This window comes from Gottfriedia acidiceleris (assembly GCF_023115465.1).
In the GTDB taxonomy this organism is placed as follows: Bacteria; Bacillota; Bacilli; order Bacillales; family Bacillaceae_G; genus Gottfriedia; species Gottfriedia acidiceleris_B.
The window spans coordinates 1,671,741-1,729,411 of record NZ_CP096034.1; the positions used below are offsets into that span (position 1 = coordinate 1,671,741).

Sequence of the window (57,671 nt, forward strand, 5' to 3'; positions counted from 1 at the left end):
CCTCATCTCTCTAATCCTCTTTTCCACGGGCTTCATGCTTACCATTTACCTTTACACAACCTCTAGCTCATTTTTAGATCCTGAACTAAAATCTTTACAAACTGTAACATTTGTAAGATAATTTACAAATATGTGACATCTTAGAGAAATAGGGGGGATAAGATGTTTAAAAATTTATCTGCCGTACATCCTGTTGCTTGGAATATTGTAATTGGAACTTTATTCGTTAGATTTGCTAGCACAGTAAGTATGCCGTTTTTAGCTATTTATTTAACTTCAGTTAAACAGATCTCACCTGCAATGGTTGGGCTTATGTTAACAGTTTCATCTTTTTTAGGGGTGTTTTTCAGTTTTATTGGAGGAACTCTTTCTGATCGTATTGGAAGGAAAACTATTTTATTATCGAGTATTTTCTTATGGTCTATAACATTAGTTGGTTTTGGACTAGGAAATTCATTCGCCTGGTTTTTCGTGTTGAACTCGATCTTAAATATTTGTTCATCATTTTTCGAACCTTCTTCAAGAGCATTACTTTCTGATTTAACCGACGAGAAATCAAAACTGTTAGTGTTTAATTTGCGATATGCTGCTATTAATGTTGGAGTTGCAGTTGGTCCATTAGTTGGTTTATATCTAGGAAGCTCTAAAAGCACATTGCCATTTGTATTATCTGGAATTGTTTACTTTATTTATGGTTTAACATTATTATTTATGTTATCAAAGTATAAAATTGGAGAAGGAAAGTCTGCTTCGACAACGAACAAAGTTTCGATGAAGGCATCTTTTTCTATTTTACGTAAGGATATCATCTTTGCTTTAACGATTCTAACAATCTGTTTTTATGGTCTTGGTTATTCGCAAAGCTTTTCAACAATGTCTCAATATTTTGCGAACGCACCACAGTTTCATAATGGCGTGAAACTGTATGCATATTTAACAACAATCAATGCAGTAACTGTAGTAATACTTCAATTCCCAATTGTAAGTAGAATGAAGAATTTTTCTCCAACTGTATCAATGATGATTGGTAATGTGATTGTTAGTTTAGCTGTTGCTGGATTTGGGTTATTTACTAACTTTTTCTTATTAGCAATCGTTATGATTGTGTTAACTGTAGGAGAAATATTTGCATTTACATTTACAGATGTATTTGTCGATCAGCTTGCTCCTGAAGAATTAAAAGGAACTTATTTTGGGGCAATGGGATTCTCAAAACTCGGTTTCGTTTTCGGTCCAGCGCTTGGTGGAAGTTTACTAGCTTACTTCGGATATGAAAATGGTGGCCATGGATTTGTTATTATTAGTGCAATCGCTTTTATAAGTTTTCCAATGATGTTTTTTGTAAATAGACTTTTTCAAAAAAGAAAAGAAGTCAAGGGTGAATCGGATACAAAATTAACTGTTAATTCTTAAAAGAACGCTTTTAAAGCGTTCTTTTTTTTTCAGAGTGTTAAGTTGTCAATATAATTTTCCATTCATACCAGTATTTAATTTTGATACATTTAATGTAAGAAAAAAATAGCGAGGATGTGTAGTTATTTGAATAAATATGGTAGGCTTTCTTTATTGATGGTTGGTATCAGTATAGTTATAGCTCTTTTTATGAATGATCACACTAAACAATTCCTTTTATGTTTCTTAATCTTATCCATAGCAGGGGTAATTTTTGCATTCCTCTCAAAAAAACTTACAAATATTATTCTTGGCGTAGTCTTAAATATGATCACCTTTATTTTCTTCTTCTTTTTAATTTTGGCGTTCGGAATTGGAGAAGCTTAAATATTAGAGTTTTTCCATTTCATACTAAAATAGTATGCTTTCGTTTATTTCCTCATATATTGTATAAACAAGCGATATGGAGGGAGAGATATGGACGAACTTCTTTTTGATCAGCTTAAGTTATTAAGTTGGGACTGTGTAATATTAGAAGGTGCTAGTGAGCAAGAAGAAGAGCTAATGAAAAATGTTTTATCCACATTACATTCAATCGGATTAAAAAATAAAATTGATGCAAAAGTTTTATTTATTGCAGGAGATGTGGAAAAGATTGATCAGTTTGTCATAAAAAATCCATTCGTAACCGTTATACGAGTTGTTGAAGAATTAAATGAAGATTACCAATACGCCATATCTACTTTAGCTCATTTACCGAATGTAATCGTAGATTTAGTCAATGAATAATTAAGACGTTAAAAAATTCACTTGAAATATAATAAAACTAGCAGGTTCAAAAGCTTGAATTATTAGCCGCTAAATTGGTAAGATGAAAAAAAGCATGTAAGGAGTAGATGAAATGAATATGAATTTTAATTTTTTTATGAATGATGTTGTCCATACTGCACGTCAAGAAATCGTAGCGGCTGGTTATGCAGAGTTAAAAACACCTGAGGAAGTTGCGCAAGCACTTGAAAAGAAAGGCACTACACTTGTAATGGTAAACTCAGTATGTGGTTGTGCTGGTGGTATTGCTCGTCCTGCAGCAGCACATTCAGTGCACTATGATGCAAGACCAGACCAATTAGTAACTGTGTTTGCAGGGCAAGATAAAGAAGCTACTGCTAAAGCTCGTGAATATTTTACTGGTAAAGCACCATCATCTCCGTCATTTGCACTTTTAAAAGACGGTGAACTTGTTGCGATGGTTGAGCGTCATGAAATTGAAGGTCATGATCCAATGCAAGTCATTCAAAAACTTCAAAATTATTTCGACCAATTTTGTGAAGAAATTTAAATAAAAAAGTACAAAAATTTATGAGGGGAATTCCATAAATTTTTGTACTTTTTTTGTACATAATATTATTATTATGTAAACTGTATTTTAAATGAAGCGTTTTAATTAATTATTTTGTAAATAAAATAAAAGATAAAGAAGAAAGATAATGCAGCTAAAGAGCATGTAAAAATTAATAACATTAATGCATCCTTATATGCTGTCTCATCGTTTTTTACGCGAAAAGCGAAGGATTCTGATCTATGTTTTTTTAATTTTCTATATTGGCTTAAATCGATAATATTTGATTGATCCACAACACACCTCTCCTTTGTGTTACTAATATATTAATTAAATTTTAAAATATTCTAAATAATTAGTAAAGTTGTTTTGCAAACAAATTACTAGCAAATTATGCCATAATTAATGTGAATAAAATTTACTAATATGCTTGAAAGGTAAGTGGGAATTTGTGAAATATACTTTATGTTTTATCAAACGAAATGATGAACTATTAATGTTAAATCGTATAAATGCTCCTACAATGGGAATTTGGAATGGTGTTGGTGGAAAAATAGAAAAAGGAGAAACAATCGAAAGATCCGTTCAAAGAGAGATTGCAGAAGAAACCGGTATACAGATTGAATTGAAAGATATAACTTATAAAGGTAAAGTGACCTGGCATGAAGAAGAAGTGGATTTCGGAGGTATGTACGTATTCCTGGCCAAGGTTTCTAATAGTTTAAAATATGATACGCCTTTAAAAATAGATGAAGGAATTTTAGATTGGAAAAAAATTGATTGGGTAATAGATGAAAAAAATCAAGGAGTAGGGGAGTGTATTCCTTATTTTCTTCCAATACTATTAAATAATGAGCGAAATCATCACTATTCCTTTTATTATAAGGAGAATAAGGTTGTTGATGTAGTAATAGAAGAGGTTGTTTTAATATAATCAAATAATTTATGAATGAATAATGTAATCATTTTTATGAAAATACCATTACCAAAATGGTATTTTTTTTATAAATAAGTATGAAAACGCTTAAATTAGGGGGAATTCAGGTATTCGGAAATGTAAAATGTAGTGATTTGCAAGATTTGTCGAAAATTTATTGAAAAGTTTGAAAAGTTTAATAACAACTCTTTTATTCGCTTATTTGAATAAATATATAAACGTAATGAATATTAATGAAAATATATTTTTTAAAATATCCCTGTAAAATGAAGCTATATCTAATTTTTTTGTCGAAATACTGAAAAATATATTTGCATATTTATTAGTATGTGTTAAAATTCATTTTGTGGAATAATTATTCATTCGAAAAAAATGGTTGTTTAATAGAATACTAATAAAGATAATATAAATAATAAGTTTGAATTTTTAAAAAATTAGGGGGAAGCATTAATGAAAAAAATAGTCGGAGTTTTAGCTGCATCAGCATTATCAATTGGAATGTTATCTGCTTGTAACAAGTCAGATGATAAAACCTTAACCTTAGGAACAAGTGCGGATTATAAGCCTTATGAATTTATTGACACAAAAAATGACAAAATAGTCGGATTTGATGTTGATTTAGCTAAAGCGCTTGGTAAAAAAACTGGATACACAATTAAAGTAAAAGATATTGATTTTAACTCATTAATTACTGCGATGAATGCAGATAAAGTAGATTTTATTATGGCCGGTATGAAAAAGACACCTGAGCGTGCCAAAAATGCAGATTTTACTGAATCATATTTCACTGATCAAAATGAAATAGTTGTAAATAAAGATTCAAACATTAAAAGTGTTGAAGATTTAAAAGGAAAAACAGTTGGTGTACAAGCTGGTTCAATTCAAGAAACAAAAGCAATTGAAGTTTCTAAAAAGATTGGATTTAAAGTTGAAAACCGTAACCGTATCCCTGAGATGGTAGAAGAATTAAAAGCTGGAAGATTTGATGCTGTTGTTATCGAACAATCTGTAGCTAGTGGTTATCTAAATAAATTACCTGAAATGCAAGGTGAATTAATGCAAGATTTCTTTGAACAATCTGGTTCAGCAGTAGCTCTTCCAAAAGGAAGTAAATTAACACCTAAATTTGATAAAGCACTAAAAGAATTAAAAGAAGATGGAACTGTTGATAAATTAATTAAAAAATGGTTCGGTGAAATAAAGTAATACGTAAGATTTTAATAGTCTAAAAGATAAACCAATAGGGTATGGCGAGAAATATAGAAATGATAAGTTTTTGTTGTAATCAGGGAGGAATTATTGATGGAAAAAGATTGGAGTCACTTATTAGAGAAAATGCCTTTACGTCTTGCGCCAAGCATGGCAAAGGATCATCCTAACTTACCAGTTGTAAAGGAAGAAGGCTGTTACTACTATGGTGTAGATGGTAAAGAGTACTTAGACTTTACATCTGGCATTGCTACTACAAATGTTGGACATCGTCATCCAAAAGTAGTACAGGCAATTAAAGATGGCGCAGATTCTTTAGCACATGGTCCATCGGGTGTCATTATTTACGAATCGATTTTAAAGCTAGCAGATGAGTTGGCTGAAATTCTTCCTGGTAACTTAGATACTTTCTTTTTTGGTAATAGTGGAACTGAAGCGATTGAAGGTGCTATTAAGCTAGCTAAACATGCTACTAAACGTCCTTATATTGTTTCATTTATTGGTTGTTTCCATGGCCGTTCTATGGGAGCATTAAGTGTTACGACATCAAAAAGTAAGTATCGAAAATTTTTACAACCAACAGGCTCTTATCAAATTCCTTATGCAAATGTTTCAGAATGCCCTGAAGGTTATGATGAAGAACAATATGTAGTAGAGCAATTAGAAAAAGATTTTAAACGATTATTTAATCATCAAGTAACTCCAGAAGAAGTTGCTGCAGTTATTGTAGAGCCAGTTCTAGGTGAAGGTGGATATGTAGTACCACCTAAAGCATGGTTAAAGAAAATACGAGAAATCTGTGATAAAAATAATATTTTACTAATTTTTGATGAAGTTCAAACTGGATTTGGTCGTACAGGAGATTGGTTTGCTGCACAAACTTTTGATGTAACGCCAGATATTATGGCAATTGCAAAAGGTATTGCAAATGGTATTCCTTTAAGTGCTACTGTAGCATCAAATGAACTAATGAAACAGTGGCCACTAGGTAGTCATGGAACAACATTTGGAGGGAATCCAATAGCTTGTTCAGCTGCACTTGCTGTTTTAGAAATTATTAAAGAGGAAAAGCTTTTAGAAAATACAAGAGAAGTCGGAGCTTATGCAGTAGAAAAATTGAATGCATTAAAAGAGAAGCATCCGGTAATTGGAAGCATTCGCTCAATTGGTTTAATGATTGGTATTGAAATCATTAATCCAGCTACAAAAGAACCAAACGGTGATGGATTATTTAAAATTCTTGATCTTGCTTTGGAAAAAGGTGTTTTATTCTACTTCTGTGGTAATAACAGTGAAGTAATTCGAATGATTCCACCATTAACAGTTACAAAGAATCAAATCGATGATGGGTTAGCAATCTTAGATGAAGCATTAACAGAATATGAGCAATCCATTGGATATGAATTATATGAAACAAAGGGCATTGGTTTCTAACCAGTGCTCTTTATCTAAACAGACTTTGTCGAATAAACTTTGCAATTTAAAAGACAAATAGTAAAGGAGTACTACAATATGAACTTAGATTTTTCTCAAATTGTCCCTTCAATTCCATATATATTGGCCGGATTAAAATTAACACTATTAGTAGTTGTTTGTTCAATTTTATTAGGTCTTGTTTTAGCAATATTACTTGCATTAATGAAAATTAGCCGTTCAAAATGGTTAGTTGTAATAGCTGATTTTTATACTTCAATTTTTCGTGGAACACCGATGGTTTTGCAATTAATGATTATTTATTATGGGTTACCACAATTAATTGGTTTCGACATCGAAAAGTTTCCAGCAGCGGTATTGGCTTTTGGTTTGAATTCAGGAGCTTATGTATCAGAGATTATCCGTGCAGGTATACTAGCAGTAGATAAAGGGCAACAAGAAGCTGCTTCAGCTTTAGGAATTCCTTACCGTAAAATGATGTCAAAAATTATTTTACCTCAAGCATTTAAAAATATTTTACCAGCTTTAATGAATGAGTTTATTACGTTAACGAAGGAATCAGCAATGGTAACAGTAATTGGTGCATCTGATTTAATGAGAAGAGCATTCTTAGTAGGTGGGGAAACTTACTCATTTATGGAGCCACTTATTTTTGTAGCTGCAATTTATTACATTATCATTATGATCCTATCACTTCTAGGTAAATCTGTTGAAAGGAGAATGCGTACAAATGATTAGAATTACTAATTTAAATAAAAGCTTTGGAAATGTTCATGTATTAAAAGGAATAACAACTATAATTGAGCAAGGATCTGTTGTAGCTGTAATTGGCCCATCTGGTTCTGGAAAGTCTACATTTTTACGTTGTATGAATTTATTAGAAGCTCCTTCAAATGGTGAAATTTGGATGGATGATATTGAAATTACAAATCCTAAAAGTAATATAATGAAAATTCGAGAAGATGTAGGTATGGTATTCCAGCATTTTCATTTGTTCCCACATATGACAGTTCTAGAAAATATTACGTATGCCCCAATTAATGTAAAAGGTATGAGTAAGGCTAAAGCAGAAGAAAATGCAAAGGCACTACTTGAAAAAGTTGGACTTCTTGAAAAAGCAAACGTTTATCCTCCTAAACTTTCAGGTGGTCAAAAACAACGTGTAGCTATAGCAAGAGCACTTGCAATGGAACCTAAAGTAATGCTATTTGATGAACCAACATCAGCTCTAGATCCAGAGATGGTAAAAGAAGTACTTGAAGTAATGAAATCATTAGCTCATACTGGTATGACAATGGTCATCGTTACACATGAAATGGGTTTTGCAAAGGAAGTTGCAGATCGAATTCTATTCTTAGACGAAGGAAATCTAGTTGAGGATTCAACTCCAATCGAATTATTTACAAGACCAAAAACAAATCGTGCTAAGTTATTCCTTGAGAAAGTTTTATAAGTCATTTAATCACTTAAATTTGAAGAATCCCTACTTTTCATCAGAAAAGAGGGATTTTTTTATTGACAAAAAATTCATTGAATTGCTTAAAAAATGTCTAAATTTGTTTTAGGTTTGTAAGCCAACAGGTGTTTCTTGTATTTCGACTTCAGCTCGTTCTCAAATTCTACAAAAAAATTTTTAATCATTAGAACTTGTTAATTTTTGTCTATCGAAAACATTTATTAAAGTGGATCAAAATGAAATAAAATTATCTTAGTTTCTAAATATTCTTTTATTTTAATTGCACTAATATTTGCAAATTTTCAAGAAATAAAAACTTGAAAGGAGAGTATGATGATGGAATTGGACCAAAACTCTAGTACGAGTATAACTCAAAGCAAATACTCGGAAGTTGCAAAATCTCATGAGTTTAAACAGTTACTGAAAGCAAAAAGAAAGTTTATTCTGCCAATGTCATTATTCTTTTTTTGTTTTTACATTGCTTTACCATTAATGACTTCTTACTCTAAAGCACTTAATACAAAAGCATTTGGAGAGGTAACATGGGCTTGGATGTTTGCATTTGCTCAATTTATTATGACTTGGGTATTATGTTTGATTTACAGTAAAAAAGCTGAATCCTTTGACAAAATGGCAGAAGGAGTATTGGAAAAGTTAAATAAAGGTGGGGAGGAAATTTGAATACGACGGCATTTACATTATTTTTAATGATTGTACTAGGAACGCTTGTTATTACATATTACGCTTCTAAAAAAACAAAAGATGCGAAAGATTTTTATACCGCAGGAGGTGGATTGACTGGATGGCAAAATGGATTTGCAATTGCAGGTGACTATATGTCAGCGGCATCCTTTTTAGGAATTGCAGGTGCGATTGCTTTAACTGGATTCGATGGATTTTTCTATAGCATCGGATTTTTGGTTGCATATTTAGTCGTTTTATATTTAGTTGCAGAGCCTTTACGAAATCTAGGAAAATACACGTTAGCAGATATGATTGCTGCGCGATTTGATCAAAGAAAAGTAAGAGGGGTAGCTGCGTTAAATACAATGACGATTTCAATCTTTTATATGATTGCACAACTAGTTGGTGCTGGTGCACTGATTAAATTATTACTAGGAATTGATTATACGACTGCTGTTTTAATAGTAGGTATTTTAATGACTGTTTATGTAATATTTGGAGGTATGAGGGCTACTAGTTGGGTGCAAATCGTAAAGGCAATCCTTCTTATGCTTGGAACATTAGTCATTTCAATCATCGTTTTTGCTAAATTTAATTTCAACATTAATGAAATGTTTAGCCAAATGAGAACGGCAACTCCTCTAAAGGACTCGTTTTTAAATCCAGGTGTAAAATATACAAATGGATTAGATACCATTTCATTAAATTTGGCACTGGTTCTTGGAACTGCCGGTTTACCTCATATACTGGTCCGCTTCTTTACAGTGAGTGATGCGAAAACAGCACGAAAATCAGTCGTTTATGCAACATGGTTAATCGGAGCATTTTATATCATGACGATTTTCCTTGGATTTGGGGCAGCAGCATTTGTTGGAAATTCTGAGATAATAAAAGCAAATCCAGCAGGAAATATGGCAGCGCCACTTTTAGCTGAAGTATTAGGTGGTAACTTTTTATTTGCTTTTGTTTCAGCTGTAGCATTTGCAACTATACTTGCCGTAGTAGCAGGGCTAGTATTAACTGCTGCATCTGCGTTTGCACATGATTTTTACAATGAAATCTTAAAACAAGGTAAAGCAACTGAAAAAGAGCAAGTTTCAATGGCTAGATATGCTTCGATTGGAGTTGCTTTAATCTCAATCTTACTTGCAATATTTGCACAAACATTAAATGTTGCCTTTTTAGTATCCTTAGCATTTGCTGTTGCTGCAAGCGCGAACTTACCAGTCATACTCTTTACAATCTATTGGAAACGTTTTAATACGACTGGCGCAATTACTGGTATGTTAACTGGATTAATATCTGCAATCATACTAGTAGCAATAAGTCCAAATATTTGGAGTCCAATAGAAGGAAAAGCCATTTTTGTTGGAGATCCATTCATTAATTTAACGAATCCGGGGATTATATCGATTCCTTTAGGATTCATAGCCGCTTATTTAGGTACAATTCTTTCAAGTAAGAAAGAAAATGAAGCTAAATTTGATGAAATTCTTGTGAAGTCAAATACTGGTCATGGTATTTCAAGTATTTCTACGCATTAATCATAATGAGAAAAAAGAAACTGGAGAAAATTTTTCAGTTTCTTTTTTATTTAGGAACATATTAATTTACTCATCACTTTGTTTTAATTTTAAAGGTTTTGTAGAGATAATCGTTTCTATGTTTTTACTGATTAATTTATTATTTTTACGATTTTCAATTCTTGCTTTTGCTATTTCAGCAAGTTCGCGTTCTTCTTCGGTTTCAAGAATGATAGATGGAACTGGTACCGTTTTATTATCTTTCATTCCAACAAATGTTAGAAATGAAGTAGCTGCAACACGGCGATTACCTGTAATCAAGTTCTCTGCAATCGCTTTTACGAAAATTACCATTGATGAAGTACCTGTAACGACGACAAAGGATTCATAAGAGATACAATCCTCTTCTGTAACAGGATGTAAGAAGTCTACATGGTCAATCGAAGCAGTTACACATTTCAATCTTGCATGTTTAGAAGCAGTAATTGAAGCAGTCATATCCATATCTGCAAGAATTTTTCCACCAAATAAAGTTTGGTGATTGTTTAAGTCAGTAGGGAAAACTCGAACGGTTAATGCTGAACGCGATTCATGGCAATATTTTGAACTCATAAATTCACACCTTTTATTAGAATAATGATATTTTTACCAATCTATTTTTTATTAAGCGTAATTATGAGATGAAATTTTCATTAGAAATATTGACCTATTCAATGAATCAAATACTACATAAAGTAAAGCATAAATAATAGGTGATCTTATGTATAGAATTGGTTCAAGGATTGTTAAAACGGCGTTAGGGAGTGCAGTTGCAATTTTTATTGCGCAATCAGTGGGAGTTCATTTTTACTCATCTGCGGGTACATTAACAATATTATGTATACAAACTACTAAAAAGCGTTCATTAGATACAGCATTAAGAAGATTGTCTGCATGCGTGCTGATCATCCTTTTTTGTATTTTTTTCTTTCATATTTTTGGTTATACACCTTTAGCGATTGGAATATTACTATTATTTTTTATTCCAAGCTTAGTAAGGCTTAAAATTCAAGAAGGAGTCATTTCTAGTGCTGTTATCATGTTACATCTATATGGTCTAAAAAAAATTACAGTACCAATTATAGTAGATGAGTTAACTGTAATTGTAATAGGAATTGGTGTAGCGTTACTTTGTAATTTATATATGCCTAGTTTAGATGATCAAATAAAAAACTTTAAAGTACAAATTGATTCTAAATTTTGTTTTATTTTTGAGAAGATTTCTATTTATTTAAAAGAACCAGCTAATAAGTGTTTTTTAGAAGAATATGATGAAACTGTAAAATTACTTAAAGAAGCAAAAAGAATTTCGAAATTAGAAATTGATAATCATTATTTTAAATCATCCAATGATGAAGATTATGAATACTTTTTATTAAGAGAACGGCAACTTGAAATAATCCACCGTATCATTGACACAGTTTGTGACATTAAAGTAAGCAACGAACAATCTCATATTTTATCCAAATTTTTTAATGATTTAAGCTTTTCAATAAATCCAATTATAAGTGGCGTTATCTGCTTACATCAGTTGGAAGAAATTTATCACATGTTTCGTGAAATGCCACTACCACAAACATCTGATGATTTTGAAACTCGTGCAGCGGTTTTAACCATCATCAATGAAATGGAAAGTTTTTTGATTATGAAATCAAAGTATAAGGGGAAATACGTTAAGTGAAATTAAAAAGGAGTTGCTTTAATTGCTTAAACTAGTTCTATCACTAATTTTAGTAATTGGTCCAGTATGGCCACTTGGACAAAATCCAAGGGTAGGAGAACCATTTATTATTATTAATAAAGAAGTAAATAATTTGGCATATATAGAAGATGGTAAGGTCCTAAGGATTTATCGAATTGCTACCGGAAAAACAGCAGATTTAACTCCTGAAGGTATTTTTAATATTACATATAAAGCCAAAAATCCATATTGGCGCAAAAAGAATATTCCAGGAGGGGATCCTAAAAATCCACTAGGAACAAGATGGATTGGTTTTGACGCATTAGGTACAGACGGATCGATTTATGGTATACATGGAAATAATGACCCTTCATCAATTGGTAAATATATTTCAAATGGATGTGTAAGAATGTACACAAATGATGTGAATGAACTTTTTGATAAAATCCCATATGGAACGAAAGTGTTCATCACTACATCATCAAGTTCATTTGAACAACTAGCTCGTGAACAAGGTGCAATCAAATAATAAAGAGGATTTATCATCAAAATCTCAAGAGATCTTGATGATGAATCCTCTTTTTCCATATTATTTGTCCTTTTATAACATTGCAGCGATACCTGCAAGTAAAGTAGTAGCAAGCATTGAAATTAACATAATCATAACGACTACTTTTTGTGTTTTTTTTCTCATGTGATTACCACCCTATATTAAAGAATTACAATTAATTAATTATTCATTAGAATCATACAAGTGTTGTCCTATTTTAGCATATGTAGGATATTTTTTACAGTCTCAGCTTCTTTAATTCCCTTGCCAAATAAATAGGTGATCTTTTTACGAAATAAAAAAGGGTCTCATAAGCATTTTTAGCTTACGAGACATCCCTTATTTACTCAAAATGAAATTAAAATTTTACTTAACTCCAACCGCATCAAATGCTTTATTTACGGTAGTTACTTCAGCGGAGCTGGTACCAAAAAGGTCAGAAGCTGCTTTCACACATGCTGCACGTGCTTGACTGAAAGTAGAGGAAGCTGTTAAATAAACAGTATTTGCACGATAGAAAATTTGAGCTAGTTTATCATTTCCGATTCCTGTAACAGTCACGCCGTAAGCAGTCCCACCTTGAGCAACTAAATAAGCAGCCTTATTAATAATACCGCTATTTGTATGAACTCCTCCATTGTCAGATGTTCCAGTGTAACGATTTGCATAGTTATCTGGATCTCCATATTTAGTTGGGTCACTCATCGAACGAAGTGCATCACCTGCAATTTTTGGTGTATAAATATCTTCACCAATCAGATAATCAGGATTTTTATTATTATAGAACTCTATTAATGTACCAAAAATATCAGAAATTGCTTCGTTTAGTGCACCAGATTCATTCTGATAAGTTAAATTTGAGCTAGTTTCTGTTACAGCGTGAGTTAACTCATGTGCTACTACGTCAATACCCCCTGATAATGAAATAAATGTTGTACCATCACCATCACCATAAACCATTTGTGTACCGTTCCAAAACGCATTATTGTAATTACGGCCATAATGGACACTCGATTTTAGTGCACCGCCTTTATTATCATAGGAATTGCGTCCAAAAACATTTTTATAATAATCAAATGTTAAACCAGCAAAATAATGTGCATCAACTGCAGCTGCATCATAAGCGCTATTTAGAAGGTTATCAGGACTTGTCCAAAGTGTACCAGCAAGACGTTGTCGGTTTGCCGCATCATACGTGAAAATACCATTTGAGGCTCTAGTATTATCTTGTAAATAATAAGTTGAACCAGATAGGGTCATATTTAGTGTTTTTGTATCACCAAGCACACCAACCCCTGTTCCAGTTGTATTTGTACTACTTGCTGTACCACCTGGTTTTGCAGCAGGGGCACTACTATCTGCTTCATCTAAATTATTATAGCTATTTAATATTTTTCCTGTTGATGCATCAATGAAATAATTAAAGTTTCCAGGTTTAGGAGAAAGGAAGTTTAAGTTTACAAGGTAAGCATAGGTTGCTTCATCACCATTTGTGTAAACTACTAGATCTGCTGTAGGGTCTTTTTCATAGGTAGGAGTATAACCAAGGTCGGCTTCTGCAATTTTAATAGATTTGTTGGCATTTACTTTCTTTTCGGATTTAAGTCCTTTTTTTGTATCTAGATTAGGTGCTATCGTACCAGAGAAAGCTGTTAGAACACCATCGTCTGCAACTAATGCTGTTTGAGTAGAGCCCCATACAGGTACACCATTATATACTTGTTGTAGTCGGAGAGCGGTACCTAACATATCTTTATTGCTAGACTTAATGATGAATGATTCTTCTGAGGATTTGGAACCGAGTTTAAATTTATCTTTGTTAGCATTGACATAACCTAGTACAATGCTCTCAGGACTTTGAGTTGATGGCTTTGTGAGCTGACCTGAAACAAATTCAGGTGATCCTACAGATTCATTGTACTTGTAGCTAGATAACACATTTTTTGGTGCAGCATATGTATTTGTTACTGAAAAACTACTTGCTGCCAATCCTAAAGATAACCCAACTGCTAAGACTTTTTTGTTCACTTAAATTCCTCCCCAGTTAACAATTAATGATAACGAGCTAATATTATCATGTAATCTAGTAGGTTTACAAACTACAAAAAACTGCAATAATTGCACTTTTTTTTGGAAAAATAAGTCTTTTATATCGAATCTAAATTACCACTCAATTGTGAAATAGTCATATTGTTTTATTATAAGTGAAAAGTTGGGGGAATGCCGTCGAACTTTTTTTAATTGCTTGTAATTTTGGTGTTTAGCTTACTGTTCTATGTTCAAAATAGTTTCATTTTTATTATCACCACTTGAAAAACGGTTTTATAGCTACGTTTTAATCATGTTTGTCCACTTTCTTGAATATTGTTTAAATAATAGCTTATGTGCTTTTGAACAGATTACAGTACATAAAAAAATCTCATATGTTTCTAAAAAAAGCATTGATTTGAAGGAGAGGGCAAAAAATGTTCACAAATATAGATCATATGGCAATCTGTGTAAAAAATTTAAACGATAGTATTAAAAAGTATGAGGGTGAGTTAGGCTTATCATACTCATATCGAGAAATAGTTGAAGACCAAGGTGTAGAAGTCGCATTTTTTAAAACAAATAGAATTACGATTGAATTAATCCAACCACTTACATCAACGAACCCTGTACATAAATATATTGAAAAAAAAGGTGAAGGATTGCATCATATTGCTTTTCAAGTAGATGACATCGAAAAATCACTATTAGAACTAAAAAAACGCCAATTCAATTTAATTCATCATTCACCACGTAATGGGAGTGAGGGTTCAAAAGTTGCCTTTATACACCCTAAACAATTCGGCGTATTAATCGAAATTGTTCAAAAAAGGGGGGAGTTTAATGAGCAAGTATGATGATCTTTATAAACTATATGAAAAGATATCTGAAATAGAGCAAGGTGGAGGATTTGAACGGATTGAGAAACAACATGAACGTGGAAAGTATACAGCACGAGAAAGAATAGACATGCTGTTAGATGAAGGGAGTTTTGTAGAGTTATTTAGTTTTGTACAGCATCGTTGTTCAGATTTTGGAATGGATGAACAAAATGGTGCATGTGATGGAGTTGTCACAGGTTATGGAAAAATTAACGATCGAACGGTCTTTGTTTTTTCGCAAGATTTTACTGTGTTCGGCGGTGCTTTAGGAGAAATGCATGCGAAAAAAATAAGTCAATTAATGGACATGGCAGTACAGTGTAAGGCTCCGATTATTGGTTTAAATGATTCAGGTGGTGCGAGAATCCAAGAAGGTGTCCTTTCGTTAGATGGTTATGGACATGTTTTTTACCGAAATACGATTTATTCTGGGGTCGTACCACAAATTTCAGTTATTATGGGGCCTTGTGCAGGTGGTGCAGTCTATTCACCAGCAATTACTGACTTCGTTATCATGGTTAATGGAACTAGCCAAATGTTTATTACTGGACCAAAGGTAATCGAAAGTGTAACAGGTGAAAAGATCTCTGCAGAGGATTTAGGTGGAGCTAAAGTCCATAATGAGATAAGTGGAAATGCTCATTTCCAAGCTGAGTCGGAAGAAGAAGCCCTTAAGGTCGTTAGAAATTTAATGGAATATTTACCGGCACATTGGGAAGAAAAAGCACCTACTAAAATGAAAACTGAAAAAGATATAGATGATTTAATGGAGTTAATTCCTGATGAAAGTAGTCGACCTTATGATGTTAAAAAAATAATAGAAATGATTGTAGATGATGATTCCTTTTTTGAGGTTCAAAAAGATTTCGCTAAAAATTTAGTTGTAGGATTTGCTAGATTAAATGGTGAAGTAGTAGGACTCGTTTGTAATCAGCCTAAATTTATGGCGGGAGGATTAGATTTACACTCAGCTGATAAAGGGGCTAGATTTATTCGTTTTTGTGATAGTTTTAATATACCAATCATCACTTTTGTTGATGTGACAGGGTTTTTCCCTGGTGTAAAACAGGAGCATGGAGGTATAATAAGGCATGGTGCTAAGCTTTTATATGCGTACTCTGAGGCAACAGTTCCAAAAGTTACAGTCATTACGAGAAAAGCCTTTGGTGGAGCATATGTTGCATTAAATAGTAAATCAATTGGAGCAGATTTAGTATTTGCATGGCCAAACGCTGAAATCGCTGTAATGGGTGCTGCTGGTGCTGTAAATATATTATACGGAAAAGAAATCTCTCAAAGTAATCGACCAGATGAGTTAAGATCAGAATGGATGGATCAATATAAAGAGAAATTTTCTAATCCTTATGTTGCTGCAAAATACGGTTTAGTTGACGATGTTATAGATCCAAGGATGACTAGAAAAAAGCTTATTCAATCATTAGAAGTATTAAAAAACAAAAATGAAAAGCGCCCAGCAAAAAAACATGGTAATATACCTTTGTAGACATTTTTTTACATATTCAATTTGGAGGCATGACACAAATGATTAATGAACAACGTATAGTTGAAGAATTTTTAGAATTAGTACAAGTAGACTCTGAAACTAAGTTTGAAGCTGAAATTGCAAAGGTTTTAAAACAAAAATTAGAAGCCCTTGGAATGAATGTTTTTGAAGACGACACAATGGGTGTTACAGGTCACGGTGCTGGAAATATTGTTGCTACAATTCCTGCTACGAAAGAAGGCGTTGACGGTATTTTCTTCTCTTGTCATATGGATACAGTAACTCCAGGTAAAGGAATCAAGCCATCAATCAAAGATGGATATATCGTTACTGACGGAACGACAATTCTAGGTGCAGATGATAAAGCTGGTATTGCAGCATTTTTAGAAGCTATAAAAATCATCAAAGAACAAAATATTGAGCATGGTGAAATTCAATTCATTATCTCAGTTGGTGAAGAATCTGGATTACATGGTGCTAAAGCAATGGATCCAAAATTAATTACTACTAAATTTGGATATGCATTAGATAGCGATGAAGAAGTAGGTAACATTATCGTAGCAGCTCCAACTCAAGCTAAAGTCATTGCGACTATTTATGGTAAAACAGCACATGCAGGCGTTGCACCTGAAAAAGGCGTTTCAGCGATTACGATTGCTTCAAAAGCAATTGCAAGAATGCCACTTGGTCGAATCGACGAAGAAACGACTGCTAATATTGGACGTTTCGAAGGTGGAAGTGCAACAAATATCGTATGTGATCAAGTGAATATTTTAGCTGAAGCTCGTTCATTAATCGGTGAAAAAATGGAAGCTCAAGTAGCTAAAATGAAAGTTGCTTTTGAAGAAGCAGCTACTGAAATGGGTGGACGTGCTGAAGTAGAAGTTCAAATTATGTACCCTGGATTTAAATTTGGTGAAGGAGACCACGTTGTTGAAGTTGCGAAACGTGCAGCTGAAAAAATTGGACGTACTCCTGCTTTAAAACAAAGTGGTGGAGGATCTGACGCGAACGTATTCGCAGGTCACGGTTTCCCAATTGTAAACTTAGCAATTGGTTATGAAGAAATCCACACTACAAATGAAAGAATGCCAATTAAAGAGTTAGTAAAAACTGCTGAAATGGTTATTGCAATTGTAGAAGAAGTTGCTAAATAAGTAAGTAAAAAAAGGGCTGTCCTATCTATCGGATTAACTGATAGATAGGCGCCCTTTTTTTCATCTGTTTTAATAGTTAAGAAGTCTCAAAACCAAACTCTAACTAGTAGTTAAACGTTTTCTATATACATAAAAGAATACAATCGCAATCAATAAGGCAGATGGAAATATGACTAAACTATACTTTGCAAAAATAGACGCCACTTTATCCCATTCTTCACCAAAAATTTTCCCTAATGTTATAAAAGTGAATCCCCAAAGGATTGCTCCAATAAATGCAAACGTTGCAAATTTACGATAAGAATATTTATTAATGGCAGCAAAATAAGCAGTTAAATGCCTGACTCCGGGAATAAAAAATCCTATTATAAGGATATATGGTCCAAATTTCGTAAATAAGCTTTTTGTTATTTCAATTTTTTTCTCTGTAATATGAACTTTTGGTCCATATTTATTAAGTAAAGGTAAACCAAATATGTATCCAAGTATATAACTTAATGAGATTCCACAAATGATTCCAATAATTGCACAAGCTATGGAAGGTAAATATAACAATCTACCCAGAAATACATTATAACCTATGTATACTAAAAGAATTTCATCTGGTAGTGGTAATCCTATAATTCCTCCTATTAATGCTAAAATGATGCCTAGATAACCATAGTGACTAATTATTAAGTTTAAATGTTGAACCATTGATCATACACATCCTCGATTTTTTCCGCGTGAAGTAAATAGGCAAAAATTTATTATATAGATAATATTTTATTGTATACAAACAAAAGTATTTTATAGCATTTTCTTAAATATGGCAATTAAAATTCAAATAATTTTGTTATTATTAGAATGATTTAATATTACGATAGAAAATAAAGAAATTTAGGTGGGAACAATGATTAATTATTATGAAATAACCCCAAATGTATTTAGTAGGAAAGAAACAATCATCATGTTTCATGGTTGGGGTTCAACGATTGAATCACAAATACAACTTGGTAATGAGCTCTCTAAATTAGGATTTAAAGTTGTTATTCCCGAAATTAAATACCATGATTCGAGACAAGTATTGAATAACCATTTTGATCAAGATATTTTACAAACATATTTTGGAAAACGATATTTGAAACCATTGATGAAGAAGATGAATTGACACATCAGCTTTGTTTACTTAAAGAAAATACAATTCTGTTAGGTAGTTCAATGGGTGGTTTTATTGCAAGTGGAATGTTTTTTTCAAATAATAGTTATGCCGGATTAATTAATATTAATGGATCAAGTTCTTATATTTATTCTGAAAACGATTTTCGTAAAAAAGATAGAAGAGAGCCATTAAATGAAAGTGAATTAGAAACGTTTGAAAAATATGATCCTAAGTTTAAAGATAGTAATATAAGTAAGCCAGTTTTATTTTTACATGGTCAACAGGATCGAGTTATTCCAATTGGAGGGCAACTCGATTTTTTAACTACTAAACATCATTATTTTATAGATTTTCTTAAATATAAGGATGTAAATCATACGATCACAGGTAATATGAAAAACGACATACTCACTTGGTTTGATAAAAATTTTAAAAAGGAGAGGATTTTATATGAGTGAAAATGCACTACCAAATGGATTATCTAAACCTGCTATTAGAGCATTAACTTCAGCAGGTTACTTACATTTGGAGCAATTCACACAATTAAGTGAAGCGGAAGTATTAAAATTACATGGAATGGGACCTAAGTCGATTACGACAATTAAAAATGCATTAGAAGAGAAAGGATTATCTTTTAAAAAATAAAATAGTGTCTAGATCAAGAACTGATAGAATTTCAGTTCTTTTTAATTTTGTCATTATTAAGTAATGATGTTGTTTTAAAAAATCCTTGATTAATTCATTTTTACCAAAAGTTGCTAAGATATGATTACAAACTATAGTGATATAATGAACTTTATTGTTTAAATTTCAAATTTCATAAAAAAGGAGGATGGCTATTGAAACCTAACATGTCTCCTATACAAAAAAAAGGAAACCGATATTATTTAACAGTAAATAAGAAATTTTGGATTAGCCATTTTATTTCATTATCTTGGTTACTTTTTTCTATTTACTTATCAATTCCGTGGATAGAGGACTTATCTGACGTTGTAACTATGCCGGTAGCAATCATCATAATAGGTGGTATTGCCTATATACCAGGCTATATGAGCACTTTTTTAGTCATAAGTTTACTACTCGATAAACAACCTAATTTTAAAAATGAATTTCCAAATGATTCGGTAACTGTATTAGTGGCTGCTTATAATGAAGAAGCTGCTATTTTTAATACGTTAAAATATATTTCAGATCAAGACTATACTGGTGAAATGAACATTATCGTAATTAATAATAATTCAACTGATGGTACAGACCGTGAAGTAATGAGGGCGAAAAAAGAGTTAAATTCAAATATTACTTTATTACATCAACCAAAACCAGGTAAGTTTCATGCACTTAATTTAGCTTTGGAGTATGTAAAAACACCATATGTTATTACATTAGATGCAGATACATTAATTCATCCTTCCGCAGTAAGATACTTAGTTTCAAGAATAAAAAGTAGCCCTAGTGATGTTTGTGCTGTTGCTGGCTCAATGTTAGTTCGTAATAGTCGAGAAACACTTTGGACTAAGATTCAAGAGTGGGACTACTTCTTAGGAATCGCTTCCATAAAAAGACTTCAGGGATTATATCAAGGAACACTTGTTGCACAAGGTGCGTTTAGTTTATATAAAACTGATTGTGTAAAAGAAGTTAATGGCTGGCCAGATGCAATTGGAGAAGATATCGTTTTAACATGGAGACTTTTACAAAAGCAATGGAAGGTATACTTTGAACCATTAGCAGTAGCATTTACAGATGCACCTACAACATTTGGTCATTTTGCTAAACAAAGATCAAGATGGGCAAGAGGTATGGTTGAAGGACTGATTGAAATAAAACCATGGCAACAACCACAAGTTTATACAAAGTATTTAACGGGTATTAATCTCATGATGGTTTACTTAGATTTTATTTATACTGTATGTTGGATTCCTGGATTGATTTTAGCTTTTTTTGGAATCCACATCATTGTTGGTCCAATGACTTTATTAGTTCTCCCATTAACATTTATGAGCTATTCAATCCTTTATTTTTACCAGAAAAACTATGTGTTCCGTAATTTAAATTTAAGAATAAGAAATAATCGTTTAGGATTTTTATTCTTCCTATTATGCTATCAAATGATTATGTCACCAGTTTCACTTTATGGCTATATTCAAGAATTTTTTAAATTAAAACGAGTTTGGGAATAAAACTTTATTACCATAAGGAAGGGGATCACAAAAGTCAATTTACTTTTGTGATCCCCATTTGTTTTTATAAACTATTTGTTTCTTTCTTTGTTGAACTATCTAACTTCATCTTCAATTGAACTTCTTGCTCAGCGATAATATCATCATCTTCAGCATTATCACGAACAACCTTTTGGGTTAAAATTGAGCCTACTGCTACTAACAGCATAACTGCAATATAATAACCTTTTTCGTTTAATTCCATATCTGCATTGTAAAGTCCGATACAAAACAAAAATACTCCTGCAACTAATGTGAAGTATGCTAAAACAGTAAATGCTGGTGTGTTTCTACGTCTGTGCTTCTGCAAATTTAATCACGCTCCGGGTAAAATTTTACATAATGGTTAGACGTTAAAAAATGCAATTAAGAAGGTATTTATGATTTCAAAAAAATTCTTAACGTCTAATATCATTATATAAAATTTGTTATTAAATAGTAATAAAATTCTAATAAATTAGTAAATTAGAAAATATTACTGGAATTTTTTAGGAAAAAGCTAAATAAAAAATAGAGAAATACAAAAAGATATCTAATCACAAATAGATCGGAAATAGATTTATTTGAAGGGGATGGTCAGATTTTGGGTAATAGAGGTGCTGGTATTGGAGGAATCGTGTTTGTAGGCTGTATGTTTCTAGGTGGTGGAATTGGGAGTTTATTACATGAATCACATTCAGGTTGGCTAATCGGGATGGGGGTTGGATTTTTAGGGCTCGCTTTAACAAGATTTCTAATAAAAAGTTAATTCAGGAACTAAAAAAGAACCACAAGGGGAAATGATAACCTTGTGGTTCTTTTAATTGAAAGGGTTTTTATAAATAAAATCGATCCCTAATTTCTTTTGATGGGATCATACATGATTCATTTTTTCCAAAGAATTTAAAACGATTTCTTGCAATCAGTCTATATAAATAGTCACGTATTGTTGTTGGGATTATGATTAAGGTATAGAAAGATTTTGGCCAACCTTCTAAATTTTTTGCAATAGAAAGTGCAGCTGAAGATTCAAATTTTATTTTTCCATTTTGTACAAGAAAAATTGAATCAATTGAACCAAGTTCGGGGTGATCCTTCTTAAGCTTTTCGCCAAATGTAGATTGTAGTGCCGCAAAATGAAAATAACCTTTTTGGTCATGTTTAATAATAAATTGAACAGCTCCATTGCATAAAATACATTCACCATCAAATAGAATAATTGGCTTCTCGGTCATAATTTATCCCCTAAAGATTATTCTTGGTTCACCATATGGTAAGCAACATTTCTTAAATGTTGTAATAATGGCTCTTTAATTTCTTCATCTAAATCGACATCATCCATTGCTTTTCCCATACAATCCAACCAGTCATGAGCTAATTCAATTGTAATTGGAAAAGGCAAATGACGCGCGCGCATTCTTGGATGACCACGTTCCATACTATAATATTGTGGTCCACCTAAAAACTGTGTTAAAAATAGTTTTTGTTTACGTGCTGTTTCTTCCCAGTCACCTGGAAATATTGGTGAAAGTCTCTCATGCTTTGAAACGTAAGAATAAAAAGTATCCACTAGTTCTTCTAATTTTTCTTTCCCTATATAATCATACATTGATTGATTTTCGTTACTCAAAAGAAAATACCTCCATTAATTTCAAAAAATACAATTTAGATAGATTTATTTTATCTCTTTTTGGACTTTATGAGAAGTAAATAGGAACCTTATGGTAATGTAATTTATTATTAAAACCCCTATTCTAATTAGAAGAGGGGTTTCCTTCATATGCTTCAATTAAGTTGTTTAGATTGATTTTATTCTTAGTTTGGAGAACAGCTTTCATTACTCGTTCAGATTTTTCTAGATTAGAGTTATTTAATAGTTGAGGTAAAATGGTCGGAACAATTTGCCATGAGATACCGAATTGATCTTTTAACCAACCACATGCTTGCGCATTTTTATCTCCATCTTTTGATAATTTGTCCCAATAATAGTCTATTTCTTCTTGGGAGTCACAATGAATGATGAATGAAATTGCTTCTGTAAATTTAAAGTGAGGTCCACCGTTTAACGCAACAAAATCTAGCCCTTCTAAGCTAAATTGGATCGTCATAACGGCTCCTTCTTCCATACTGTTTGGGTCATGTCTTTCTTTTCCATAACGTGTGATTCTTTCAATTTTTGAATTCTTAAATATAGAAGTGTAATAATTTACGGCTTCTTCGGCTTGTGTATCAAACCATAAATTCGTTGATATTTTTTGAATTTTACTTTGCATAGCTTTTCTCCTTTACTCGAAAAACGTTTATAATAATTGGATATTAAATTTATTCAAACTTTATAAGTTTTAACCATATTCATCATTAGTACACGTTAAAAGAAATTATAAAAAAATGATATTATACTAGCATAGGAGGTGTAGCAATGAATCAATGGGCACCAAAGAGTGGAAGAGTTATTTTACATGTTGATATGAATTCATTTTTTGCTTCAGTTGAAATAGCGAATGATCCATCATTAAAAGGTAAACCAGTAGTAGTCGCCGGCAATGAAAAAGAGAGAAGGGGAATTATCGTAACTGCAAGTTATGAAGCTCGAGCTTATGGAATTCGGGCAACAATGCCATTATGGGAAGCGCGAAAAAAATGTCCTGAGATGATTGTGAAAACTCCAAATTTTGAAGCTTACCGAAAAGTCTCAAGGCAAATATTTGAAAAATTAGGTACTATAAGTCCTAAAATTGAAGTGGCATCAATAGATGAAGGATATATTGATATAACTGATTGTGATGAAAAACTAGGTCATCCAATTAAAATAGCTGAATTGATCCAGTCAATGTTGTTAGAAGATCTTGATATGCCATGTAGTATCGGTATTGGTCCAAATAAATTTCTTGCGAAAACAGCTTCAGATATGAAGAAACCACTTGGAATTACTGTTCTTCGTAAGAGGGATGTTCCTACTATTTTATGGCCAAGAAAAGTAGGAGAGATGCATGGTGTTGGTAAGAAAACTGAAGAAAAACTAAATGAAATTGGCATTAATACTATAGAAGATTTGGCAAAAAGTAATGAAAAACAAGTACAAGAACTATTAGGTGTAAACGGTAAATCTTTAAGAAATAAGGCCAATGGAATAGATGAGAGAGAAGTCGATCCTAGTCGTATGCTTTCACATAAGACAATTGGCCAATCAACGACATTTTCATTTGATGTTTTTGAGGAACCAATGATTGCAGAAAAATTTGAAACTCTATCTAAACGGGTAGCTGAACGATTAATTAAGAAGGGTTTAGTGGCTGACACTGTGACAATTACACTTCGATTTAGTGACAGAAAAACAATTAATCGAAGTAAAAAACTTTCTACACCTGTACAACTAGCTAATGATATCTTTAAAGAGGCATTTGATTTATGGAAAAGAAATTGGAACGGAGAACCATTACGTTTAATCGGAGTAACTGCATCACAATTAAATCCAAAAGATGAAATATCAAAGCAATTGGACCTATTTTCTTTTGAAAAGGATGCCAAACAAGAACCATTGTTTGAAACATTACATAAATTGCAAGATAAATATGGAGAACAAGTTATTAGTTTAGGGAGACAGAAAAAGAAAATTGACTCAAACAATATATTAGATATATTGAAATCTACAGAGTAAACAACTGCTGGGCTTTCAATCGAAGGTCCTTTTTTGTTGTCTTTTTTTAACAAAAAAAGACAGTCTATTAATTAGACAGTCTTCAAATAGTTAGATAACCGTTTAAACTTTCTCAATCATAATTTTAGTTGCTGTTGGAAGATATTGTTCTACTGCATTCAGTACATTTTGATCATCTTGATATGCACCGACTTGTACTCCGTCTACGATTACTCTATGCATTTCAGACTTTGTCTTAGCTGTTAAATTAAATGCTTTTACTAATCCATTTACATGCCCTTGAGCTACCTTTTGTCGCCAATTTGGATCTTTTAGTTTTGCAGCATCACTTGCATTATCAATGAAACCATTTTCAGTCAAAATTGCTGGCATATTTGATTCACGTAATACATGAAAATTAGCTTTCTTTTTACCACGATCAGTTAGACCATTAAGCTTAACGATTTCTGGATGTAAATCGTTTCTGTATTGAGCTGAAGTAGACGTATCTGACAAACTATCATGTATATAATCCTCGTAACCTGACGCTGATGTATTAAATGAATTGATATGAACAGATAAAAAGTAGCTGGCACCCCATGAGTTTGCATCGTTAGTGCGTTCAGATAAAGAACGATCTGTATCGGTAGATCTGCTCATTCTAACCTCAACGTCATTGTAATTATTTAATAAATCTCTTATTCTTAATGCGATATCCAAAGTTAGATCTTTTTCCTTTAATCCATTACCTACTGCACCTGAATCAGAGCCACCATGCCCTGGATCTAAATAAAGTTTCAACATATAAACTATCCCTCCTAATGATAATTGTATTCAAAGTAATTTTTAGTTGAAATGGACAAGCAACTAAATATAACCAAATTTAAGACTTTTAATAGATTCTTTATTTAGATTGATAGTTAAGTAGGGGAATACTAAAATATTGTCGAATTTAAAGATTAAGTTATTTTGTTATCTAATGTAACGATTGCCAACAGCCAAGGAGGAAAGTTGTATGTATACAAAAATGAAAGCGAATGAACACGTTTATTCATCACATCGTAATGTGGTGTATGCTAGAAATGGAATGGTCGCTACTTCCCAACCATTGGCTGCACAAGCAGGCCTAGATATTTTAAAAAAGGGTGGTAATGCAGTAGATGCTGCAATTGCTACAGCTGCCTGCCTTACAGTAGTTGAGCCTACTTCAAACGGTATTGGTGGAGATGCTTTTGCATTAATTTGGATGAACGAAAAGTTATACGGTTTAGATGCAAGTGGACCAGCACCTAAAAATATATCGATTGAAAAATTAAAAAATTTAGGGTATGAAAAAATGCCTAAATATGGTTGGATTCCAATAACTGTCCCTGGTGCTCCGGCTGCTTGGGTAGAATTATCGAATCGATTTGGGAGACTTTCGTTAAAGGAAGTGTTACAACCGGCAATTGAATATGCTCGTGAAGGTTTTCCGATTTCACCAACATTAGGTAAGTTTTGGAAAAAGGCTTATGAAATATACAAAAAGGAGTTAAACTCTGAGGAGTTTGCTGCTTGGTTTAATACGTTTGCACCAAATGGAAGAGCTCCTGAAGTAGGAGAAATTTGGTCGTCACTGGATCATGCAATAACTTTAGAAAAAATAGCCGAAACAAATGGAAAAGATTTTTATAAAGGTGAAATTGCAGATAAAATTATTGCTTCTTCAAATCAATATGGTGGTTATTTAACAAAAGAAGATTTAGAGTCTTTTAAACCGGAATGGGTAAATCCAATAAGTATAAATTACAGAGGATATGATGTGTGGGAAATTCCACCTAATGGTCAAGGAATTGTCGCATTGATGGCTTTAAATATATTAAAAAATGATTCGTTTGATGAAAAAGAGAACGTAACTACATATCATAAACAATTTGAAGCAATGAAGTTAGCTTTTGCTTGCGGAAAGGAATATGTCACAGATCGAAAGTTTATGAAGACTTCGGTTGAAAGTCTTTTAAGTGATCAATATGGAAAAGAACGCTTTTTAGGGATCACAGAAACTGCTCATACACCATTACCTGGAAGACCGCCTAGTGGAGGCACTGTTTATTTAGCAACAGCTGACGGGGATGGAAATATGGTCTCCTTTATTCAAAGTAATTATATGGGTTTTGGTTCAGGAATAGTCATTCCTGGAACTGGAATCGGATTACAAAATAGGGGGTGTGATTTTAGCCTAAATGAAAAACATGCTAACGCTTTAATTGGTGGAAAAAAATCATATCATACGATTATTCCGGCATTTTTAACAAAAAATAATAAAGCAATTGGACCATTCGGTGTAATGGGTGGTTATATGCAGCCTCAAGGCCATGTTCAAGTAATCATGAATAGCATCGATTTTCATTTAAATCCACAAGAAGCCTTAGACGCTCCTAGATGGCAATGGATTGAAGGGAAACTAATCGAAGTCGAACCTAGTTTTCCTCAAGAGATTATAAAAGAATTACAGGCTAAAGGTCATGAAATTATGGTTGCAAAGGATACTGGAAGTTTCGGGCGAGGCCAGATTATTTGGAGAAATGAAGATTCTGGCGTTTTAATGGGTGGTACAGAATCAAGAACGGACGGTTGTATAGCAAGTTGGTAAATATGAAAAGGAATGGATTTAATGAAACAATTAGAAATATTCATCGCGTTTTTTCGAAGTAGTATTTTAGGATATGGTGGCGGGCCATCTACGATTCCACTAGTCTATAAAGAAGTCGTTGATACGTATAAATGGATGAAAGACGAAGAGTTTTCTGAAATTTTAGCAATAGGAAATATGCTCCCAGGTCCAATCAATACAAAATTAGCTGGTTATATCGGTTATCGTATTGGTGGTATAATCGGAATGCTTATTGCGATTATTGCAACGATCTTACCGACAATCCTTTTAATGATTATACTTTTAACATCATTATCATCTTTTAAAGATATTAAATGGGTTAATGGGATGAAGGAATCGATTGTACCTGTTGTAGGGGTAATGTTAGGAGTATTAACATGGCAATTTTTTCAAAGTTCAAAAAAAGGATTGAAAACACCAACAATTTTAATTCATTTAGTTGTCGGTTTGTTTCTAATTCAATTTTTACACATACACCCAGCGATCATAATTGGATGTTTACTAATATTTGCTATCTTTCAGCCAGTAAAAACAACTTCCTCAAATGACGATCAGACGAGGAAGGGGAGTACAAACGAATGATTTATTGGAAATTATTTCTTTCATTTCTTATAACGAATCTTTTAGGATATGGTGGTGGGCCAGCTACAATCCCATTAATTCAAAATGATGTTGTTGCACAAAATCATTGGTTAACTCAACAAGAATTTCATGAAGCATTTGCAATGGGGAATGCCTTACCAGGGCCTATCGCCACAAAAATGGCAGGCTATATTGGATATAAAATGGGAGGAATCTTTGGTTCCTTTATAGCAGTCTTTGCAACGGTAATCCCTTCTTTATTACTAATGATTCTTTTAATTGGACTACTTTATAAAAATCGTGACTCAATTCGAGTGAAGAGAATGACAGCATATGTAAAACCGACAATAGTTGTCCTTTTAGGCGTACTTACATATCAATCTTTTTCTGATTCCTTTCATGATATTGGAGCATTCCAAGTTATTTTTATTGCGGTTTGTACATTTTTCTTAATGGAAAAATTTAAAATTCATCCGGCTTTTGTAGTACTTGGTGCATTAATTTATGGTGCCATTAATCTTTAAAAATAAAAAAGAAACCAATCAATTGGTTTCTTTTTCTTTTTCCTTTTCCTTGCTCATAACTTCTTCATAATCTTTATTAAACCAAAGTGGATCCATATTATCTACTTCACCATTATAATTAATCAAAATTTCTTCGCCAGCTTTAATGTCTTTGTAAGCGAAAAAATCAAATGTGTGATTATCAAAGTTAATATCGTAAGTTGCATTTGCATCATAAGAATGGTTGAATAGCATTCCGTATCCTAGAAGAATAGCTGAATGATTAATTCCATATTCAAATGCATAGTCTGCTAATAAAGTTTTCTCGATATGCTCATGTTCCTCGTTCGGGTAAGAAATCACTGGTGCCTCGTGTATCAGTTCACCTTTAGCAATATCTCGTGTTGCAAAGACACCTCGATTAAATTCACCGTCACTTAACGTAGAAGTTTTAATTTCAATCATAATTACACACCTATAATTCTCTCTTAAGTCTTATAGATAGTTTGCCACTATTTTAGATATAAATCAATTTTTTTATCTAATTAGCATTATTCACATAATAGTGCGTCTCTTTTCAGTCGAAAGAAGTAGTAAAACCTAGATAAGTCTCCTATTAGATTAAAAACCGATAAAATTAAAAAATTCTAAGTATATATTTTGCCAAAACATCAAATTATAAAATTGTTATATATATATAGGGAGGCAGATTATAATGAAATTTCTTTATAAGATTATGATTTTATTGATTGTAATGTCTTCTATTCTTCCAGGAATTAAGCAGGTAAATGCAACTAGCAAAAAGGAATTTCTGCGAATTGAAGGATATAAGCCAAACCAAACTGTAAACAAAATTCCTTTTTTAGCTAATATTTTCCAGGTTTCAACAAATCAGATTCTAGTAACTTTTGATTCACAAGTTGATCCTAATTTAGGAACAAAAGCATCATTTTATTGGATTCAAAGTTTATCTGATAAAATCCCTACCGGAATTGCATCACTAGGAAGCAAGAGCCAATTTAATGCAAGGAATGCCTTATCAAATAATCAAGTTACAATTACAAAGGTACAAGGTGATAACAATTCATTCTTGTTAACCTTTAAACAAGAAATACCTTCAAATAAGCGATTTAAACTAGCAGTTCGTCATTTGCACGCTCCTGGTGGAAAACCCTTTGATGGTATAAATGGTATGAAAGTATTTACAGGTAAATAATTATTATGTAATTTGTCTACATGATGAAATCCCCTATAGCAGAGGGGATTTTTTTATGCCTTGTAAAGAATATTGCCAAACGATCGGTAAGAATTTTGTAGCTTACTCCGAAAAAAATTTCTAAAATAGATAAATTATAGAATTGACTTTAACGTTGCGTAAAGGTGTATTGTAAAGATGTCAGGAGGTAATCGCAATGGAATATACAGTACAAAAGCTTGGACTTTTAGCAGGAATCAGCACAAGGACTTTAAGATATTATGATGAGATTGGAATTCTTAAGCCGGCAAGAATTAACTCATCAGGATATCGGATTTATGGTCAAGCGGAAGTAGATCGCTTGCAACAAATCCTATTTTATAGAGAACTAGGTATGAATTTAGAAAACATTAAAGAAATTATCACATCACCTGATTTTAATAGTGCCAAGGCGTTAACCGAGCATCGTGAGCAGCTTCTTGATAAAAGAAAGCAATTGGATTTATTAATTTCAAACGTTGAAAAGTCAATTGCTCTAACAGAGGGGAGAATTACAATGTCAAATAAAGAAAAGTTTGAAGGCTTTAAGAAAGATATGATCGAAGAAAATGAAAAGAAATATGGAAAAGAAGCACGTAAAAAATATGGAGATGAAGCTGTTAATCAAGCAAATCAAAAAGTAATGAGTATGACAGAAGAAGATCATAAAGAAGTAACGCGACTTGCTGAAGAGTTAGAAAAAACATTAGCTGAAGCAGTTAAAACGGGTGATCCATCAAGTGAAATTGCACAAAAAGCAGCTGATTTGCATAAACAATGGTTAACATTTTATTGGAGCAAATATAGTAAGGAAGCGCACGCGGGCTTAGCCCAAATGTATGTAGACGATGAACGTTTTAGAGCACATTACGATAAAGTACAACCTGGAACTGCTGAATTTTTAAGAGATGCAATTCATATTTACACGCAACATAAAAATTAAGTCTGGGAAGGTATACTTAGACTATACCTGCTCATAAATTCGTAAATAGTTCATGATGAAGTAAACCAGCAAAAAGAAGAGAAAAGTTTCCTCATAGTGGTTCATGAGGAAGTAAAACAGGAAAAAAAGAAAATAGCATACCAATAAAAGATTTATAAGAATATAACACAGCAACATGGAGATGTTATCATACTCCTAAGACTTCTAAAAGTTAAACAGGAAGGCAAGGACCCCACTGGCTCGCAGAGGAGGCTAAAGAATCTCTCCTCATTGAAAGCTATCCTGTAGTGGAAATCAACATCACTCTACTCCTTTTACGTAAATTTGGTAATTTAATTGAGAAGGTAGTTTTTCAACAGCGTTAAAAAGTGTACTTCAATTTAAGTACACTTTTTTTATATTTTTTTGGAAAAAAATAGTAAATGTATTCAATGAAATTTGGTATAATTATCTTTATGGTTATTTAGTTTGATGTAATTTTTGTAGAGAAGTATTATAAATTTTTAAATAATGGAATGTTTATGTACAATATAGGTAAGAATTTGATTTAAATAATTTAATTTTTAAACTAAGGATGTACTAAAATGGACGAACAATTTATACCGAGGAAAGAGCGACATAAGAAGCGCTTTATTAGAAAGCGTCAAAATATTGAGCGTGAAAAAATAAAATTTAGTACTTATATATTAAGTGTATTTTATTATTTTTTATTATTTTTAATTTTTAATCTTGTACAATTTTATATATTTCAGCATGTTAATCACACCATTAAATCACTTGGGAATTTTGATTTAGCTAGAGCAATCATATCAGGATTAATTTATTTACTATGTATTATTTGTATTGAGGATACTTATAGAAGGTATCGAATGCCTTCAACTTTCATCCGAATATTAATACCAATTTTAGTCTTTATTTTAGCAATCGTTACTATGTATACTTTACTAAAAGTATTTTTCTAAAACGATTGGTTAATTGAAAACAGCAAAGAAGTATTACCTCATTAAATGATGTAATACTTTTTTTAGTTAAACTTATTTAGTAATTTTGTTCGGAAGGGATAAGGTGTTTAAGAAATTTTTGTTTATGAAGATGAGGGATCAAAGTGCTATATTTATAAATCTTTTACACTTATTTCTAATAATCTTTTTTGAATCCATACAGCGGCTTGGGTACCATCGCCCATTGCTATTGTGACTTGTTGAGAGTGTGTTACTAAATCGCCGGCTGCCCATACATTTGGAACATTTGTCTCCTTTGTCCGTTGGTCTACAATAACATGCTTATTATTTAAAAGATTTACTCCTAGTTGGATAGCAAGATTATTTTGTACTTCATTTCCACCAAAACCAATAAAAGCTCGGTCCCCATAAATTATTTCACCACTTTGTAAACAAATACCTTTAAAAGTGGAATCGTCTTCTTTGAGTACTTCTTTAATGTTTTCTTTTCGATAGTGAATTCCAATTTTCTGTAGTTGGTCATTTAATTTGGGATCAAGGTCATGTCCTTCGTGATTAATATATGTAATTTGTTTTGACCAATAAGCTAATGTTATGGCAAGATTTGCACCAATATTACCAGATCCAAGTATTAAAACACTTTTATTTAAAATTTCATATCCATCACAGTCTGGACAAACATAAATTGTCGATCCAAGACAATCGTCTAGATTTTTAATTTGAGGAATTCGATCAATTAGTCCAGTTGCTAGTAAGACTGTTTTGGCAGAATAAGATTTTCCTGCTTTCGTCTCTACTAAGAATTGATTGTTTACGTTTTGTATACTTATTACTTTATCTTGGGTGAATGATACACCATAAACTTCAGCATGTTTTCTTCCTAGTTGTCTTAGCTCTTGTCCACTTATACTATTTGGCCAACCTAATATATTACGATATGATTTACATAATGTTGAGCGTCCATAATTTGAGTCAATTACGAGTACATTCCTTTGGTAACGACCAAGCTGAATTGATGCCTGTAAACCTGCGAAACCTCCCCCTACTATGATACATTCATATAATTCATTCATAGACTTTTCTCCTAAATCATTTAATACAAAATCGTATATGTTCAATTTTTCCAATTAAGCAATTTCTAATCACAATTCCTCAATTAATCTAATTGTTGAAAATTAAAAGATTTATGATTGATATATTCTGAATACTTAGGTACGATTTTTCTATTAACTTATTAAATTTGTTATTTTTTGTGGAGGGAGTAAAAATGAGTGCAGATAAGTTTGCCTTAACAAATTCTAGAACGAAGGGAATTATTCTCGTATTAACTGCGGCAATATTATGGGGCATATCTGGAACTGTTGCACAATTTGTATTTCAAAAAAATCATTTTAGTCCAGAATGGTTAGTGGTTATTCGATTATTGTTTTCAGGAATCATCCTATTAGTTTTTGCTGGTCTGAAAGAAAAAAGAAATATAATAGAAATTTGGAAGGATAAGAAGGATGTCTTAAGTTTATTGTTATTTAGTATTCTTGGGATGTTAGCAGTTCAATATACATACTTCGCCGCAATAAAAGCTTCAAATGCTGCTACAGCGACAATTTTACAATATTTGGCACCTGTCATTATTACAAGCTATTTAGCAATGCGTTTCAAAAAAGTACCTACTAGAAAAGAAGTACTAGCAGTCATTTTAGCTCTTGCAGGGACATTTTTATTGGTAACACATGGAACGATTAAAGGATTGTCTATTACTAGATTGGCATTATTTTGGGGGCTAGCTTCAGCTTTTGCTTTAGCATTTTATTCAATACAGCCTCAAAAACTTTTAAAAAAATTTGGGTCGACAATCGTTGTAGGTTGGGGAATGCTAATCGGTGGAATTTGTTTTAGCTTCATACATTCACCTTTTAATTTCCAAGGCCATTGGTCGATGAGTGCATCTTTCGCAGTCATTTTTATTGTTCTATTTGGAACGTTAATCGCCTTTTATTGCTATTTAGAGAGTTTAAAGTATATTAATGCTTCTGAATCTAGCTTACTTGCATGTGTGGAACCATTATCAGCAGCTGTACTATCAGTAATTTGGTTAAGAGTAAATTTTGAATTGATCGATTGGATAGGTAGCCTATGTATTATAAGTACGGTTGTCATTTTAGCAATTGCTGATCGAAAAGAGTCTAATTGACTATTATCTGTCACCTAAGAGCATAAAAAGACAGGACTCAATAATGATAACTTGTTAGGATGTAAATAAGGGAGGAGTCATATGGCTTGGGTTGAATCTTTACAAAAGGCAATTGATTATATTGAAGACAATTTATTAAATGAGTTAACGATTGAAGAAATTTCTAAACAAGCTAATTCATCTGTTTTTCATTTTCAGCGAACATTTTCAATTTTAACTGATATAAATTTAGCTGAATATATTAGACGGAGAAGATTGACTCTAGCAGCCAATGAATTAACAACTACTGATCATAAAATTATTGATATTGCCTTGAAATATAGGTATGACTCTCCTGAGGCTTTTGCAAAAGCGTTTAGAAGACAGCATGGTGTAACCCCAAGTGAAGCAAGAAAGCTTATTGGAAATCTAAAATCATATAACCGCCTCGTTATTCAGGTGAGTTTGAAGGGAGCAGAACCAATGCAATTTAATATTGTTGAAAAAAGTGCTTTTCAAGTAGTTGGAGTGAAAAAAGAGTTTTCTTATTTGAATGACCAACAACAGCAACTGATTCCTAAAATGTGGGAAGAGGTTAATGAAAATGGTACGAGTGATCGTTTGTACGAAATGAACAACGGTAACATTAAAGGTGTTTTAGGTGTGTGCATGATGAGCGAGGAGCAAAAATCAAAAAATCTACTAGAATATTGGGTTGCAACCGAATACGAAGGAGATGTACCAGAAGGATTTTATCACCACGAAATTCCTGCATCGAAATGGGCTGTATTTGGTGTTCACGGAGCAATGCCACACGCAATGCAATCGGCATGGAAGAAGATTTTTTCTGAATGGTTTCCTTCAAGCGGCTATTCACATGCAGGAATCCCAGAATTTGAACTTTATCCAGAAGGAAATCCATTTAGTGAAGATTATTATACTGAAATTTGGATTCCTGTAAAATAAGTCTATAAAGAAAAGCGCAATCAAATGTTAATAACCTTTGATATGCGCTTTTTTTATTTTCACGAAACTTCCTTTTGATAATTACAATTTACAAAAAAGGGGAAGTTCGGAGTAGGAAAGAATTATAAATTTATTAGAGTTTCACCTATTAACTTAGAAAAGGTAGGAATAAATTTATGAATTTAGAGAACTTCTCAAGTAGGCATTTTGATTTATTGAAAGTGGATGATGGTATATTTGCTGCGATTGCAAAAGAAGGTGGTGGAGCAGTTGGTAATGCAGGTTTCGTAGATTTAGGACATCAAACTATTATTTTTGATACTTTCAATACACAACAAGCCGCTTTGGAATTAAAAAATATGGCAGAAAGAATATCTAATCGACCTGTGACATGGGTAATAAACAGCCACTGGCATGGAGATCATATTCGGGGAAATCAAGTATATAAAGATTCTAAGATTATTTCTAGTGAAGAGACTAGATTAAAAATGTTGGAGAACGACCCTGAAAGATTTAAAAAACAAAAAGATGATATTGAGGGATTGAAATCATACATCTTATCTTTAGAAGAACGATATTTAAATGAAAATGAATTAAGTTTGTATAACCAAATTAATTTTTTGAAAGAGTTCGAGGTGTCATTAAAAACATTAGAATTAGTATTGCCGTCGATTACGTATAAAAAGGAAGCTACTTTTTATGGGACTAAAAAGACGGCTAAACTCATTACGTTTGGTGGTGGTCATTCAGTATGCGATTCCTTCTTATATATACCTGAAAACAAAACAATTTTTATGGGTGATTTATTATTCGTAAATTCTCATCCTAGCTTTTTTGCAGAGTCAAACCCTTTAAAGTGGAAAATTATATTAGAGGAAATGGAAAAATTAAATATCGAAAAAGTCATTCCTGGTCATGGTGGAGTTGGAACTAAAAAAGCTATTTTAAATCTGATTAGTTATTTTGAGGATTTATTTAGAATAATAAATGAAAATGAGTCAGTAGAGGAGTATGAAATTCCAAAAAAATATAGTAATTGGACGTATCCGGAACTATTTTTAAAGAATTTAAAAATGCTAAAAACTTTATTCAATTAAAATGAAAAAAAATGGTGCTTCTCACTTAAAAGTAGTACCATTTTCTTTATGTATTGATTTATCCTCTTAATGCTTCTAAAACTACTTGTGCTTTGTAGCCTTCAGAGAAATCTATGATTGTAGCTTCTTCACCTTTTAGAGCCTTTACTAAATGATCAATTAATGAATCAGCTAAAGTTTGATCGGCTTCAATTTGCCTAATTGGCTCGCCGAATTTTCCTCCTTCTAAATTAGCCCAATTTACTAAAGAAAGAGTTCCTTTCGAACCGTATACTGTAAATTTAATTTCTTCTTCACCTGCAATTTGGCTTAAGCCATCTATTAATACAGGCGTACCATCTTCTAATTCTAAAAAGGCGATCATTCCATTTTCGGAAGCTAGAGGGTCAGAGGGGTATTGCATATGTTTTGTATGGACTTTCATATTACCAAAAATCTTTTGAATTTGTTGAATATAATGCACACCAACCTCTAATACATAACCTCCTTGTTCTTTCGTAGCAACCCATTCATTTTGTTGCCATAGTCTCGGCCAATTTGGAAAACGCATCTTTAATTCGATTCTTCTTAAGTCGCCAACATATCCGGATTTAATCAGGCTAGCAAAAGACTTACTACCAACATTGTAATTTAATGGAAAATTCATAGCATGAAAAATACCTTTTTCTTTTGCTTGAGTATAAAGTCCTAGAGCTTCCTCCGTTGAATTTGCCAAAGGCTTTTCACAAAGCACATTAATTCCTTTTGCGATTACATCAGTTACAACTGAATAGTGGTATTTTGGAGGTACAGTAACATAAACTAGATCAAGTTCAGCATTTTCAAGCATCTCAAGATGATTTGTAAAGGTTAAAACTGATTCTAATTGGCTACTTGTTTCTTGAACTCTTTCTTCTAATGTGTCACATATTGCTACTATTTTTGTTTCTTGGTGGTTTGAAAATAAAGGAATTAATCTTTGGCCAATTGCGCCAAGACCAATAATACCAACTTTTATCATGAGAAAAACACCTTTCAAAGTAGATTTATATTGTAATTATAGTAAGAAAAATTAAAAAATTAAAGAAATAGGTATCATGTTCATTATTTGCGATATTACAAATATCCTTGAAAGTTACATTTAGTACCAAATCTAAAAGGGGAATTTCGTCACATAAAGAAGCTATGATTCATAGTAATGAAGGTAATCTTGGAGGAGAAGTCGTATTTATGGTTTGAAAATTAAAAAGGATGTCTCAAAAGTTAGAAATTAAAACTTAAGGGACATCCTTTTTAATTAAATATTATTAACAGTTTCCATCAATGTCGCAGCTTAATGAAGACTGCTCAACAAGTTTTTGGTTGTTTAATGCTTGAATAAATGCTTCTTTACTTTGAACACCTTGTAAAACTTGATCACCAATTATAAAAGTTGGTACTGCGTTAATAAAATTAGGATTTTGGATTGATGTGTCATACTTTGTGTTTGAAACAGCTTCTATGAATTGAGAACGGTTTAAGCCAAGTTTTTCAGCGATATTTGCCAGTACGTTTACATCACCAATTTCTTTGCCTTCTGTCCAAAAGTCTGTTAAAACTGCTTGAGCATATTCAGCACCTTTTCCATTTTCTTGTGCGAATAAAAAGCCTCTATGAGCTTTTTTAGTTGAAGGATGAGGATCCATAGTTGGTAAAATCATCTCTACACCAAGTTTTTGTGCGAGTGGTTGAACACCGAATTTCCATCCTTGTTGTATATAAGAACTATTTGGACTTAAAGGCTCAGCTCCCTCAGGTCTTAATTGGAATGGTTTCCATTCAAGCTCTACGTCGCTAACTTCTTTCATAGCGTCCTCAAGTGGTTTTTTTCCTAAATAGCAAAACGGACATACATAGTCCGAATAAATTGTAACTTTCATTATGAAACCTCCTAAATCAATTAAGGAAAGTATAAACAAAATTAGAGCTAAATCTCAATTTATTAGCTTCGAATTACGAAATTTTTTAGGGAAAAACTGTTCTAAGTAAAAAAGAAATAGAACATGAGCGCTCTATTTCTTTAAATCATTGGTTGATTGATCACCAGGTGGTGGATTCGTTCCGGTTCTATGAGTGTTTAGATCAACAAATGCGTTTAAAAAATATTTTCTTCTTAAAAGTAAAACAGATAGTAGTAATAGACCACAGATTGATGTGAAAATCATACCAGTAAGTAATCCACCTATATACATGAAAGTATCCATTTGTGATGTAAATAGTGACCAAACTAAAATAGAAAGGATTCCGTCTGCTAAAACAATGGCAAGCGATACTACTAAATACTGTAAAAATTGTCCAGTTTCTTTTGTTTTCTTTGAAGCATACCTATACCCAATTGGTACCGATAAAAAGATGATAAAACAGTAGAAGAGTAATATGAAATCTCGGATTGACATAGTATCACACCTAACTTTTTTTGTTGGTACTATACTATATGCAGAATATTCATATAATTGGACAAGATTTTTTTATTTACCAATTTTTACTTTTTTCTTTTTAATTTCAGCTTTTTCAGGCTTTGTAGGAGAGAAGTTATCAAAATCTTTTTTTGTTTCTGGTACTTCGATATGTCCTGTTCTTATATTTGCTTTATATAAATCAACTTGTTCTTTAGTGTCTTTATTTAAATTCTTATCTGTTTTTGCAAGGTCAACGCCATTTTCTTTTATGCCCCATCTCAAAATGCGTCCACCTTGAAAGTTCCCTTTTAATTTCTTTGATATTACCTCATCTACGCCTTTATCAATTCGTTTAATAGCAGAGGTTAGGGTGACATTTTCTGGTAATCCTTGTTTATATTGATCTCGGTCAACACCAATTACCCAAACCTTTTTACCATTTTTCTTTAATTTTTTAGCTTCAGTAAATACACCTAAGCCTGTTTTTCCTGCTACTTGGAAAATTATATCTACACCTTTATCATTGTATAGGGACTTTGCTAATTTACTTCCCTCTGCAGGTTTATCGTATGAATTTGCAAATTCGGTCAATACTTTAATTTTTGGATCGACGGACATAACACCTGCTTTAAATCCGTATTCAAACCTTTTTATAAATGGATCTTTTGTACCACCGATAAATCCAATCTTATGCGTTTTAGTGTTCATTGCTGCTGCAATACCAGCGAGGAATGCAGATTGCTCTTCACGATAGGTAACGCTTACGACATTTGGTTTTTCAACAATCCCATCAATTATGACAAAGTCAGATTTTTTTTCTTTACTCGCAACTTCAGAGATGGCTTTTTGAAATGAATAGCCTATTCCAAATGTTAAATCATATTTTTTCTTTGAATATTTCATTAATTCTTTTTTTGCTGCTTTGTCTGTTGGGGCATCAGTTTTTACATAATTTTTATTTTCCTTCCAACCATGTTTCTTTCCAGTTTTTATTATTCCATCCCAAACTGCTTGGTTAAATCCTTTATCGTGAATTTCAGTTTTACCCATAACAATTCCAATTTTAAAATCATTTTCTGTTTCTTTCTCCGATGCACTTATATTATTATTTCGATTAGTACAACTAGTTAAAGTAAGGCTAGCAATTAGTGAGACAGTGGCGATTTGGAAAAAACGTCTTCGCATTGTTTTCCTCCATATAATATATTTAAAAAACTAAGCTCTATTGTGTAAATTTCCCAATCAATTCATAAATCATTCTTTAAAGTGTTGGCAATTTAATATACAAGTGGTACTGTAACAATTAGAAATGATTAAGATGGAGGCATTAACGTGAAGCTTGTATTTTTAGGAACGGGAGCAGGAATGCCATCAAAAGGTAGGAATGTAACAAGTATTGCATTACAACTTTTAGAGGAAAGAGGTGCGACTTGGCTTTTCGATTGTGGTGAAGCAACACAACACCAAATTTTACATACGTCAATTCGGCCACGACGAATAGAGAAAATTTTTATTACTCATTGCCATGGCGATCATATCTTTGGATTGCCTGGATTATTAAGCAGTAGAACTTTCTTAGGTGGAGAAGATTTATTAACAATTTATGGACCTAAAGGGTTAAAGGATTATGTAGAGACTAGCTTCAAAATTAGTGGTACTTATTTGAAATATCCGATTCATTATGTTGAAACTTCTGAAGGTATCGTTTTTGAAGATGACCAATTTATTGTTCAAGCAGTAGAACTTGAACATGGAATTCAATCATTTGGTTATCAAATTATTGAAAAGGATTTACCTGGGGAATTGAACGTAGAGGAATTAAAGAAAATTGGTGTAAAACCAGGGCCAGTTTATAAATTCCTAAAAGAAGGGAAAACAGTAACGTTAGAGGATGGAAGAATTTTAAATGGTAAGGATTTTATTGGACCTTCAAAAAAAGGTCGACGCATAGCAATAGCAGGGGATACTCGTATAACTGATAAAAGTAATTTGCTTGCAAGAGGTATGGATGTATTAGTTCATGAATCAACCTTTGCAGACGATGAAACAACTCATGCATATGATTATTTCCATACAACAAGTACGCAAATTGCAAATGTTGCTAAATGTGAAGGAATTAAAACTCTTTATTTAACGCATATAAGTGCAAGATATCAAGGGGAAGCTTCAAAAAAATTAGTAGATGAAGCACGTGAAATCTTTGACCATACATATATAGCAAATGATTTTGATGAATACGAAATCACAAGAAACGATTAAATTTTCAGTTAAGATGCAGAGCTTTTAAGAGAAGTGTACATAAAAGAATAGTTTAGAGACATGATATATATATTCTGTGTAAAAGGAAGGTCATGGCTTTGAAACAGTTAAAAGTTATCCTTTTATTTATTTTTAGTTTCCAATTTATTGTTTACAGTTCTATTAATGCATCAGCTGAGAGTAAAAATCGATATTACTACGAAAAGCAAGGTACTGCTATTTGGGAGGTACCTGTAAAAGAGAAAGTAATAGCAATTACATTTGATGATGGGCCGAATGATGAATATACCCCAGAAGTTTTAGATTTATTAAAGAAGTATAATGCGAAGGCAACATTTTTTTTAGTCGGTGAGAGAGTTGCAAAATTTCCTGAAGTTGTAATGAGAGAAATAAAAGAAGGGCATGAAGTTGCAAATCATACATATACGCATGCTAGACTTCAGTATTTATCTGATGAACAAATAAGAGATCAATTACATAAAACTCATGATGCAATTATAGCTGCAACACATGTCGAACCAGTTTTATTTAGACCACCATTTGGTTACTATAGTGAGCGTTCGATAAATACTGTGCATGATCTTGGCTATTTAACCGTTATGTGGTCCTGGCATCAAGATACATTTGATTGGCAAAATCCTGGAGTATATAAAATCGTATCAAATGTATTAAAAGATACTAGAAAAGGAGATATTGTTCTTTTTCATGATCACGGAGGGGACCGTAGTCAAACTATCGAGGCACTGAAACAAATCTTACCAGCTCTTCAAAAGCAAGGCTATCAGTTTGTAACGGTATCACAATTATTACAATTAAAAGCAGGAGTTAAACTTCCTAATTTTTAGTCAAAACCAGATCAATGGATTATTCAAATTGATCTGGTTTTTTGTTTGTCTTGCTCTTCTACTTCTTAAGTCTGATATAAAACCATTCCTCAGGCCATTATTCCGACATAAAAACTTGTATAAGATAAGAGTATAAGTTGAAAGGAGGCGACGAGGTCATGAAGAAGTTCTTAACTTTTATCCTCGTACTAATATTAATTGGAGTTGCTTTATCGAATTTAGGTGGCTTGATTACTTTAGCACTTGGGTTAGTAATCACATATTTCAGTTTTAAAAAGTTTATAAAAACAGATTCGATATTAATGAAAATCATCTGGACAATTATTGGATTAATCGGATTATCGATTGCAATAAGTGGTCTTCCTTCTTTAATAGGTGCAGCAGCAGCAATTTTGCTTTATTACCTATATAAAGATTATAAAAATCAAAAAAAACTTAAAGATGATGAATTTAATATTTATGATGAAAATTTCAACCCTATAAAATAAGAGGAGTGTATGACTATGAAAAACTTATTTACTCGTATTAAAAATCAAATCTCAGCTGATTTACATGGCTTACTAGATGAGAAAGAACAACAAAATCCGATCTCACAATTAAATTACTTCATTAAACAATCTGAAAGTGAATTAGGAAAAGTAAGAGGATTACTTGAAAGACATTACTCATTACGTACGAAATTCCAGGTCGAACGTGAAGGAGCACTTCAAATGGTGCAAAAACGTGAAGAGCAATTAAAGGTTGCAAATGAAGCTGGTGCAGAAGATTTAATCAAACGTGCAACTGAAGACCTAGCTTTTTATAAAGAACAAGCTGAAAAATTTGTTACATTAATCGCTAAAACAGAAGAAGAAATTAGCTTTATGCATGAGCAAGTTAATCAAATTGAAAAAAAGTTAAAAGAGCTTCATACGAAAAAATATGACTTAATGTCTCGTCAAAACATGGCTCACGCGACAAAAAAAATAAATGAAACGCACCATTTACTTAATAGTAAAATGCCATCAATTGACTTCAACTACTTTGAAAAACAAATTCGTGATTTAGAGCTAAGAGTTCGTTCAGAATTTGATCTTCAATCATTTGATTACAAAATTGATTTATTAAAAAAAGAACTGACAAATAAAGTAAAGCAAGAAGCATAAGTTTTCGAGAAGAAGAGATCACCTATCTCTTCTTTTTTTTATTTAAGTTCCTCATGTACCTGTTATGAGGAAGTAAATTAGGGGAAAAGCACTTTAAGTACCTCACCCAATTTTTTGTCTTTTTTTTGATTATTTTGGAATAAATTTCTCTTTTAAAAATATAGATATGATGTTGACTTTAAATAGTATTGTAAAATTATTTGAAAATTTTGAATTAGTTTATGAAACAAAAAAGGTACATTTTGAGAAAGGGCGAATTAATTATGAAAGGCTTCGAGAGCGTTTAAAAGACATTGTTATTAATTAACGTAAGATCCGTAAGTTACCACATAATTAAACAACAAAAGATCCTACATTTAGGAGCGTATAAGGAGGTTTTTATAGTTACAATCTTTGGGATGAGGGGCTTGAAGCGAATCTATTTAGGTTAACGGTGCTTTTAATCAAATCATGCAACTTGATGGAGTTTTTATATTTGTATATGTGTTTTTAAGAGAGAAAAAATAAGAATGATTAGTAAAATAAATTTTGAAAGTAGGGTTATTATTGAGAATTAAAGGTAATATCGTAAAAAAACATGATGTAGTTCATTGTATGGTTTCAACTGAAGCGCAGTTTGCATGGGATCTTTTAAAGAAAACAAAATATCGATGTATTCCAGTTTTAAGTGAAAATGATAAAGAGTATGTTGGAAATCTTTATCGTGTTGATTTAGCTGAGTATTTAGTAGATAACGATTCTTTGCAAGGTAAGACAGTAAATGATTTTGTACGTAAAGAATGTCCACCAATACAGGAGGATTCACCATTTTTCAAAGTATTCTTTACGATTAAACGTTTTCCATATTTAGCAGTAGTAAATGATCTTAATGAATTTGTAGGAATTTTAACGCATAAAACAGTTTTAGAATTATTAGAAGAAGCGTGGGGAATGAAGGACGGGGGTTATTCATTAACTGTAAGTACGATGGAACATGAAGGTGCCTTAGCAAGATTAGCTAAGCTTGTAAATAAATATTCTAATTTGAAGAGCTGTATTACATTAGATAGTGATTCAGTTTATCGAAGAATTTTAATTACGCTACCACCAACTATTAGTGAAGACGATTATATTAAGTTGAAAAAAGATATTATTAAAAAAGAGTTTCATATTATGCATGAAGAAGTTTCAACAAGTCATGCTACTCAAAAATGATTAAAAAGAAGAGCAAAGGAATCATTTTACAGTCCCTTGCTCTTTTATTTATTAATCTTAATTTTAATATGATTTGTAAATTTTGTGGCTAGTTTTATAGGCTTGGAATTAGTTAAACCCTTAATTTAGCTTTTTATGTACTTCATGATTTGATTCTTTATTTTTCTTTAATGAATCGAATTTTAATAGTAGGAGAGTTGATACTTTTTGAGGGTAGTTCAGTGGTTTGCCTTTTGCTTCTACCATTGTATTACCAACAACATAACTGATTGTTAGAAAGCCAACAATTAAAACTAGTGTAACGATTAAAGCAATTGTGATGAGAATACGCTTAATACTTGCTCGTAATACTCTACTGTTTGTTATTTTCATCAGAAAACTCTCCCCCTTAGGACAACACAGTTACCTGTATCATTTTATTACCTAAAGAAGAGAGTCATGACAAGCTGATTAAATTTTATTAATTTTTTCATATTCCTCTTGGATCTCACGTGATCGAACAGTTGCTTCAATAAAGCAATTTAAAAATGAATTAGCAACTTCACGGTCTTCAAGAACAGATATTCCAGCTTGAGTAGTGCCATTTGGGCTTGTAACTTTCTTCCTCAATGTCAATGGAGATTTATTCGTTTCTTGAAGCATTGAAATCGAACCCATTAAAGTTTGTTGAATAAATGGCTTGGCAATATCTCGATGGATCCCTAGTGCCATTGCAGCTCGTTCAAATTGTTCGATGACATAATATATATAAGCTGGACCACTACCAAATAATCCAGTCATTGCATGTAATTCGTCTTCTTCGACTTTAGCAACAATACCGACACGCTCAAATAATCTTTTTGCTATTTGCACTTTTTCAAAAGGAACTTCATCTGGATAAGCAAGTGCTGTAGCAGATTTTCTAACGAGTGAAGACGTAGTTGGCATTGCACGAACAATATCCAGATTTTCATTTCCAAGTAACTGTTTAATTGTACTGATTTTAACACCTGCTACTAAGGAAATAATTAATTGTTTTTCATTGAAAAAACTTTTAATTTGATCAAGAGCGATTGTAACATCTTTAGGTTTCATCGCTAAAAAAACTACACTTGAACCTGAGATTGCTAGCTGACGATTAGTAGTAGCTAATACACCATATTTTGTATGTAAACTATCTAAACGCTCTAAATCCTCCCTATTAGTGATCGCAATTTGATCACTCTCAATATACCCACTATCAATTAATCCTGCAATTAATGCTTCTGCGATACTACCTGCACCAATAAACGCAACTTTTCCTAGAAACATTACATTCACCTCACCACTATTGTAATAGATATTTATATTAGAGAAATAAGTGGTATATTCCTTGTTGACATATTACTTTTATATAATTTTTCAAAAATATTTTTAAATAATTTTTAGTTGAAGTTAAATCTAAAGCAGAAAAGAAGTAATTGGGATATTGTTTATACTTGTAACGACTAGTATCTTTTTTCCGTGTTTCTAGATTCTCATATTACATTAATGTAAAATTATCATCATCTTTGTTTGTATTTTTTTAAATGTATATTAGAATTAACTGTAAGAAGATTCAGATAAGGAGGAATTAACATGATCCCTGAAGATAAGATTCACCAAATTACACTCCCGGTACCTTATGCAATGAATACAGTAAATGTTTTTTTAGTTGAAGGAGATTTATTGACTTTAATTGATACAGGAACGAATACTCCAGATACATTAGATGCACTTAAAGGTGAATTAGATAAAATAGGGTATAAATTAGAAGATATTGAACAAGTTATTTTAACTCATCATCATCCAGACCATGCAGGATTATTAGAAGAGTTCAATGAGGATGTGAAGATTTTAGGCCATGAACGAAATATTCCGTATTTAACTCAGGAACAATCATTCCTAAATTACTATAATGAGTACTTTATCGAAAATGCACTATTATACGGTGTACCACAAGAATATGTTCATAGAATGCCACGTACAACAGAGAAAATGCCATATACTAGTATCCGTTCTTTAACTCATACGATAGATGAAGGCGATCAAATTGATAGTATATTTGGATTGAAAGTATTGTACACACCTGGCCATGCAACTTCTCACATTTCTTTAATTAGTGAGGATGATGGCATTGCATTCGGAGGAGATTTATTATTAGATAAGGTTTCGTCAAACCCAATCATTGAGCCTCCATTAAATGGTGAAACCGAACGTGTAAAGCCATTACTACAATACAATCATTCTTTACAAAGAATAGCAGAACTTCCGATTAAAAAATTATATACTGGACATGGTGACCCAGTTACAGATATTAAAGGATTAGTAAAAAGTAGATTAGAAAAACAAAAGACTAGAGCTGAAAAAGTATATGAAATGATAAAAAAACAACCGTTAACTGCATATGAAGTTTGCCAAATGTTATTTCCAAAGGTGTATCAAAAACAACTTTCACTTACTTTATCTGAAACAATTGGTCAATTAGACTACCTGGAAAACTTAGGTTTTATTAGTTTATATGAACGAAATGATGGTATACTTGAGTATAAAACGAATGAGCATTCAGTCAGTCAATAATAGAGGTGGGAATTTTTGAGGTTAAGTAACCAAACGGTAGTAATAACAGGTGCTTCGAGTGGTCTTGGGAAAGATTTAGCTTTAACTGCAGCAAAACAAGGCGCTAATATCGTCTTAATTGCTAGAAGAGAAACAGAGCTAAAAAACTTAAAGGCAAAAATACAAGAAGATTTTCCAGTTAAATGTCATTATTTTGTTGTAGATGTAACAGATGAAAATGCAGTATACGATGCATTTCATCAAATCGAAGAGCAATTTGATGGAATCGATGTATTAATAAATAATGCAGGGTATGGTCTATTTCAAACAGTTGAACAAATGTCACTTCAAGATATGAAGCAAATGTTTGATGTCAATGTATTTGGGGTCATGATTTGTTCAAAGCTTGCCCTAACGTCTATGAAGCTAAAAGGGAAGGGACATATTATTAATATTGCTTCTTTAGCTGGTAAGATTGCAACTTCGAAGGCTGCAGCATATGCAGGTTCTAAGCATGCAGTACTAGGATTCAGTAATGCATTGAGACAAGAAGTTGAAAAAGACGGTATCTATATTACGAATATAAATCCAGGTCCCATGGATACACCATTTTTTGATATAGCAGACGAGTCAGGATCATACGCAAAATCTGTTCGGAAAATGATGTTAGACCCTGAAAAAGTTGCTTCGAAAGTTATTTCTTTAATAGGAAAAAATGTTCATGAAATCGATCTACCTTCATGGATGGGAGTTGGAGCAAAAGTTTATTCAGTATTCCCTAAAGTAAGTTATTATTTAATGATGAAATTCGGAAATAAAAAATAATAGAAGTTGTAAAAGAGACAGCTTATATAGAAAAGAGAGCTAAGAGAGGAATCTTCTCGAAGCTCTTTTTTTATTTAGGTTTGTTTTTATTATTCAACTAATTGACAGGATAATTTAAATGTATTTCTTCAAAAACTTAACTTTTCCCTTGAATTTTCCTGAGTAAATAAAAAAGAAGTGCATTATTCCTTAAATGGAGTAATGCACTTTTTTATAAATATGTCGCTTTTAAGCGATTAATATCTTCTTTCGGTGGTAGACCAAACAAACGAGAATACTCGCGACTAAATTGAGATGGGCTCTCGTAGCCTACACGGATAGCTGCCTCTATTGCATCTGTTGACTCTGATAATAATATGCGACGAGCTTCTTGTAATCTCAGTTGTTTTTGGTATTGAATAGGGCTCATTGCTGTTAAATCCTTAAAGTGTCTATGTAGCGAAGAAACACTCATATTTGCAATTTCTGCAAGGTCTTCAATTCGAAAAGACTGGTTATAGTTATTCATTATATGGTCAACAACGTCACTGATTTGACTAGTGGAACTACCTTCTACAGCTATTTGCCCAAGAGTTATTCCTTGCTGTCCTTGCAAAAGTCTATAAATGATTTCCTTCGTAATAAGAGGCGCGAGTACAGGTATATCTTTTGGCGTATCAAGCAATCGAGTTAATCTAGTTACCGCATCTAATAAAGATAACTCTATTTTGCTAACATACATGCCTCTTTTAGTATTATTTTTATGAAAAGTAAGTTCAGAATCATTTAATACTTCCAAGATTTGTTTGGGGGTAAATTCAAGTTTAAGTGCTAAATATGGATTTTCTATAGAAGCTTCCGTGACTATTCCGGTAATTGGTAGGTTAACAGAAGCAATTAGGTAATTGGTTGGACTGTATACATAATGCTCTTGTGCCAATACTACTTCTTTTTTACCTTGAACGATAATACACAGTGATGGCCTGTAAACCCCATAATTTGGTCCAGTAACATTAGAATATCGAGAGAAAACTAAATTAGGAATTGCAGTTTGATGAGATCCATCCTGTTTTATATGACTCTCTATATGTTGAATAAGTTCAGTGTTATGTTTATTGAATTGTTCAGACATAAAAACCTCCTGGATACCTATCATTTCTATTTTTATTTTAATACATTTTGTACTGTTACATAAGTGGCTTTTAGAGGATTATGCAATCATTTGATAAGAATTGGATAACGGTATCCCATTCATTTATTGCATAATAAGAATACAAAAAAATATACCCATTGCATAAATTGAAAATTAAATCTTTAAAACAAAACATATCATCTTAGATAAACGACATCGCAGTTAAGCTAACTCTGTTGGTGTTAAAGTGGGTAATTGTTTTTGTTTTCCCTGGATTTGGTCTAATTATGGGGGTTTTTCATTTAGAAAGAATCGTGAGCTCTCAAGTATAGAACAATAATGTTTGAAAGGGATATTCGCTTTTTAGCTCTTACATCATCTTGAATAAAGAAACTATATTTAATTTAAATAAGTAATTTAATCCAATTAATTAGGAAACAGGAGGAATTTATATGCAAAAAGTAATTTTAAACAATGGTGTCGAAATGCCTATTTTAGGATTTGGAGTTTTTCAAATTCAAGATGAAAATGAATGTGAACAAGCTGTTTATGACGCGATTATGGCAGGTTACCGTTTGATTGATACAGCAGCTTCTTATCTAAATGAAGAAGCGGTCGGCAGAGCAATCAAACGAAGTGGAGTACCTAGAGAAGAGCTGTTTATTACAACAAAACTTTGGGTTCAGGATACTGGTTATGAGAGCACAAAGAAGGCATTCTCTAAATCACTGGAAAGGCTACAATTGGATTATTTGGACTTATATTTAATTCATCAGCCATTTGGTGATGTGCACGGTTCTTGGCGCGCTATGGAGGAATTGTATAGTGAAGGAAAAATCAAGGCTATTGGAGTAAGTAACTTCCATCCAGATCGCTTGATTGATTTAATTATTCATAATGAAGTTGTGCCTGCGGTTAACCAAGTTGAAACACATGTTTTCAACCAACAAATAGATAACGCTAAATTCATGGTAGAGAACAATGTTCAGATAGAGTCTTGGGGACCATTTGCTGAAGGGAAAAATAACATGTTTGAAAATGAAGTTTTAGTTTCAATTGCAAAAAAGCACAATAAATCCGTTGCACAGATTGTCTTACGATGGTTAACACAAAGAGGAGTTATTGCGATTCCGAAGTCGGTACGAAAGGAAAGAATCATCGAAAACTTCAATATCTTTGACTTTGATTTAAGCCAAGAGGATATGGACCAAATTGCCAAGTTAGATATGAAAGAGAGTTTATTCTTTTCACATAGAGATCCTGAAATGGTGAAGTGGATAGGTACACGTAAACTTGATATTTAAATGTTACTAAATCTTGTTTTATTATTTGTGAAATATAGTTACATATTCATTTCAAAAACAGCCAGTTAACTTAACTGGCTGTTTTTCTATTTTAACAATTTATGAGGCAGCACTTTTTTTATTTAATGACATGCTAACCTGTTTTTGCGCCTCGTTATTATTTCCAATTTTTCGTCTATACACTTCCTGTAAACCCTAATGTTTTTTCATTAGTCTAACTTCATGCGATTTCAACTATATATATAGTAATGAGATCTAAGTGAAAGATGGTGGGGTAGTATGACTAAAAGAGATTATTTAATAAAACCGCTAGTAGGTGAAAGCTATCCAACAATTGATCGAGGAGAAACTATCTACCTATGGGACAAGCAAGGAAAGAAATATATTGATGGTTCTTCGGGTGCAGTTGCTGCAAGTATTGGTCATGGTGTTAAGGAAATAATTGATGAAATGGTAAAACAGGCCTCTAAAGTGGCGTTTGTTTATAGATCACAGTTTACGAGTGAGGCGACAGAACAATTAGCTGAAAAAATAGCTCAGCTAGCACCTGGAGATTTAAACTGGAGTTTTTTTGTTAATAGTGGTACTGAAGCAACTGAAACGGCTATGAAAATGGCAATACAGCATTTTCAAGAAAGAGGTATTCATACGAAAACGAAGATTATATCAAGGAGCATGAGCTACCATGGTATCACCATCGGATCCTTGTCTATGTCAGGGCATCCTTTAAGGAGGAAACGTTTTACTAGTTTACTTGAGGATTATCCAATGGTTGAAGCGCCGTATTGCAAAAGGTGCCCATTTGAATTAGAACCTAAAAATTGTGGTTTACTTTGTGCAACTGCACTCGATCGTACAATTCAAAAACTAGGTTCTGAGAATGTAGCAGCCTTTATAGCTGAACCTATTGTTGGTGCGGCAGGAGGTGCGTTAACTCCTCCAAATGGATATTATGAAAAAATTAAAGAAATTTGTGATAAACACGATGTGCTACTTATTGCGGACGAAGTAATGACGGGAATAGGTAGAACTGGGGAAATGTTCGGAATGAACCATTGGAATTGTGTGCCCGATTTATTAGTCCTCGGTAAGGGATTGGCGGCTGGTTATACGCCAATTGCTGTAGCAATCGCAAGTGATCGTGTAATGCAGCCAATATTAGAAGGCAGTCGACGTGTTATGAGTGGACATACGTTTAGTGCGAATCCTCTTTCTGCAAGTATAGCTTTAGCCGTTTTAAACTATGTTGAAAAAAATGGATTAGTACAAAATTCTAAAATACAAGGTGAAAAGATTAAATTAAAACTAAAAGAATGGCAGAAAGAGTATCCTTTTCTATTCGATGTCAGGGGAGAAGGACTACTGATCGGTATAGAAATAAATGAAGATTTCTTTATTTGTAAAAGTGTAACAAATCGTGTAATTGAAATTGCAAAAAATCATGGACTATTACTGTATCCATCTGTTAGTGGCCCATATGGAAGATCTGAAAATAGTTTCTTGCTTTCTCCACCTTTAGTCATTACTGATGCGCAAGTAAATGAGCTACTAACTTTATTGAAGGAAGTATTTAATGAGCTAAATCAAGAAGCAAAGGAGATCAAATAATGGCAATAAATACTTTCGGGAAAATCATTCGTATTGAAGAAGCTTTGCTTTATTTTAAAGATGATATGGTGTTGATGTTCGGTGGGTTTGGAGGAATCGGTAACCCACCAACATTAATAAGGAGTATTTTAGAGAAAGGTGTAAAAGATCTTACTCTAATTGGAAATGATACGGGGTTTCCTGATGTTGGAATCGGTCAATTAGTGACGGCTAAAAGGGTCAAAAAAATGATTACAACGCATATTGGATCAAATCCGAATGCTGGAAAGCAAATGACAGATGGTGAGTTAGAAATAGAGTTCAGTCCTCAAGGTACATTTATTGAACGGATACGAGCGGGTGGAGTTGGATTAGGTGGCGTTTTAGTGGATATTGGGATTGATAGTGTAATAGATGTTGATAAACAGAGAGTAAATGTATTTGGGAAAGAGTATTTAGTTGAAACTCCTCTCATTTCAGATGTTTCAATTGTATATGCGAAGAAAGCAGACCCTTTTGGAAATTTAGTATTTGATAAAAGTGCTCGCAATACGAATCCTTATGTAGCAATGGCTGGAAAAATCACAATTGCGGAAGTTGAAGAAATTGTTCCTTTAGGAGCATTAGAACCTGAAGAAATTATTGTACCTGGCGCTTTCGTTAACCACATCGTTCAATCGGAAGGGGTGAATTGGAAGTGGGTTTGGGAAAAATAAATCCAAGGGAAATGATGGCAAAACGTGCAGCAAAAGAAGTAAAGAGCGGTATGATTGTGAATCTAGGGATTGGAATTCCTTCACTGATCCCAAATTACTTACCGGATGATTGCCAAGTAATGTTCCATGCAGAAAATGGCGTGTTAGGTTTAGGGCCTACTCCACAAAAAGGTGAAGAAGACGAAAATTTATGTAATGCTGCAGGTTTACCTGTAACATTAATTCCAGGTTCGAGTTATTTTGATAGTAGCATAGCCTTTGCGATTATTCGAAAAGGTTTATTAGATTTAACAGTACTAGGTGCTCTCGAAGTCAGTAAAAATGGCGATTTAGCAAATTGGATTGTTCCTGGTAAAAGGGTGCCAGGAATTGGGGGAGCAATGGACTTAGCTCAAAAATCAAAAAAAGTAATTGTTTTAATGAACCATACTAATAAAAATGGTGACCCTAAAATAGTCTCTGAATGTACACTTCCTCTTACATCTCCAAATTGCGTAGATTTAATCATTACTGAAATGGCCGTAATTGAAGTTAAAAAAGAAAGTGGAGAGCTTTGGTTAATTGAGGTAATGTCTCCATATGTAGTCAGCGATGTGATTGAGAAAACTGGTGCTCCATTATTTGTGAAACCAAATGTTATTGTTCATCGTTGGGAGTGATCAAGATTGGATTTGAAAGCTAAAATAAATGATTACATTCTTAAGAATAAGAACAGGGCAATTGAATTACTTCAGAATCTTGTTCGTGAAAAAAGTGTTTCAGGAAATGAAGCTACTGCACAAAAAATCGTCTCAGATTATTTACAGAATCTTGGATTAGTGATTGATCGCTTTGAGCCGTCAATTGAAGAATTAACAAAATCTCCCTATTTTATTTCAGAACGAACTTCATTTGAAGACAGTCCGAATATCGTTGCAATTTTAAAGGGCACAGGAAATGGTAGATCGATTATATTAAATGGACATATTGACGTTGTTCCTGAAGGTGAAATAAGTAGTTGGGATCTCCATCCGTTTAGTGGTGCTCTCGTAGAAAATCACTTATATGGTAGAGGAACCACAGATATGAAGGGAGGAAATGTTGCTGCATTATTTGCAATTGAAGCGATTAAAAAATGTAATATTCATCTTAAAGGCGACATCTATTTTGAAAGTGTTATTGAGGAAGAAAGCGGAGGAGCAGGTACGCTAGCAACAATATTACGAGGATACAAAGCAGATGCTGTCCTTATTCCCGAACCAACTAAAATGAAAATATTTCCGAAACAGCAAGGCAGTGTTTGGTTTCGAATAAAAGTAAAAGGTAAAGTTGCTCACGGTGGAACGAGGTATGAAGGTGTTAGTGCCATTGAAAAAAGTATAATGGTTATTAATCATATAAATCAATTAGAAAAAGTTCGAAATACAAGATTACTAGATGATCCACTATACAAAAATGTGCCAATTCCAATTCCAATTAATATCGGAAAAATAAATGGGGGTACTTGGCCCTCCTCTGTTTCAGATTTAGTTACTCTTGAGGGAAGACTAGGTGTTTCACCGAATGAAACAATCGAAGAAGCTAAACTTGAAATTACGAGGTGGCTTAAAACACTCTCATTAATTGATGATTGGTTTATCGAAAATCCGGTTGAGGTTGAATTTTTTGGAGCAAGATGGTTACCAGGTAGTATTGATCTTGGGCATCCATTTATGGAATCTCTGAAGAAATCATTTCAATCTGTTTACAAAAATGAACCGATTATTGAAGCCTCTCCATGGGGTACGGATGGCGGATTATTTTCACAAATAAAACAAATACCTACTATTGTGTTTGGACCAGGGGAAACGAAGGTTGCGCATTATCCAAATGAATACATTGATCTAGATGAATTATTTCGTTGTGCGGAGGTAATTGCCTACACTTTATTAGATTGGTGTGGAGTAGATGAATAATGAAGTATTTTATCAAAATAAGTAGAACACAAATTCAAACAAAGTTCCAAAATATTTTCGCGGAAATAATTTGAGCTTTTATACTAAATAAAATGTAAAAAATCGACGAAACAGAGACATTTGGATTGAAGAGGATGATCTGATTAAACAATCTCTTCTTCAAAAAGAATGGTCGAAAAGGGAGTAAAGCTCTATCATCGATCTAGAAGAGCCTTAGCTTAAATACTAAGGTTCTTTAATTTTGATTTAATACTCTGAAAACATTATTGATGGTGATAATGATAATAGTTATCGGTAAAATGCAGCGAAATATTTTCTTTAAGGAATGCTTATGGAAAAACAAGCCCCCTCTAAAATGAACCATTAAATAGAAAGGTCCGTTACTACATGATGAGTAACGGGCCTTCATTTATGAATAGAAAAGTTAATGATCATTGTTTATTTAAAATTACTAGAAATAATGATAGTTAAAATGGAAATTGGAACACTAAATAGTAAAAAGATAAAGGGAGGATTTATATGCGAAAGATAACTTTATTTTTTCTATGTCTATTTTTGTGGATACAACTGCCAGAAAAAACACATGCTGCAGACAAAATTCCAATTTTAATTTATCATTCCATTGATGAGTTTACTGGACACGGAGTAAGAGACTTGTTTGTCTCTCCAGAGAATTTTGAAAAGCAAATGATCTATTTACGTGATCACGGTTTTTCGCCTTTAACTTTTGAACAATGGGGAGAGCGTAATAACGTAAAGAAACCTGTATTTATTACAATTGATGACGGTTATAAAAACAACTTAAATGTGTTAAAAATCTTTCAAAAATTGAAATCGGATACGTTTACACCAAGAGCAACTATCTTTGCGATATCCGACTATATTGGATGGCCGGATCGTCTTTCTAGCACGGATTTAAAAAAGATGTCTGATACAGGGATGTTTTCAATCCAATCACACACCGCAACCCATCCACATTTAAGGAAGATAGATGATTATAAGCATGAGTTGAAAGATTCCAAAGATAAGATCCAATCAATCACTGGAAAACCTGTGATAGCTCTCTCTTATCCTTATGGTTATCATAATGATAAAGTAATTGAGGAAACAAAAAAGTACTATAAATTTGCAGTAGCGACAGATCCGAAATATTATCTAGAAAAGGGTACAAAGAATGAAGTCTATCTTTTACCTAGAATCTATATTAAGTATGACACTACGATGGATGAATTTGCTAAGATTGTAGAAGGACAGGCTAAGGTAATTGTAAATTTTAGAGAATCTGAGACTATTTATTACGATTGAAATAGGGTTACTCATAAGTCTTTGTACGTTAGACTCTATGAGTAACCTTTTTTATTGATTAATCAGCTTAAAGATATTAGCTTAGTTAAAAGATTATTTTTTCATCAATCATGGGGAAAATTACCTTTTTTTTAACTTTGTCGATAAATAGGAGGTTTGTGAATAGTTTGTCTCATGGTATGATATAGTAAGTGATAGATTAACGAGATAGAAAAGGTGATTAAATGAGAGCAAATCCATCACAAAGACCATCACCTAAAATGAGGTCAGTATGGAGAATTACATCGCTACTTAGCAGTATCTCTTTAGTTGCTTTACCAATTATCTATTATTTTCTTATGAGATATTTTTCACTTCCCTTTTTTATTTTAATGATTATTATAGGTGTCGTTATAGCGTTAATTATTTTTTTAACTTTATTTTTACCTACACTTAAATTGAAATATACCGCATATGAGATTTATGAAAATGAGTTAGAAATTCAAAAAGGAATATTTGTTATTAAACGAATTGTTATTCCTATGGTCAGAGTTCAACACGTTACGACAGAAGTAGGACCACTACTGCGTCGATACGGTTTATCTACAGTGAATATTTCCACGGCTGCCACCACACATGAAATTGAAGGCTTAGAACACCATGTCGCAGAAAAGCTTAGAGATAAAATTATCTACTTAGCAAGGATAAGTGATGACGATGTATGAGCCAAAAAGACAACATCCAGCTTATATACTTACCGTATTTTTAGAGCAAATTAAAAACGTACTTATACCACTTATTATACTTTTAGTTTCAGGTGGTAAAGGGTCAATGTTTCAATATTTATTTGCTGCTGTTCTGATTGTTTTTCCAGTTGCTTCAGCAATCATAAAATGGTATCGATTTACCTACTATATAACTGAAGATGAATTTAGAATTCGTTCGGGATTATTTGTTATCGAAAATACATTTATTCAAAAAGAACGTATTCAGTCTTTTTCAATTAATGCTGGATTTATTCAACAGCTTTTTAATGTGGTGAGCGTACGAATTGAAACAGCTGGTGGGAAAAAAGCTGAAGGTATATTAAATGCAATACCTAAGGAAGTGGCACTTTCATTAAAAAATGAAGTATTAAACTCTAAAAAGAAAAAAGTAGGTTTGGTTGTAGCTGAGGAAAATAGTGTACAAGCAGTACCTTTAGTAGATATAAGTTTAACAATTGAAACAAGAAAACTTTTTTTAGCTGGAATCACTTCCTTTGAAGTTGGAATAGCTTTTGCCGTGTTAGCATCATTATTTTCACAAATCGAGGATTTACTTCCACATAGTATTTATGTGGCAATATATAATCAAATACAAACATTCACTTACATGATGTTTTTTATTGTATTTTTAGGTAGTTTATTACTTTCCCTAATTTTTTCAACCATTCGCTATATATTGAAATTTGCTAACTTTACTGTCCAAAGAAGTGATGATCGAATTATTATTACTAGAGGGTTATTCGAAAAAAATGAATTTACGGTATCGTTAAAACGAATTCAAGGAGTAGTTATAAAAGAAGGGATCATTCGTCAATTATTTGGCTATTCTACAGTCTACGTCGAAGCTGTTGGAATGGGGGATAAGCAGGAACAAGGTAGACATGTTCTACATCCATTTATTAAAACAAAGGATGTCCACTTATTCCTAAAAAATTTTATTCCTTCTATTAATTATGATGAAATATCAAACCGAGCACCAAAAAGAGCTAGAAAAACGTATTATTCAAGAATGATTATTACTTTTTTTCTAATAGCAAGTGGAATTATATTACTTCCATTTGTTCATTTTTGGGCTTATGGGATTGTTTTAATTGGTCTATTTATTGGGGAATTAGGATTTAGAAATGCAGGCTTTACATTATTAGATCGAACTGTGATCATTCAGTCTGGTTATTTCTCAAGAACAACTGCGATTTTACCAAAAGAGCGAATACAAGTATTGATCGGTGAACAAAGTTTCCTTCAAAAAAGAGTGAAACTAAAATCTATTTATATTACGATTCTATCAAGCCAATTTGGTCGTACTTATCAGGTAAGACATTTAGATGAAAAAGACGTAAATCGAATGGTTGGTTGGTTTAGTTAATACCATATTGAACAAGCACAGATCGTTAAGAGAAGACGTGTATACATTCGTGTAAGCATGTCTTTTTTTAACGCTTAAATATATTTTTTCTATTAGGAGGAAAAGAACTTGGGGAAAAGAATATTTGTAGGAATACTCCTCGTAACCGTGTTTGTCACAGTTTTACATACGTTGTGGAATAAACCTGCACCATTAAAGCGTGGAGTGATTGATGATGTTGGCCATCTTCTTCCTACTAAAATTGATCGTATTGTCAAAGGAAAGGAAATAGATCAATTAAAGAAAATTGTAATTGAAGCAAAAAAACAAGGGAAGACAGTTTCAATTGCAGGCGAGCGACATAGTCAAGGGGGTCATACATATTATAAAGATGGTGTGGTGATTGATTTAAAAACATTTAATAAGGTTGAAAAAGTGGATCCTGTTCAAAAGACAGTTATTGTTCAAAGTGGTGCAACATG

The 57,671-nt window shown here is 32.5% G+C and carries 65 protein-coding genes (1 of these 65 only partly in view); 47 read left to right on the plus strand and 18 right to left on the minus strand.

The genetic code is table 11. The features are described 5' to 3' along the window. Positions 1–162 precede the first annotated feature (162 nt). The 11 genes from MY490_RS07960 to MY490_RS08010 all read left to right on the plus strand — a co-directional run bounded on the left by MY490_RS07960 (position 163) and on the right by MY490_RS08010 (position 9,995). The gene (locus MY490_RS07960) at positions 163–1,413 is read left to right on the plus strand and encodes an MDR family MFS transporter (RefSeq protein ID WP_248268727.1); all 1,251 of its coding nucleotides are present in this window, start codon (positions 163–165) and stop codon (positions 1,411–1,413) included. Between the two features lie 126 nt (positions 1,414–1,539). Further along, positions 1,540–1,779: a hypothetical protein gene (locus MY490_RS07965; RefSeq protein ID WP_248268728.1), complete on the plus strand. Its 240-nt coding sequence runs from the start codon at positions 1,540–1,542 to the stop codon at positions 1,777–1,779. Between the two features lie 90 nt (positions 1,780–1,869). Beyond that, on the plus strand, positions 1,870–2,181 hold the full coding sequence (locus tag MY490_RS07970; RefSeq protein WP_248268729.1) for a hypothetical protein: 312 nt from the start codon (positions 1,870–1,872) through the stop codon (positions 2,179–2,181). Between the two features lie 112 nt (positions 2,182–2,293). Further along, a complete protein-coding gene (locus MY490_RS07975; RefSeq protein WP_248268730.1) occupies positions 2,294–2,731 on the plus strand; it encodes a BrxA/BrxB family bacilliredoxin in 438 nt (145 codons plus the stop codon). A gap of 451 nt (positions 2,732–3,182) precedes the next feature. Further along, positions 3,183–3,665: an NUDIX hydrolase gene (locus tag MY490_RS07980; RefSeq protein WP_248268731.1), complete on the plus strand. Its 483-nt coding sequence runs from the start codon at positions 3,183–3,185 to the stop codon at positions 3,663–3,665. Between the two features lie 453 nt (positions 3,666–4,118). After that, positions 4,119–4,874, plus strand: a complete 756-nt coding sequence (locus MY490_RS07985; RefSeq protein WP_248268732.1) for a transporter substrate-binding domain-containing protein — start codon at positions 4,119–4,121, stop codon at positions 4,872–4,874. A gap of 96 nt (positions 4,875–4,970) precedes the next feature. Then, on the plus strand, positions 4,971–6,311 hold the full coding sequence (locus MY490_RS07990) for an aspartate aminotransferase family protein (protein ID WP_248268733.1): 1,341 nt from the start codon (positions 4,971–4,973) through the stop codon (positions 6,309–6,311). Positions 6,312–6,389: 78 nt separating this feature from the next. Beyond that, positions 6,390–7,049 carry an amino acid ABC transporter permease gene (locus MY490_RS07995; protein WP_248268734.1) on the plus strand — a complete coding sequence of 220 codons (660 nt, stop codon included), beginning with the start codon at positions 6,390–6,392 and terminating at the stop codon, positions 7,047–7,049. Continuing rightward, the gene (locus MY490_RS08000; protein WP_248268735.1) at positions 7,042–7,764 is read left to right on the plus strand and encodes an amino acid ABC transporter ATP-binding protein; all 723 of its coding nucleotides are present in this window, start codon (positions 7,042–7,044) and stop codon (positions 7,762–7,764) included. The genes MY490_RS07995 and MY490_RS08000 overlap by 8 nt, the downstream gene beginning before the upstream one ends. A gap of 339 nt (positions 7,765–8,103) precedes the next feature. Beyond that, a complete protein-coding gene (locus MY490_RS08005; RefSeq protein ID WP_248268736.1) occupies positions 8,104–8,448 on the plus strand; it encodes a DUF485 domain-containing protein in 345 nt (114 codons plus the stop codon). Then, positions 8,445–9,995 carry a solute symporter family protein gene (locus tag MY490_RS08010; protein ID WP_248268737.1) on the plus strand — a complete coding sequence of 517 codons (1,551 nt, stop codon included), beginning with the start codon at positions 8,445–8,447 and terminating at the stop codon, positions 9,993–9,995. Before MY490_RS08005 ends, MY490_RS08010 begins: the two co-directional genes overlap by 4 nt. A gap of 66 nt (positions 9,996–10,061) precedes the next feature. Here the strand turns inward: MY490_RS08010 and MY490_RS08015 are convergent, their stop codons facing one another. Continuing rightward, the gene (locus MY490_RS08015; RefSeq protein WP_248268738.1) at positions 10,062–10,586 is read right to left on the minus strand and encodes an acyl-CoA thioesterase; all 525 of its coding nucleotides are present in this window, start codon (positions 10,584–10,586) and stop codon (positions 10,062–10,064) included. A 148-nt stretch (positions 10,587–10,734) separates the two neighbouring features. Between MY490_RS08015 and MY490_RS08020 the strand changes: the two genes are divergently transcribed. Then, on the plus strand, positions 10,735–11,694 hold the full coding sequence (locus MY490_RS08020; RefSeq protein ID WP_248268739.1) for an aromatic acid exporter family protein: 960 nt from the start codon (positions 10,735–10,737) through the stop codon (positions 11,692–11,694). A gap of 22 nt (positions 11,695–11,716) precedes the next feature. Next, positions 11,717–12,223, plus strand: coding sequence for a L,D-transpeptidase (locus tag MY490_RS08025; RefSeq protein ID WP_248268740.1), 507 nt, complete (start codon positions 11,717–11,719; stop codon positions 12,221–12,223). Positions 12,224–12,295: 72 nt separating this feature from the next. On the opposite strand, the gene prli42 is transcribed toward MY490_RS08025, so the two are convergent. Then, positions 12,296–12,388: a stressosome-associated protein Prli42 gene (gene prli42, locus MY490_RS08030; protein WP_156339731.1), complete on the minus strand. Its 93-nt coding sequence runs from the start codon at positions 12,386–12,388 to the stop codon at positions 12,296–12,298. A 222-nt stretch (positions 12,389–12,610) separates the two neighbouring features. Beyond that, positions 12,611–14,272: a M4 family metallopeptidase gene (locus MY490_RS08035; RefSeq protein WP_248268741.1), complete on the minus strand. Its 1,662-nt coding sequence runs from the start codon at positions 14,270–14,272 to the stop codon at positions 12,611–12,613. Positions 14,273–14,709: 437 nt separating this feature from the next. Here MY490_RS08035 and mce point away from each other — a divergent pair, with 437 nt between their 5' ends. Genes mce through MY490_RS08050 form a run of 3 tightly spaced genes read left to right on the plus strand, consistent with a single transcriptional unit; the run spans position 14,710 to position 17,814 of the window. Continuing rightward, complete coding sequence (mce, locus tag MY490_RS08040) at positions 14,710–15,129, plus strand: methylmalonyl-CoA epimerase (protein ID WP_248268742.1); 420 nt, start codon at positions 14,710–14,712, stop codon at positions 15,127–15,129. Then, a complete protein-coding gene (locus MY490_RS08045; RefSeq protein WP_248268743.1) occupies positions 15,116–16,657 on the plus strand; it encodes an acyl-CoA carboxylase subunit beta in 1,542 nt (513 codons plus the stop codon). Before mce ends, MY490_RS08045 begins: the two co-directional genes overlap by 14 nt. A 38-nt stretch (positions 16,658–16,695) precedes the next feature. Beyond that, entirely contained in the window at positions 16,696–17,814 is a 1,119-nt protein-coding gene (locus MY490_RS08050; RefSeq protein ID WP_248268744.1) for a M20/M25/M40 family metallo-hydrolase, read from the plus strand. A 99-nt stretch (positions 17,815–17,913) separates the two neighbouring features. Here the strand turns inward: MY490_RS08050 and MY490_RS08055 are convergent, their stop codons facing one another. After that, entirely contained in the window at positions 17,914–18,510 is a 597-nt protein-coding gene (locus MY490_RS08055) for a DedA family protein (protein ID WP_248268745.1), read from the minus strand. A gap of 196 nt (positions 18,511–18,706) precedes the next feature. On the opposite strand from MY490_RS08055, the gene MY490_RS08060 reads away from it, so the two are divergent. From MY490_RS08060 to MY490_RS08075, 4 genes are all read left to right on the plus strand, one after another. Further along, entirely contained in the window at positions 18,707–18,964 is a 258-nt protein-coding gene (locus MY490_RS08060; protein WP_248268746.1) for an alpha/beta hydrolase, read from the plus strand. Continuing rightward, positions 18,961–19,413, plus strand: a complete 453-nt coding sequence (locus MY490_RS08065; RefSeq protein WP_248268747.1) for an alpha/beta hydrolase family protein — start codon at positions 18,961–18,963, stop codon at positions 19,411–19,413. Before MY490_RS08060 ends, MY490_RS08065 begins: the two co-directional genes overlap by 4 nt. Next, positions 19,406–19,600 (plus strand): DNA-directed RNA polymerase subunit alpha C-terminal domain-containing protein, encoded by a 195-nt coding sequence (locus MY490_RS08070; RefSeq protein ID WP_248268748.1) that lies wholly within the window; start codon positions 19,406–19,408, stop codon positions 19,598–19,600. Before MY490_RS08065 ends, MY490_RS08070 begins: the two co-directional genes overlap by 8 nt. Before the next feature lie 194 nt (positions 19,601–19,794). After that, positions 19,795–21,135, plus strand: coding sequence for a glycosyltransferase family 2 protein (locus MY490_RS08075; protein WP_248268749.1), 1,341 nt, complete (start codon positions 19,795–19,797; stop codon positions 21,133–21,135). Positions 21,136–21,199: 64 nt separating this feature from the next. On the opposite strand, the gene MY490_RS08080 is transcribed toward MY490_RS08075, so the two are convergent. Further along, positions 21,200–21,484: a YiaA/YiaB family inner membrane protein gene (locus MY490_RS08080; protein WP_248268750.1), complete on the minus strand. Its 285-nt coding sequence runs from the start codon at positions 21,482–21,484 to the stop codon at positions 21,200–21,202. Between the two features lie 273 nt (positions 21,485–21,757). On the opposite strand from MY490_RS08080, the gene MY490_RS08085 reads away from it, so the two are divergent. Continuing rightward, on the plus strand, positions 21,758–21,922 hold the full coding sequence (locus MY490_RS08085) for a hypothetical protein (RefSeq protein WP_248269459.1): 165 nt from the start codon (positions 21,758–21,760) through the stop codon (positions 21,920–21,922). Between the two features lie 67 nt (positions 21,923–21,989). Here MY490_RS08085 and MY490_RS08090 read toward each other — a convergent pair whose 3' ends face one another. The 3 genes from MY490_RS08090 to MY490_RS08100 form a co-directional block, all read right to left on the minus strand. Further along, on the minus strand, positions 21,990–22,388 hold the full coding sequence (locus MY490_RS08090) for a thiol-disulfide oxidoreductase DCC family protein (protein ID WP_248268751.1): 399 nt from the start codon (positions 22,386–22,388) through the stop codon (positions 21,990–21,992). A gap of 17 nt (positions 22,389–22,405) precedes the next feature. After that, positions 22,406–22,783 (minus strand): globin domain-containing protein, encoded by a 378-nt coding sequence (locus tag MY490_RS08095; protein ID WP_025672250.1) that lies wholly within the window; start codon positions 22,781–22,783, stop codon positions 22,406–22,408. A 124-nt stretch (positions 22,784–22,907) separates the two neighbouring features. Next, positions 22,908–23,426, minus strand: coding sequence for a VOC family protein (locus MY490_RS08100; RefSeq protein ID WP_248268752.1), 519 nt, complete (start codon positions 23,424–23,426; stop codon positions 22,908–22,910). 146 nt (positions 23,427–23,572) lie between these two features. On the opposite strand from MY490_RS08100, the gene MY490_RS08105 reads away from it, so the two are divergent. Then, positions 23,573–24,811, plus strand: coding sequence for a DNA polymerase IV (locus MY490_RS08105; protein WP_248268753.1), 1,239 nt, complete (start codon positions 23,573–23,575; stop codon positions 24,809–24,811). A 102-nt stretch (positions 24,812–24,913) separates the two neighbouring features. On the opposite strand, the gene MY490_RS08110 is transcribed toward MY490_RS08105, so the two are convergent. Continuing rightward, positions 24,914–25,594 (minus strand): N-acetylmuramoyl-L-alanine amidase family protein, encoded by a 681-nt coding sequence (locus tag MY490_RS08110; RefSeq protein ID WP_248268754.1) that lies wholly within the window; start codon positions 25,592–25,594, stop codon positions 24,914–24,916. 211 nt (positions 25,595–25,805) lie between these two features. Here MY490_RS08110 and ggt point away from each other — a divergent pair, with 211 nt between their 5' ends. The 3 genes from ggt to MY490_RS08125 are packed head-to-tail and all read left to right on the plus strand — an operon-like array spanning position 25,806 to position 28,549. Then, the gene (gene ggt, locus MY490_RS08115) at positions 25,806–27,422 is read left to right on the plus strand and encodes a gamma-glutamyltransferase (RefSeq protein WP_432707043.1); all 1,617 of its coding nucleotides are present in this window, start codon (positions 25,806–25,808) and stop codon (positions 27,420–27,422) included. Positions 27,423–27,443: 21 nt separating this feature from the next. After that, on the plus strand, positions 27,444–28,025 hold the full coding sequence (locus MY490_RS08120) for a chromate transporter (RefSeq protein ID WP_248268755.1): 582 nt from the start codon (positions 27,444–27,446) through the stop codon (positions 28,023–28,025). Further along, on the plus strand, positions 28,022–28,549 hold the full coding sequence (locus MY490_RS08125; protein ID WP_248268756.1) for a chromate transporter: 528 nt from the start codon (positions 28,022–28,024) through the stop codon (positions 28,547–28,549). Before MY490_RS08120 ends, MY490_RS08125 begins: the two co-directional genes overlap by 4 nt. Before the next feature lie 18 nt (positions 28,550–28,567). Here MY490_RS08125 and MY490_RS08130 read toward each other — a convergent pair whose 3' ends face one another. After that, positions 28,568–28,993 carry an SET domain-containing protein gene (locus MY490_RS08130; protein ID WP_056475314.1) on the minus strand — a complete coding sequence of 142 codons (426 nt, stop codon included), beginning with the start codon at positions 28,991–28,993 and terminating at the stop codon, positions 28,568–28,570. Positions 28,994–29,243: 250 nt separating this feature from the next. On the opposite strand from MY490_RS08130, the gene MY490_RS08135 reads away from it, so the two are divergent. From MY490_RS08135 to MY490_RS08145, 3 genes are all read left to right on the plus strand, one after another. Then, positions 29,244–29,744, plus strand: coding sequence for a hypothetical protein (locus MY490_RS08135; protein ID WP_248268757.1), 501 nt, complete (start codon positions 29,244–29,246; stop codon positions 29,742–29,744). Positions 29,745–29,940: 196 nt separating this feature from the next. Continuing rightward, positions 29,941–30,705 (plus strand): MerR family transcriptional regulator, encoded by a 765-nt coding sequence (locus tag MY490_RS08140; protein WP_248268758.1) that lies wholly within the window; start codon positions 29,941–29,943, stop codon positions 30,703–30,705. A 584-nt stretch (positions 30,706–31,289) separates the two neighbouring features. Then, on the plus strand, positions 31,290–31,667 hold the full coding sequence (locus MY490_RS08145) for a hypothetical protein (RefSeq protein ID WP_248268759.1): 378 nt from the start codon (positions 31,290–31,292) through the stop codon (positions 31,665–31,667). A 152-nt stretch (positions 31,668–31,819) separates the two neighbouring features. Here MY490_RS08145 and MY490_RS08150 read toward each other — a convergent pair whose 3' ends face one another. Continuing rightward, positions 31,820–32,740 (minus strand): NAD(P)/FAD-dependent oxidoreductase, encoded by a 921-nt coding sequence (locus MY490_RS08150; protein WP_248268760.1) that lies wholly within the window; start codon positions 32,738–32,740, stop codon positions 31,820–31,822. A 194-nt stretch (positions 32,741–32,934) separates the two neighbouring features. On the opposite strand from MY490_RS08150, the gene MY490_RS08155 reads away from it, so the two are divergent. The 3 genes from MY490_RS08155 (at position 32,935) to MY490_RS08165 (ending at position 35,900) form a co-directional block, all read left to right on the plus strand. Then, positions 32,935–33,858, plus strand: a complete 924-nt coding sequence (locus tag MY490_RS08155) for a DMT family transporter (RefSeq protein WP_248268761.1) — start codon at positions 32,935–32,937, stop codon at positions 33,856–33,858. 81 nt (positions 33,859–33,939) lie between these two features. Then, entirely contained in the window at positions 33,940–34,803 is an 864-nt protein-coding gene (locus MY490_RS08160) for an AraC family transcriptional regulator (RefSeq protein WP_248268762.1), read from the plus strand. Positions 34,804–34,979: 176 nt separating this feature from the next. Then, the gene (locus MY490_RS08165) at positions 34,980–35,900 is read left to right on the plus strand and encodes an MBL fold metallo-hydrolase (protein ID WP_248268763.1); all 921 of its coding nucleotides are present in this window, start codon (positions 34,980–34,982) and stop codon (positions 35,898–35,900) included. Positions 35,901–35,958: 58 nt separating this feature from the next. Here the strand turns inward: MY490_RS08165 and MY490_RS08170 are convergent, their stop codons facing one another. From MY490_RS08170 to MY490_RS08185, 4 genes are all read right to left on the minus strand, one after another. Then, entirely contained in the window at positions 35,959–36,900 is a 942-nt protein-coding gene (locus tag MY490_RS08170; RefSeq protein WP_248268764.1) for a Gfo/Idh/MocA family protein, read from the minus strand. A gap of 286 nt (positions 36,901–37,186) precedes the next feature. After that, the gene (locus MY490_RS08175) at positions 37,187–37,798 is read right to left on the minus strand and encodes a DsbA family oxidoreductase (protein ID WP_248268765.1); all 612 of its coding nucleotides are present in this window, start codon (positions 37,796–37,798) and stop codon (positions 37,187–37,189) included. Positions 37,799–37,930: 132 nt separating this feature from the next. After that, positions 37,931–38,314, minus strand: a complete 384-nt coding sequence (locus MY490_RS08180) for a hypothetical protein (protein WP_248268766.1) — start codon at positions 38,312–38,314, stop codon at positions 37,931–37,933. A gap of 72 nt (positions 38,315–38,386) precedes the next feature. Then, the gene (locus tag MY490_RS08185; protein WP_248268767.1) at positions 38,387–39,502 is read right to left on the minus strand and encodes a BMP family lipoprotein; all 1,116 of its coding nucleotides are present in this window, start codon (positions 39,500–39,502) and stop codon (positions 38,387–38,389) included. Between the two features lie 147 nt (positions 39,503–39,649). Between MY490_RS08185 and rnz the strand changes: the two genes are divergently transcribed. The 5 genes from rnz (at position 39,650) to cbpA (ending at position 43,760) form a co-directional block, all read left to right on the plus strand. Next, positions 39,650–40,576, plus strand: a complete 927-nt coding sequence (rnz, locus tag MY490_RS08190) for a ribonuclease Z (protein WP_248268768.1) — start codon at positions 39,650–39,652, stop codon at positions 40,574–40,576. Positions 40,577–40,668: 92 nt separating this feature from the next. Then, positions 40,669–41,421 (plus strand): polysaccharide deacetylase family protein, encoded by a 753-nt coding sequence (locus MY490_RS08195; protein ID WP_432707044.1) that lies wholly within the window; start codon positions 40,669–40,671, stop codon positions 41,419–41,421. Between the two features lie 158 nt (positions 41,422–41,579). Beyond that, positions 41,580–41,909, plus strand: a complete 330-nt coding sequence (locus MY490_RS08200) for a lmo0954 family membrane protein (RefSeq protein WP_248268770.1) — start codon at positions 41,580–41,582, stop codon at positions 41,907–41,909. A 15-nt stretch (positions 41,910–41,924) separates the two neighbouring features. Then, on the plus strand, positions 41,925–42,566 hold the full coding sequence (locus tag MY490_RS08205) for a PspA/IM30 family protein (RefSeq protein ID WP_049819743.1): 642 nt from the start codon (positions 41,925–41,927) through the stop codon (positions 42,564–42,566). Positions 42,567–43,112: 546 nt separating this feature from the next. Then, positions 43,113–43,760 carry a cyclic di-AMP binding protein CbpA gene (cbpA, locus tag MY490_RS08210; RefSeq protein WP_248268771.1) on the plus strand — a complete coding sequence of 216 codons (648 nt, stop codon included), beginning with the start codon at positions 43,113–43,115 and terminating at the stop codon, positions 43,758–43,760. 120 nt (positions 43,761–43,880) lie between these two features. Here cbpA and MY490_RS08215 read toward each other — a convergent pair whose 3' ends face one another. Together MY490_RS08215 and proC are read right to left on the minus strand one after the other, a co-directional pair. Then, the gene (locus MY490_RS08215) at positions 43,881–44,132 is read right to left on the minus strand and encodes a hypothetical protein (protein ID WP_248268772.1); all 252 of its coding nucleotides are present in this window, start codon (positions 44,130–44,132) and stop codon (positions 43,881–43,883) included. 78 nt (positions 44,133–44,210) lie between these two features. Then, entirely contained in the window at positions 44,211–45,050 is an 840-nt protein-coding gene (gene proC / locus MY490_RS08220; RefSeq protein ID WP_248268773.1) for a pyrroline-5-carboxylate reductase, read from the minus strand. Positions 45,051–45,356: 306 nt separating this feature from the next. On the opposite strand from proC, the gene MY490_RS08225 reads away from it, so the two are divergent. Both MY490_RS08225 and MY490_RS08230 read left to right on the plus strand, forming a co-directional pair. Continuing rightward, a complete protein-coding gene (locus MY490_RS08225; protein ID WP_248268774.1) occupies positions 45,357–46,337 on the plus strand; it encodes an MBL fold metallo-hydrolase in 981 nt (326 codons plus the stop codon). Positions 46,338–46,352: 15 nt separating this feature from the next. Then, positions 46,353–47,141, plus strand: a complete 789-nt coding sequence (locus MY490_RS08230; protein WP_248268775.1) for an SDR family NAD(P)-dependent oxidoreductase — start codon at positions 46,353–46,355, stop codon at positions 47,139–47,141. Positions 47,142–47,352: 211 nt separating this feature from the next. Here the strand turns inward: MY490_RS08230 and MY490_RS08235 are convergent, their stop codons facing one another. Then, on the minus strand, positions 47,353–48,252 hold the full coding sequence (locus MY490_RS08235; RefSeq protein ID WP_248268776.1) for an AraC family transcriptional regulator: 900 nt from the start codon (positions 48,250–48,252) through the stop codon (positions 47,353–47,355). 452 nt (positions 48,253–48,704) lie between these two features. Here MY490_RS08235 and MY490_RS08240 point away from each other — a divergent pair, with 452 nt between their 5' ends. From MY490_RS08240 to MY490_RS08280, 9 genes are all read left to right on the plus strand, one after another. Further along, positions 48,705–49,556, plus strand: a complete 852-nt coding sequence (locus MY490_RS08240) for an aldo/keto reductase (RefSeq protein WP_248268777.1) — start codon at positions 48,705–48,707, stop codon at positions 49,554–49,556. A 279-nt stretch (positions 49,557–49,835) separates the two neighbouring features. Then, a complete protein-coding gene (locus MY490_RS08245) occupies positions 49,836–51,164 on the plus strand; it encodes an aspartate aminotransferase family protein (RefSeq protein WP_248268778.1) in 1,329 nt (442 codons plus the stop codon). A gap of 65 nt (positions 51,165–51,229) precedes the next feature. Continuing rightward, the gene (locus MY490_RS08250) at positions 51,230–51,859 is read left to right on the plus strand and encodes a CoA transferase subunit A (protein WP_248269341.1); all 630 of its coding nucleotides are present in this window, start codon (positions 51,230–51,232) and stop codon (positions 51,857–51,859) included. Positions 51,860–51,870: 11 nt separating this feature from the next. Further along, complete coding sequence (locus MY490_RS08255) at positions 51,871–52,518, plus strand: 3-oxoacid CoA-transferase subunit B (protein WP_432707067.1); 648 nt, start codon at positions 51,871–51,873, stop codon at positions 52,516–52,518. A gap of 6 nt (positions 52,519–52,524) precedes the next feature. Then, positions 52,525–53,793, plus strand: coding sequence for a peptidase (locus MY490_RS08260; protein ID WP_248268779.1), 1,269 nt, complete (start codon positions 52,525–52,527; stop codon positions 53,791–53,793). Positions 53,794–54,312: 519 nt separating this feature from the next. Beyond that, positions 54,313–55,098 (plus strand): polysaccharide deacetylase family protein, encoded by a 786-nt coding sequence (locus tag MY490_RS08265; protein ID WP_248268780.1) that lies wholly within the window; start codon positions 54,313–54,315, stop codon positions 55,096–55,098. Between the two features lie 224 nt (positions 55,099–55,322). After that, a complete protein-coding gene (locus MY490_RS08270) occupies positions 55,323–55,802 on the plus strand; it encodes a PH domain-containing protein (RefSeq protein WP_098232638.1) in 480 nt (159 codons plus the stop codon). Next, positions 55,795–57,210, plus strand: coding sequence for a PH domain-containing protein (locus tag MY490_RS08275; protein WP_248268781.1), 1,416 nt, complete (start codon positions 55,795–55,797; stop codon positions 57,208–57,210). Before MY490_RS08270 ends, MY490_RS08275 begins: the two co-directional genes overlap by 8 nt. 108 nt (positions 57,211–57,318) lie before the next feature. After that, positions 57,319–57,671, plus strand: the 5' portion of a protein-coding gene (locus MY490_RS08280; protein WP_248268782.1) for an FAD-binding oxidoreductase. The gene runs 1,084 nt beyond the window's last position; the window shows 353 of its 1,437 coding nt (coding positions 1–353); the start codon lies at positions 57,319–57,321; its stop codon lies beyond the right edge, outside the window.

Bases quoted from the DNA above. Each gene is read 5' to 3' on its own strand.
- MY490_RS08155 (WP_248268761.1), top strand. From the start codon at position 32,935: ATGAGTGCAGATAAGTTTGCCTTAACAAATTCTAGAACGAAGGGAATT.
- MY490_RS08160 (WP_248268762.1), top strand. From the start codon at position 33,940: ATGGCTTGGGTTGAATCTTTACAAAAGGCAATTGATTATATTGAAGAC.
- MY490_RS08055 (WP_248268745.1), bottom strand. From the start codon at position 18,510: ATGGTTCAACATTTAAACTTAATAATTAGTCACTATGGTTATCTAGGC.
- MY490_RS07990 (WP_248268733.1), top strand. From the start codon at position 4,971: ATGGAAAAAGATTGGAGTCACTTATTAGAGAAAATGCCTTTACGTCTT.
- MY490_RS08200 (WP_248268770.1), top strand. From the start codon at position 41,580: ATGAAGAAGTTCTTAACTTTTATCCTCGTACTAATATTAATTGGAGTT.
- MY490_RS08170 (WP_248268764.1), bottom strand. From the start codon at position 36,900: ATGATAAAAGTTGGTATTATTGGTCTTGGCGCAATTGGCCAAAGATTA.
- MY490_RS07970 (WP_248268729.1), top strand. From the start codon at position 1,870: ATGGACGAACTTCTTTTTGATCAGCTTAAGTTATTAAGTTGGGACTGT.
- ggt (WP_432707043.1), top strand. From the start codon at position 25,806: ATGTATACAAAAATGAAAGCGAATGAACACGTTTATTCATCACATCGT.
- MY490_RS07995 (WP_248268734.1), top strand. From the start codon at position 6,390: ATGAACTTAGATTTTTCTCAAATTGTCCCTTCAATTCCATATATATTG.
- MY490_RS08125 (WP_248268756.1), top strand. From the start codon at position 28,022: ATGATTTATTGGAAATTATTTCTTTCATTTCTTATAACGAATCTTTTA.
- MY490_RS08045 (WP_248268743.1), top strand. From the start codon at position 15,116: ATGAGCAAGTATGATGATCTTTATAAACTATATGAAAAGATATCTGAA.
- MY490_RS08255 (WP_432707067.1), top strand. From the start codon at position 51,871: ATGATGGCAAAACGTGCAGCAAAAGAAGTAAAGAGCGGTATGATTGTG.
- MY490_RS08240 (WP_248268777.1), top strand. From the start codon at position 48,705: ATGCAAAAAGTAATTTTAAACAATGGTGTCGAAATGCCTATTTTAGGA.
- MY490_RS08140 (WP_248268758.1), top strand. From the start codon at position 29,941: ATGGAATATACAGTACAAAAGCTTGGACTTTTAGCAGGAATCAGCACA.
- MY490_RS08130 (WP_056475314.1), bottom strand. From the start codon at position 28,993: ATGATTGAAATTAAAACTTCTACGTTAAGTGACGGTGAATTTAATCGA.
- MY490_RS08005 (WP_248268736.1), top strand. From the start codon at position 8,104: ATGGAATTGGACCAAAACTCTAGTACGAGTATAACTCAAAGCAAATAC.
- MY490_RS08070 (WP_248268748.1), top strand. From the start codon at position 19,406: ATGAGTGAAAATGCACTACCAAATGGATTATCTAAACCTGCTATTAGA.
- prli42 (WP_156339731.1), bottom strand. From the start codon at position 12,388: ATGAGAAAAAAAACACAAAAAGTAGTCGTTATGATTATGTTAATTTCA.
- MY490_RS08150 (WP_248268760.1), bottom strand. From the start codon at position 32,740: ATGAATGAATTATATGAATGTATCATAGTAGGGGGAGGTTTCGCAGGT.
- MY490_RS08110 (WP_248268754.1), bottom strand. From the start codon at position 25,594: ATGTTGAAACTTTATTTAGATCCAGGGCATGGTGGCTCTGATTCAGGT.
- MY490_RS08015 (WP_248268738.1), bottom strand. From the start codon at position 10,586: ATGAGTTCAAAATATTGCCATGAATCGCGTTCAGCATTAACCGTTCGA.
- MY490_RS08225 (WP_248268774.1), top strand. From the start codon at position 45,357: ATGATCCCTGAAGATAAGATTCACCAAATTACACTCCCGGTACCTTAT.
- MY490_RS07985 (WP_248268732.1), top strand. From the start codon at position 4,119: ATGAAAAAAATAGTCGGAGTTTTAGCTGCATCAGCATTATCAATTGGA.
- MY490_RS08215 (WP_248268772.1), bottom strand. From the start codon at position 44,132: ATGAAAATAACAAACAGTAGAGTATTACGAGCAAGTATTAAGCGTATT.
- proC (WP_248268773.1), bottom strand. From the start codon at position 45,050: ATGTTTCTAGGAAAAGTTGCGTTTATTGGTGCAGGTAGTATCGCAGAA.
- MY490_RS08195 (WP_432707044.1), top strand. From the start codon at position 40,669: ATGGCTTTGAAACAGTTAAAAGTTATCCTTTTATTTATTTTTAGTTTC.
- MY490_RS08180 (WP_248268766.1), bottom strand. From the start codon at position 38,314: ATGTCAATCCGAGATTTCATATTACTCTTCTACTGTTTTATCATCTTT.
- MY490_RS08265 (WP_248268780.1), top strand. From the start codon at position 54,313: ATGCGAAAGATAACTTTATTTTTTCTATGTCTATTTTTGTGGATACAA.
- MY490_RS08100 (WP_248268752.1), bottom strand. From the start codon at position 23,426: ATGCAAAGTAAAATTCAAAAAATATCAACGAATTTATGGTTTGATACA.
- mce (WP_248268742.1), top strand. From the start codon at position 14,710: ATGTTCACAAATATAGATCATATGGCAATCTGTGTAAAAAATTTAAAC.
- MY490_RS08090 (WP_248268751.1), bottom strand. From the start codon at position 22,388: ATGACCGAGAAGCCAATTATTCTATTTGATGGTGAATGTATTTTATGC.
- MY490_RS08205 (WP_049819743.1), top strand. From the start codon at position 41,925: ATGAAAAACTTATTTACTCGTATTAAAAATCAAATCTCAGCTGATTTA.
- MY490_RS08235 (WP_248268776.1), bottom strand. From the start codon at position 48,252: ATGTCTGAACAATTCAATAAACATAACACTGAACTTATTCAACATATA.
- MY490_RS08175 (WP_248268765.1), bottom strand. From the start codon at position 37,798: ATGAAAGTTACAATTTATTCGGACTATGTATGTCCGTTTTGCTATTTA.
- MY490_RS08165 (WP_248268763.1), top strand. From the start codon at position 34,980: ATGAATTTAGAGAACTTCTCAAGTAGGCATTTTGATTTATTGAAAGTG.
- MY490_RS08060 (WP_248268746.1), top strand. From the start codon at position 18,707: ATGATTAATTATTATGAAATAACCCCAAATGTATTTAGTAGGAAAGAA.
- MY490_RS08020 (WP_248268739.1), top strand. From the start codon at position 10,735: ATGTATAGAATTGGTTCAAGGATTGTTAAAACGGCGTTAGGGAGTGCA.
- MY490_RS08275 (WP_248268781.1), top strand. From the start codon at position 55,795: ATGTATGAGCCAAAAAGACAACATCCAGCTTATATACTTACCGTATTT.
- MY490_RS08185 (WP_248268767.1), bottom strand. From the start codon at position 39,502: ATGCGAAGACGTTTTTTCCAAATCGCCACTGTCTCACTAATTGCTAGC.
- MY490_RS07975 (WP_248268730.1), top strand. From the start codon at position 2,294: ATGAATATGAATTTTAATTTTTTTATGAATGATGTTGTCCATACTGCA.
- MY490_RS08000 (WP_248268735.1), top strand. From the start codon at position 7,042: ATGATTAGAATTACTAATTTAAATAAAAGCTTTGGAAATGTTCATGTA.
- MY490_RS08105 (WP_248268753.1), top strand. From the start codon at position 23,573: ATGAATCAATGGGCACCAAAGAGTGGAAGAGTTATTTTACATGTTGAT.
- MY490_RS08120 (WP_248268755.1), top strand. From the start codon at position 27,444: ATGAAACAATTAGAAATATTCATCGCGTTTTTTCGAAGTAGTATTTTA.
- MY490_RS08245 (WP_248268778.1), top strand. From the start codon at position 49,836: ATGACTAAAAGAGATTATTTAATAAAACCGCTAGTAGGTGAAAGCTAT.
- MY490_RS08270 (WP_098232638.1), top strand. From the start codon at position 55,323: ATGAGAGCAAATCCATCACAAAGACCATCACCTAAAATGAGGTCAGTA.
- MY490_RS08250 (WP_248269341.1), top strand. From the start codon at position 51,230: ATGGTGTTGATGTTCGGTGGGTTTGGAGGAATCGGTAACCCACCAACA.
- MY490_RS08050 (WP_248268744.1), top strand. From the start codon at position 16,696: ATGATTAATGAACAACGTATAGTTGAAGAATTTTTAGAATTAGTACAA.
- MY490_RS08135 (WP_248268757.1), top strand. From the start codon at position 29,244: ATGAAATTTCTTTATAAGATTATGATTTTATTGATTGTAATGTCTTCT.
- MY490_RS07960 (WP_248268727.1), top strand. From the start codon at position 163: ATGTTTAAAAATTTATCTGCCGTACATCCTGTTGCTTGGAATATTGTA.
- MY490_RS08145 (WP_248268759.1), top strand. From the start codon at position 31,290: ATGGACGAACAATTTATACCGAGGAAAGAGCGACATAAGAAGCGCTTT.